This window comes from Pseudomonas sp. BTN1, from assembly GCF_001907715.1.
GTDB classification, from domain to species: Bacteria; Pseudomonadota; Gammaproteobacteria; order Pseudomonadales; family Pseudomonadaceae; genus Aquipseudomonas; species Aquipseudomonas paracarnis.
Genome location: NZ_MPBM01000031.1, coordinates 1 through 52,850, shown reverse-complemented (window position 1 = coordinate 52,850; position 52,850 = coordinate 1). Strand labels below are relative to the sequence as shown.

Genomic DNA, 52,850 nt, shown 5'->3' with positions numbered 1-52,850 from the left:
CCCTTGAGCAGCTTGGTACGGTTCGACTCGTTACCAGTGTTGAGCGCGTGCATCAGGATTTCACGTCGGTTGAACGACTTTCCAGCACTGGCTATATAGAAGCGGTCGGCCAGACGTTTGGAATCCATACCGGCAAAGCGCTCAACAATGGACCGAATGCCATTTTTGAATAGCGTGCGCTCGTTGGCCTGGGCTTCGGCCAGTGGGTTCCAAACCAGTTCATGCCAGGGGCCGCTGGTGTTCTTGCCGTCCAGGCGGTTGATCACGTTTTCCATACGGGTCAGCGAGGCATCGAGCCCTGCCAGTGCACCAAAAGCCTTGTCGGCGGTAGTTTCGCTGCTTTCGGAGGTGGCGACCTTTCGCGCATCAACAGGCACGTTGTCATTGAGGGAGCGGATCAGGTCACTACGGGCCTGCTCGTAATCGCGTTTGTACTTGCTGTTCAGCAGTTTGTTTTTCAGCTTGGCCAGGTGTTCAATGTTCACCACCGCGTCGCGCACGCCATTCAGCTCTTCAAAGGTCAGGTCTCGGTAGTTAACCCGGGCGCTCTGTTCAATCAGGTGCTGCGGGACGGTCACGACATTGCCGGCGGCTTCCTGCTCGCTGACGAATTGGGCCAGGCTACGACGGCGCTCTACCTGCGGGCCGCTGACCTTGCGGAATTCATACTGATCAAGCAGGCCCTCGATCTGCTCCAGGTAGCTGGCGCCAGCCTTGCCGATGCGTTCACGCGTCGAAGGCTTTTCGAAGCGGCGCATGAAGGTGTAAATCTTTTCCTCTTCCTTGCGGGCGGCAGTCGCCTCCCGGTACAGGTAGTGGTTCAACAGCTCCCGCTGCTTGGCCTCGGCGGCTTCCTGCCAGCGGTTTTTGGTAGCGAAGTTGAAGGCGTCACGGTTGGCCTTGCGTTCGGCGTTCAAGTACAGGTGTGGCTGGATATCGCGCACCACCTTGTCAGCGATCACCTGCTTGGACACAGCGCGGATATCTTTCAGGGATGGGATAGCGCTGTAGGCGTCTTCACGCAAGGCCCGGGAATTGCCATCCTGTGCCCGCTGGACTTTCTCCACCTGGCGGCGCAGGCGGTCAATGGCGCGCAGCTCTTCCCGCACGACCTGGGCCCGGTCATCGTTGTGCACCGCATCAATGGCGCGGTCAGCCAGTGAGCCGTCGTTGAGCATGTCGCCATACTCGGCGCGCATCCTGGCGTCGGTTTCGGCCTGGATCAGTTCTTTGCGGCCACGGGCGCCCACCAGGGCTTGAACCATTTCATCGCCAGAGGTGTAGCCGAACTGCTCAGCCACGATGTCAGGATGAATCCCATCTTCACTGGTCATGCCGCGCAGGCGGGACACTACTGGCTTGCCATAACGTTCAACCAGCGGGCCACGGGACAGCTTGACCGGCTCCCCCACGGTGCCATCGGTTTGCAGCCCTTTGCGCAACAGATCCTGTACGCGGTAAACGGGTTGGGCATCGACTTCCTTGGTCACCGCTTCCTGCATAACGCCGCGGGCTTCCTTCCACCACTTCTGCTGCTCGCGGGTCAGCTCATGCAGTGCTTCGGCGGTAAGACGCTCTTCGGCGGCCTGGCCAGCCTTGTCGGCAGTAGCGCGGTACGCGTCGAACTCGGCGGGCGACATGCCGGCCGTTTGCGCGTCGGTGAACAGGCTGCGGTATGGGGCCTGGGCTACGGCGATTTCGTCATCGGTGGCCAGCAGTCGGTCGAACACCCGGCGCACGTCGTCATTGAGTTGAACGTTAAGGCGGCTCGCATCCCGGTAGATTTGGGTCAACCAAGCCTTGAACCGGGAAAAGGCCGACTGCAATGCAGCGCTGGGCGCCTTGCCTTCGCGCAGATATGCCTCAAAACCACGGGCAAACTGCTCGTGCTGATCGACCTTAACGCCGGAGCGATCCTTCACGCCGAACCAATCAAGGACCGTCTGGTAATCCTGCTTTACCTGGTCAGGAACGTCGGCGCGTGCTGCCAGATCGCCCATTACCTCCAGGTAAAAGTGCCCGGTTTCATGCAAGAACGTGGACAAGTTGGCCTTGTCGGTCAGCTTGATATTGAATTTCCGGTCGGCGCCGAACTGGATAAACCCCCTGGCACCGTCATTGCCAGAGCCCTGCGCAAGTGTGATGCCTTGATGGTCTCTGTACATCGTGTCGCTGATTTCATAATCGCGGTTGCGACCTTTATTTTCGACGAAACCGAACCTTTTATAGAAAGACTCAAGCCGTTTTTTTGACCCGCCGAAATCAGACGAGGGCGTCAATGACAACTGCTTCCCGGTCTCGTCCGCCCACCTGGCAATTTCTTGCATAACCTGGGTGCCCACACCTGACTCGCGCCGCGCCTCCGGCACTTCAATCCGGCTTATGGAGATGCGATTTCCACGCCCAATAAGGTTCAGTTTCAGCCCTTCGAACTGTGCAGACAGACGTGTTTCAAGCTGTTTTGGGGTTTCTACCGGCTGATCAAATCTAGACTTTCCTTCCCCAGCCAAAGCCGCCCGGATACTTGCATTATCCAGTGCATTCAGGTCGAGGCCCGATTGATCAATAGCGCGCTGCAGGTCGTCCAGAGTTGCCCGGGCGTTGAACTGTTCCTGATTAAGGTTTCCGGGCGCTGACTGGCGCTGGCCGCGCAACTCCTTGTCGAGTGAGGCCAACAGCATATCGGGCGTTGCGGTTGCGACATTGCCGAAATAACCCGCTTCGGCGGCCTGGGTCGCCATATCGTCGAGACTGCGCCCACCCTTCCTGGCGATACGATTGGCACCACGACGCCCCACGTCGGCGTCACGGGCAGCCAGCTCGCCGCCTTCGTCATTAATACCGCCGCGCTCGCGGATGAAGTCGATCAGCGACGGGCCGTTGACTGTGGCGTCGTCCGGAATGTCACCGGTTCGCAGCCGGTCCAGCATTAAATCCAGCTGATCAGCGCTTGCCGGACTGCGCAGCACCTCGGGAATGTCACGACCAACACGCAACTGGTACTGATTGAACAGGTCGTAGGGATCAATGCCGGAACGCTCGCCCAGGGAGCGGAACGCCGATTGATACAACGATGCCTCGCGGTCTGCGGTCTGCGCTTCTCGGCCAATGCCCAGCAACTGCCCGCGCACATCCTCGAATACTCGACGGTCTGAGGCTGCAACGGTGTCCTGTTCAACACGGTCGCGCAGGCGGTCCAGTTCTTCCGGAACACGCTGCTGGAATTCGGCCAACTCGCGCAGGGTCATTGCATCAGGGGTAGCGCGCATATCCTGTTCCAGCCCGCGGTGGTGACCATCCTTTGCGATAACAGACGCCCACTTTTCCAGCGGGATCGAGATGTCGCCACCCAGGGTAAGGGCCTCACCAAGAGCACCAGCGTTGCCGGTGGCTGCCGTGGCGAACTGCTCAGGGTCAAGGTTGTTTTCCTGAAAGTAGCGCTGGAACTGTTCAGCCGGGACCAGGATGTTTTCCACGTTTCCACCGGCCTGCTCCTTCAAGCGCGCAATCAACGCCTCTGCACGCTGTGGCGAGCGCTGGAACATCTTGGAGCTTTTCGCCATATCGCCCAGGCGCTGTACTGCGGCCAGGTCTTGTTCGATCTGCCAGTACCGGCGACCAGAGCTGGCGCCGGCAATCGCCACGTCAACCGGTGCGGTCGCCAGGCCCAGGGCGGCATTCAGGAACATCTCGCCCCCGCTTGCCTCTTCGCCCACGGCGGCGGCGCCTGCTGCTGCACCACCTGCACCACCTGCGGCCTGTGCCGCACCTTCGGCGGCCACGTTGCCCAGCTTCCCGCCAATACCGCGCCCAGCAAATGGGATGGGTAGCATCCCGCCCAGGGCGTTTACAGAGGCTTCGGCCAACGTGCGCTTGAGGCTGTAGGCGTAGGACTGGTCGATATCGCCGGTTTTCTTGAAGCCTTCGGCCAGGTTTTCACCCGCACCACCAGCAACGCCGGCGCCGAAGTTCACGCCACCCACCACAATGGCCTTCTCTGCGGCACGCTGCGCGAAGGTGCTGGCCAAACGGCTGACGGCATAGTTCTTCGCCGGTTGCGCCGCAAGCCCACCCAGTCCGCCGCCGGCCACCAGGCTTGGCAATGCCTCGGTCAGCGCGCTACCAATGAGCCCCGGGTTGCGCAGTGCGTACATGCCGGTGTCCGCCGCCGCACTACCAAAGCCAGCACCACCAGAGCGCGCTTGATCAAACACCTGGCCAGCGAAGGCAATGCGCTGGTCCCGAGGCATAGCCATGTAGCCCTCAACAGCGCTGACGACGTTGTTGTCAGTCTGTCCGGTGTAGTTCGGCTCATCCGTACCGTTGCGATCGAGGGCACTTTGCGGGGCCAGCATGTTGACGAAGAAGCCGCCGACCGAGGAAAGCGACCGGTCAAGCAGGTTGGCCCCGGCCTCACCGATCAATCCAAGCTGGCCGACGCCACGGGAAAGCGCATCCAAGGTGCCGGTGGAGTGCTGCTGACCCGACTCTTTCACGAAGCTATCGAAAGCCCCCTCAACGTTCGACAGACCGTCGATATCGTCGTGGGCCACGCCCGCGTTATTCGGGTCGGTCAAAAACTGGTTGGTAACCGGCGCCCGACTCAACAGCGCGTCATAGTCCACGGCGTCGAGCTTCGCCTTGCGCTCAATCTCCGGCCGGTTGCGCGAGACCATTTCCGGCGCCAGCCCGGTCAGTTCGGCCAGGCGCTGGATGTTCGCCTGCTCGTCGGGGTTGGTGTCAGCGACATAGCTCAAAGTGTTGCGCGGGTTCGGCAGGTCACGCTGGCGCTGAATCACTGCGTCGTATTTGTTGGGTTCGGCGGCGGCCTGCTCACCGGTGCTGGTGAGAATTTCGTCGTAGCGATTCATTGATTGGCCTCGTTGAACAGTTTCAAGATGTCGGCGTCATTCGGCACGCGGCCATGGCGCTTGAGCGCTTCGACGATCTGCTTATGTTCATCTGCTGGAATTTGCTTGATGTCCCGAACGACCACCTGGTCGCCGGGCTCGCGTTCGAAGGCTCGCTTCTTGGACGAGAACATCCCCATGAAGCCGGATCCAGGCACATCACCCTGGATGAACGCCCGGTCTACGACCTTCTGCACCTGGTCGGGGGTGGCCTTCTTGCCTTGATCCTGTTCCAGGGCGCGTATCTGCGTGTCAACGTATCGGCGCGCAGCGGCCACAGACTTGGCGTCGCGCTTGCCCGCCTTGGCTTCTGGATCAATGCCAGCCACACGCAACGCCTCTTTGAATATGTTGTCGTTGCTGCCAATGGATGACGTGGCCTCGGCGCCCTTCTCGCGCCGGTCCTGCTGGAGCTTCGTCAGTTCCTGAAAGTCGGAGTCGGAAAGCTTTGCGCGCATCCCCAATAGATTCAGCTCATTGCCGCTGACAATCTCGTCTCGAGCCCGGTAATAGACCTCCTGGTCTGTGGGGCGGCCAGGCTTGTAATCCATGATCTGCTTGCGGCCTTCGGCTGGCAGCGCGGCCCAGGTTGCGGCCGGGATCGTGTCCCAGCTATTACCCTGCAACACCACATCCCATGCGGACTCCAGGTTCTGCGCATCCTGTTGCTTGCGCTGCTCGGCTTGCCAGTCGATGCGCTGCTTTGCGGCTTTCAGAGCGATTGATTTCTGGTCGGCGGTCAGATCGTCACGCGCATCAATGGCCTGTGCTACGTGGCCAAAGCTGGGTTCCTGGGTCTGCAATGCCTTGCCCAGCACCTTTTCGGTGTATTCGCGGGTTTCCTTGAACGGGATCTTGTCCAGGAACTCGGCCTGGCTGATTTCCCCAGTGCGCGGGTCACCCAGCTTGAGCTTGCTTGCGTTCTTGCCGGTGGTGTTGGTGCCATTGATCCAGTCGTTAACCATGCCTGGGCCAGCGTTGTAAGCGGCCACGGCCAGCGCTGGCGACTTGAAATCGTTGGTCAGCTTCTGGAAATAGGCTTGACCGAGCTGACGGTTGTAGTCCGGGTCATTGCGAAAGCGGTTCTCGTCCCATTCAACACCGGCAAGCTTTGCCGCTTCTGGCCCGGTGCTGGGCATGATCTGAGCGGTACCAATGGCGCCACGGCTCGACGTCATCGGTTGGCCGTTGCGGTCGAACTGCTTGCCGCCGCTTTCAGCTTGCAGGATTGAGGCGAACACCCTGTTGTCCTGGCTGCTGACATCCTGCACGGCCTGGCTGCCCACGCTGACGCCAACCTGGCGATCAATAAGCGGCTTGAGCATCGAGACCGCCTTAAGCTGCGCGTCGGCGGTCATGCTGACAGCGTTGTCCATGAAGTATTGCTTTGCCTTCATCGGGTCACGCGCAGCCAGTTGCTCAATCACTGCCGCGTTAAGCCGGGTGTTCGCCTCCAGGCGTTTCTGTTCGGCAAGCTCGGGCGGAAGGCCCTTGCGCTGCGCCTCAGACCCTTCAACCACATTCATCTTGGCTTGGTAGTAGGCGAGCTGTTGCGGGTCGTTGGCGTACAGGGCGGCGCCCTGGATGGCGCTTCTGCGCTGACCTTCGGCCGTATCGTCGTAATGCTGCTCCCGTTGGGCGAACTCATACTTGTTCAACTCGTTGGATAGCGAGTTGCGGCGGCTGGCGACAATCTGCGAATAACGTGCTTTCTGCTGCTCGCTGGTCAGGGTTTCGGCGATCTTGGCCTGGGCCTCTTCGAACTGGCCCAGCGTTTGGTTGGTGATATCAAGCGCAGCCCCGCCCTTACGCGTGTATACGCCGCCTTCCGGGTTGAACATGGTGTTCTGCTGCCACTCGGTCAGCTTGCGATCAGCATCCATGATCGAGGCGGTATCGGCCTGCTCCCTGGACTTGTTGGCCAGGATTTCCGCGCCACGCTGAAAACTCTGCAAGCCCTGGGCAATCGAGGTGGTATCAGGCGCAACGCCCTGGAGTTGAACGGGCCGGGTTGGCTGCTGCTGGACCTGCGCCGTGTCGTATGTCGGTACCCGTGGCATTAGCGAGCCCCCGCGAACGAACCGAATGCACCGCCAATACCGCCGAGGATTGAGCCCATGGCGGCGGTCTTGCCGTTCTGCACGGTCTGGTTGGCATTGAGCAAGTCTTGCTTGGCCTGCACGCGGTAGCCGTATGCTTCGCGGGCGGCGTTGTTCTGGATCGTCAGGGCGTCCAGCTCGCCGAGCATGGCGGTGTCGTCCTGCAACTGGGCCGAACTGCCGCTGTTCACGTCGATCCCGTTAGCGGCCTGCACGCTGCGCTGGGTGCCGACTGCCTGCCCGGTGCGCACGCGCTGCCAATCCGCCGAAGTGTTGCCGGCGTTGATCGTTTCGTCAGCGGTTTGTCGCTTGAACGCGGCGTTCTGTTCCATCATTCCAGACTGGAACTGGGCGTTTTGCTTCTGGCCCTGGGCCTGCATCATGCTGCCGGCCAAGCCAATGGCTACGGGTATCAATGCCATCCAGCACATGGTTATTCCTCTCGGTTCAGGGTGAAGGGATAGAACGGCAGGCGCTTAGGCCCATACGGGACGGCCTCGCCGAAGTCGAAGCCCAGCCATTTCAGCCAGCGAATGGCCGAGGTATTGCGGGCGTCGACGTAGTTGATGAGGTGGCGGTGCCGGGTCAGCATCCCTTGCACCTCGGGCTTGCAGACCTTGAGGAATGCGCGGGCGTGGCGCTCGACGTGGGTGGTACTGATCAGCCATGGCACGCCGACCGATCCAAGAAGGCTGTGCACCGCATCCCCAAACACGGCGACGATGTGACCGTTGACCACAATCTTGCGGGCGTTGAGGCTGTCGTTGATGCCGGATAGCAGCTCACGCTCCAGGGATACGCCGAGACCTTCGACAATCTCGTCGATATCGGCCTGGCGCACGTCGCGCAGGATCGCCGGAATATCCTCGGGCTCAATGGGCAAAACGTCAGCGACCGCCAATGGTCACCTCCGGGATCACCGCCAGCACGGACAGCGGCAGCGGGTCTGCCTGTCGGATAAATACCCGGCCCTTGCCCTGCCAGTCGTTGGATATAGAGATTTCCGCTTGCCCGGTGAGTAGCTCAATAGGCGACTCGTAGTCATCCCGGCCGGTTTTATGTGGGTAAAGGTGGTTTTTGTCCTTGCCGGCGAAGATGCCCCGCGATTCCTCGACCATTACCGTCAAGCTTGTGACGGCGATCTTCTTGTCTAGCACCGTCTCATTGGCGTTTTTCAACTCCAGGTCGAGGGTTTCCATGTCGGAGATATATTGCAGCCCTACGTGGGCAATGCCTGCGGCTTCCTGCAATGCAACAGAACCGCCCATAACCACGCGCTGGGGGTGCACGCTGCCGTCAGCCAGGATTGAAACGGTCTTGCCTTCCAGATGGCCCAGGCCGGATAGCGTTTGCACCTGGCGCGCCCATTTGGAAACCGGAACGCCGCGCAACGACTCGGGGCAGATGATCAGCAGCTTGACCGTGACGACGCTGGTGCTGGTGTAGCCGACCACCTCTACGCGCACAATTTCTGTAGCAGGGTCGCCGTTCTCGTCGATCACCTGGCGCTTCAATGAATAATCGACGCCCACACTCCCCGCGGTGAATGGGGTGTGGCCCACCGCCGTCATGGTGACGACTTCGGGAAACTGCCAGGTTGTGCCGCCGGATAAGGTGAAGGTCTTGGCGGCGTCGGTGTTGCGCCCGTCATAGGTCAGGCCGCAATCAACAAAGAAAGCGTCCTCAATGCTGGTGATCTGCCGGCTTTCCATGCGCTCTATGTAGCGCTTCTGCACGCCGTTGATATTGCGGCGCACAACCATGTACAGCACGTCTTCCTGGCCTTCGGGAATGCAGGCGATGGACTCGACGAAACCGTCAGTGTCGTGCCAATGCCAGCCCACCAGCTGCTGTTCGGGAACGTAGGTCAGGCCCAGCAGCACGCCGTCATCGCGCACGTACCAAACAATCGAGTCGGGCACCTTCTGGTAGGCGACGTTCGTCAATTCCTTGCCCTTGAACAGGTGCGCGCTGAATAGCGTCAGGTCATCTGCAGCAAACCCGTCGGCATTCAGGGAGTAACCGAACGATGAAACCCGGTTGCCGCGTGCTTGGACGTACACCGCGCTGTTGCCCACCACCACAGGCGGAACGATGGCTGTGCCGTCGTAGCCCTCTGGAACGGCCTGCACGGTCTTTGCCGACAAACCTGTGTCGCCGCCCGAAATGGTGAACTCGGCGCCCGTGGTGAGCGCCAGCAGCTTGCGCAGCCCCAGCAGATGGCGAACCCGGTTCACCTTGTTACTGCTCAAAGTGAAGGTGATCGCATCATCGTCCTTGTTCGGGACGGAATAGCCGAAATTCTTGAACAGGCCGGTCTTGCTCGTCCACACGGTCTGTGGCTGCAAGTTGCTACCGGCAAATATCAGGCGTTGCTGGTAATACACCACGGCGCCCGGGAAGTTACCGGCGCCCACAAAAGGGTCGTTACCGTTCGGTGGCGTATCGGTCTTGACGGCCGTGATGTTCTGGTCCGTGAAGGTGGTGCCGGTGGCGCGCCCGATGAATCCGTAGATCCCGGCGCCAGCGTTGTCCTTGTAGATAATGTAGTACGTCGCACCGGTAACGGCTGGCCAGGTGATAGTTGCCGAGGCAACATCTGTGTGGGTCGTGACGGAGTTTGACGTTGCGGGCAGGGACTCATCCAGGGTGTTGCCGTCATCCAGCACAGCCGTGACCTGGTAGCGCCAGGTTTGCGCCGTGCCAGTGCCGCCTCCGCTTGTTGCCGTGGCGGATGCTGGCGCAGCAATGCGCGGGGCCAGGTTGATTTCGGCGGTGGTCCAGTTGTCGTGGGCCAGACGGTTCAGTTCACGCGGCTTGTACCCTGGCTGCGCGAACGTCATCACGTCAGCAGACTGGGTGTAATTCAGGGATGCCAGGTCATATTGCGTGTACGGCATGGCCAGTTCGAAGGGCGTGCCGATGTTGGGGCCGGCGCTGTACAGCACCTGGCCACCGTCCTTGATAACCCGCATGTTCAAATCGCCAAACGCCAGGACGTATGTCTGCACATCGTTGAACTGGAACGGGACCAGGCGGCAAAGCTTGGTCGAATCCTTGACCTCAGCCACCAGGCGCGTGCCAGCACGATTACGCACGCCGCCGTAGGGCATGACCATGAAGTTGCGGCACAGCTTGAGGCCCGTGTAGTAGCGGGCAATGTCGGTACGCGCACTGGCAGACGGCGAAAGTTCGCCCGCCGCGAAGGTCGGCTGGAGTATTCCGCTCATGAACGCACCCTGATGAATTCAGACTCAGGATCTGGATCGTCCTGGGATTCTTGAAAGGCCGACCCCTTGGCAATCGACATGGCCAGGTTGTACTGCTGGGTTGCGAATTGCTGTAGGTCTGATTTCGAACTCAGCGGCAACGCCAGATCCATGGCCAAGCGCCAGGCCAGAACGTCGGCAAAGGCAGGATCAAAGAACGTTGAGTCCTCGACCTTGAACGTGAAGCAGCACGCAGCGTCAATCTGGTCGGTATGGATTACGCGGCCGCCAGAGTCATAACCGATCTTGTACGGAATACGCTGATCACTGGTCATGGTCATGCGCTGGCCAGGTACAACGATGTTTCGCACCTTGAGGCAGTCGGCCGGGTAGCGATACCGGAACGCCCAACCAGGCGCAGGGCTGCCCAGACTCGCCAGGGCAACGATGGATTCCGCGAATGGCCAGGGGAAAGCCTGCAACACCAACTCACGAAGTGGGCCGTAGAACACCCGACACAGCTCGGCCGCTTTGCTCTTTTCCGTGAACGACACAATCGGCTGGGTGTACGCAACCCGCGACAGGGCGATGTTGCAAATCTCTACGTCGCTGGACATTCGGGAACCTCAGAAATGAGAAAGGACCCGTGAGGGCCCTTAGGGTTACTGCTGTGGATCAGGCGATTTCGCCGCCATCGTTGAGGCGTTGCGCCTCGGTTTCGGCTTCTTCCTTGGTGCCGATGAACGCGCCCACCATTTGGCCGGCGGCGTCCTTGACCACAAACTTGCCGGCGGCACTGCGGGCTGCAACGTAGCCGGTGAAGGTCTCGGTGCCATGCTCCGGCAACTCGCTACCCTCGACCATCCATGAGCCGAGGTGCTTCTTGCTTTGGATGGTAAAGGTCTCACCAACCTCTTTGATGCAGCCGCCGTAGTAACCGCGCTCTTTCGCTGTAACTTCCATGACGCCCCCTTACAGGATCTTGAAGCCGCTGGCGTACTTGGTGTTGTCCTGTACGTCTTTGACCAAGCCAGCCCAGAAGCGGCCAGCGGTGAGTGGGCCGGTACCGACCACGTAGTTCACGCGCAGGTAGCGACGAACGCCACGCGGAACGGCGACCTGCACCGGGCGGGTACCAGCGGTGAGGCTGGCCAGGTCCAGCGCACCGGAGTCGAACAGCGTCACCCAGGTGGCGTTGTCGTCGCTGGTCTGCAACTGGATGTTGGTGGTGGCGGCGCCGGCGGCAGCGGCAGCGATCAGGGTGGCTACCACCAGGTAAATCGGCTCGCCGGCGCCGATATCGCGGCGAGTGTTGCCGTGGGTCAGCGGGCCCAGGTCAAGTACATCGGTCGATGCCGCCGAAGCGGTAACGTCCTGAGCGGCGCTGAACGTGTTCAGTTTGTCGGTGATCATGTTTCGGTCTCCAATGAGCCAGGGGACCAGCAGTCTTAGACTACTGGCGCCTCGGTGTTGAGAAGGGCATCGACGGTACGGAAAGGCACGCCGCGCAAGCTGGTGCGGAATTCGCCATCGTATTCGTCGATCTTGAGCTGGACGTTTTTCTTGTTCATCGCCTGGATGTCCAGAGCCTCACGGATCGTCCGGTTCATGTAGAACGCAGAGCGGCCCATTTTCAGGTTCGGGATGCGGTGAACGGCGCGGATCATGGCTTCGATGATCTTCACGCTGGTGCCATCGGTATCAGCCAGCAGGTCGGAGACATCGATGTTGCAAATCCGCACCGCATAGCGCCAATCACGCAACGCAACGCCGGTGTTCCACTTGTAGTGGTCGCGGTAGGCGCGGAATTTCTTACCGGTGCCATCGTCCACCAGCTCAATACCCATGTCGTGGTGGTCCAGACCGGCTTTCGACCCCTTCGGATAAATGCCGTGCACGGTGTTATCGCCCCACACCACCAGCCAGATAGAGGCGTTATCAGATCCAGAGCCGCCCATCTTGATGATGTTCTGGCCGTTCTTGGCTGTGCTGTCGCTATAGCGCGGCGACAGGCCCAGGAACTGCGACGGAGCCAAGGCATCGTTGCTGTAGAACACGCCTTCGGCCATGGTTTGGTTCATGCCTTCCAGGAAAGCACGGTTCTCGGAGAGGCGGAACGCTGCGGTGTTGCCGTTGAGGTCTGCCAGGGCTTCGTCGACGATACCCAGCGCTTCCAGCATGGCGCAGGTTTCATCTACCTGGGCCGAGGTGGCTTTCTCGCTGGGAATGCCGGAGTTGAGTGCACGCCAGGCGCCTTTCGGCAGGCCAGTACGTACCGTGGTGCGATGACCGGTTGGCAAGTTGCCTTCCAGAAACAGCATGTCGGTGAGGACTTCGTTGGTCTGATCCAGCATCTCGACGATGCGGGCCTGCTTCTGATCCGGGTCTTGCTCTTTAGCCCAGTCAGCAAGGGTCTTTGCAGTGTTACCAATAGTGGCCATTACGTTGTTACTCCGTTGTTTAGGACTTTGCTGGGCCGTAGAACACTTCCGCGTCCGACTTACGACCGGTTGATGACTGGCTGCCAGGCAAGACAAACTTGTCTTCCGAGATAGCCGAGCTGATGCGGTGGCAGAACTTGAACAGCGCCGGGTTGTTTCCAAGCCCGGTGGACCTCAACAACTCGGTCAATGCCGGGTCGCCAAAGGACTGGATGACCTTGATTGCGCTCTCCACGCTCTTCTCGTAGTTCGCGCCGCCAAGCACTGGATCGTTTCGCACTTCGGCTGCCCAGTCCTGACCCTGCTTGATGACTGCGGCCTGGTATGCCTCGGCCTGCTTGGTAGCCAATTGGGCCTGGAAGTCGATTAACTGCTGCGCCTTTGCTTGCGGAATGTTCAGTTCCTTGGCCAGCCCTTTAAACTCGCCCAGGACGTCCGCGTCCATCTCCATGCCTTCGGGCAGGTTGAAGTCCTCATAGGCTTCTGGGGCGCCGGTGAGCTTGGCGTCGGCTTCGGTCTTGGCCTTTGCCGCATCAGCTTCTTGCTGGGTTTGTTCCGGGGTCTTGGCGTCGGCGGCTGGTGGTGCATCAGTCGCGGATGGCGTTAATACCGACCCTTCGGCGGCTGGTGCTGGAGTGTCAGCCGCAGGAGCCGGCACATCAGCGCCACCGCCCTGGCCGCCATCGGCTGGAACCTCATTCATCAGCACACGGCCCAGCAGTTTCATCATCAAAGCGTTCATTCATCAGTCTCCTGATCGTTCGAAGGTTCGGTTGGCTTGGGCGCGTTCTCGGCTGCCATAACCCCGTATTGCTCAGGGCACAGCCTGGTAATGCGCCCCAAAAGAAGAAGGCCAGCATTGCGCTGGCCTTCGTTGAATTCTGTCTGCCCTGGCAGATGGTTGAACGATGTTCTAAACAACCCGTAGTCGCCGAGCGTTGCCCACATGAAGCGGCGCCCGCGGGCATCGCCCATCAGCCAGCGAAAGTCGGCTTCGCGCTGCTCGACGGCTACTTGCTTCTCCAGGTCCTGCCGGGATTGCTGCTCATCACCGCCCATCACATCATCCCCGTGAGCTGAGTCAGGGCGTTGTTGCCGCCGGTGTCGGCCTGGCTCAGCACCTTGACGCCTTCAATGGCGCTGCCCAGTTGCTGTTGCATTTCCGCCTGCTGCTGGGCCTGGGCGCGCTGCTCGCGGATGGCCTGCACGGCGTCGTCAGAGCGGATGAGCGCTGGCGGCACGGCGGTGACCTTGAAGTACTCGCGCAACGCGTTGTCGGTATCCAGCAGGTCCAGGGACGATGGGTCTTGCTTGATGTTGGCCACGGTTCCGGCGAACCCGATAGCGCGCTCAATGGCTGATCCTTCGACGGCGCGCTGGGCCTGGGCCAGAATGCTGGTGTACTCAATGCGCAGATCAAGGCCGCCCATTTCCTTGGGTGGCGGTGGCAACAGCGGGTTACCCGGCAATAGGCCCATCCAGCGGGGGATCGACTGCTCAACCATCAGGTGGAACACCTGGTCAACGCATGGGTCCAGCAGGTCATCATTCTGGCGCTCAAGCACAGGGCCGAGCATCAGCATCTTCTCTTCCTTGCGGGTGGCGATTTCGTAAGCCGTCCGAACTGTGTCCATCTGGCTGATCATCAGGAACAGATCGACGAAGAAAGCGGTGTCGGCAATCTGCTCTTCTGCGGCAATCTCTCCGCGCAACTGGCCGAGCCAGGCCGGGTTCACGTCCCACAGCGGCGCGAACTTGGCGCCCTGCTGCATGTCGTCCAGGTAGGTGATGCTGCCCGGCAGGATTGAGGCTTTCTGCACTTGTAGGCTGGCCGGCGCACCCATCGGCGGGCGCACACCCTTCTCTACCAGTTCAGCCTTACGGCGCTCCATCAGCTGCAGGGCGCGGGTTGAGCCTATGCACTGCGAGCCTGGGCCCGTGCCATACACATCCTCGCCCAGCACGTCCCAGCGCGGCGCCATCACCGGGAACTCTTGGAACCCCGACTGGCGTAACAGCTTGTCGTTGTCGCCGCCCTTCTCCCAGTACACGGACTGGTAGGCCATGTTCGTGTTGTCCTTGCGGCCATGCTCGCGGCTCTCGTTGGGCTGGGTGGCGTGGCAGACCTCAATCCAGGCTTCGGAGTTGGTGCTAAGCAATTGTTGCGTGGTGCCGCTCAAGGCCGCTTTACCGAACTGCTGTTCCATCTGGCGGGCAGTCATCTTGAACTCGCGGTACAGCGTGTCGACCTGCTGGCGGTCGCTGTTGGCGATCATGTAGCTACCCACGGTGAACGGGTAGAAGCGCACGGTATCGCGCTCATCCGGCAATGCAGCCATGGCGGCGGTGCCAAATACGCCCTCTTCGCCGTAGATGGTGGGCAGGACGTTGTAGAGGTTGGAGCGCGCCATAACTTCGCGCATGGCCTTCTCTACCGCGTAGAGCCATTCCTTTACCGGGCCGTACTGCATCAGGCCAGGATCAGGCGTACCGAGCTTGAACCATGGGGATGCGGGACTGGTCATGCCGCTATGCATACCGGCTGCCAGGGTGCGGGCGGCGAAGGTGGCACGCGGGTTGATGATCTTCTTGTCGCGGCGCTGCCCCTTGTTCACGTCAGAGGTGTTGAACCGGCCAGCCCTGGGCAGAATGTAATCACTCAGGTCGCGCCACTCGGGCAGCCAGTTGCTGTCGCGCTCGGACTTGAGCCGCGCCAGGCGCTTGTCCAGCTGTGAACGCAGGGAGTCGACCAACTTACACCCCCAACAGCGTTTTCTGGCTGGTGTTGGCACCGCCAAGCACGCCAGACGAGCCGGTCAGGATGGTGCCGTTCTGGCCGGATTGGGCCAGGCGGCGCTTGCGTTCAGCCTCTACAGCGGCCTGCACTGAGTCGCTGGAGGTGGTCGGTGCAGCACCAGGGGACGTTGAGCCCGCCGCTTCGGCTGCTGCCTTTGCCGCTGCCTTCTCGCGTTCGGCTTTATTGAACATGCCGGTGTTCTCGCCAAACATGTTCGGCAGGCCCATCCCTTCAAGGATGACGTCACCGCCGCGCAGTGGATCGAGGGCAACCACCTTGTTAACCAGTTTCTTAATGCTCTTTCCGCACATGTCAGTTGCTCGCGTATGGGTCATAGTCGGATTGGTAGTTGCCACCAGGTGGCGTACCAAGTTTCCAGCGCGGCCTTGCGAGCCTGCGCATCATGTAGGCGTAACGGGTGGCAGAGAGGATGTCGTCGTTCAACTTGACGATCTTCCCGTTCTCGTCGCGGTGATAACTCATCTTTTCGTCGAAGAAGTCAGTCAGGTGCGAGAACACCTTGAAGCGGCCGGTGGTCATGCGCTCGTAGAGTTCAACAAGTCCAATCTCAACGCCTACCCCACCGTCAGGCCACGTTGCGTGCTGCGACAGCATTTGCCAGCCCGCGTCGACATAGGCTTTCTTCTGCTGCTCGCCCGACGACTTCTCAGACTGCAAACCGTCAGATGGCCAGGCTGTTGGTATGTGCTGCGCCCATGACTTGACGGTGCCCCACACGGTCGAGGGCGTGACGCGTGACTTCTTCCAGGCATGAGCCAGATAGATAACGTCCGAGTCCATATCAATCCAGAGTTGGACGTGGGCCTGCGGGTGATCCCACCCGAAGTCCATGCCGTTGATAATCCAGAAGTGCGGCGGGCACGGGAACGACTGGCATTTGATCGTTTCGTCGCCGAAGTCGAATATCAAACCGGTGCCCAGCAATGGCATCCCCTTGGAACGCATGTCGCGCTGCCACTCGGGGTACATGCCCAACAACTTGCGCTGCGTGTCAGCGGTCAAGTGAGGTGCATCGGCCCAGGTGGCGCGCTGGATGTATTGGCCCTCGGCTGGGCAGTCCATGAACTGGATAACCAGTTCGGTGCGCCCGTTCTCAGGGGTGAACGTCAAAATGCCGCGACCGCCTCGGCCACCGTCACCAGTCGCGGTACGGGTCAGCACTTGCGGGTAGATCGCTTTGTCGCGGGGCTCTTCGTCGATGTGGTACCAGTCGACGCTGTCGCCCATGATTGCGTGCTGGCCCTGGCTGTAGGACCAGAACTGCACCGTGGATTGACTGCCGGACTTGTGCCGGACGGTGATCTGCCGCATGGCGCCGGATGTGCCGGTAGCGGACAGATGCGCAATGATTCGGTCAGCGGGGATTAACCCACCAGTCCACTTGCCCCCCTCCAGCGTGCCGAACAAAGGCGTTTGGAGCAGGTCACGGGTTTTCTCCATCGAGAACCCCAGCAGCCAGCACATCGGCGCATGGTCGAATGCGTGGCCTTCCCAGTCCTCGGGGTAATCGCCCAGCAGGTGCATCGCATCGATGGTCAACCCGGTGCGTGTCTTGCCCACCCGGTTTGCCGCCATCAACATGCATGACGTGTGGTCGGCCGTGGCCTTTACGAACTTGCGCTGCCACTCATAGAGCGTTTCGAACTGGAGCAAGTGACGCCTCTGTGCATCCCGGCGCGCCTTTTCCTCAAGCAACGCCAATAGCTCAAGCTTGTCAGCCCTGGCCTGCGAGCTTGGCGATTCTGCGATCAAGTTCTTCTTCCGTCAGTTGGCTGCGGTCATCGCCTTGCTTCTCGGCGCCCACGTCATAAGCCTGGCGCTCCAGGGCGATCAGGTTCTTCAACGTTTCGGCCAGTTCCTTCATGGTCTTGGTGCGGGCGGGCAGATCAATGACCTTCATGTACAAGTCGTTGCGCTTGTCCTGGCCCTTGTCGTCCTCATCACGCAGCAACTCTCCCAACCGTTCGAACAGGTCGCGGTTGTCGGTCAGCCCTTCCAGTTCATCCAGCAACTTGTTGGCCAGGCGACGAGAGCGACCAATGTCAGTCCGGTGGCCAATGCGAATGTTTGCAATGGCCTGGGCATTGGCTTCAACAATCCCGCGCTCGGTTGCCAGTGCTTGCGTGGAAACCTCTTTGGAAACCTCAGCTTTGGAAACCAGCGAATCAGCCTTGGCCTGGATCTTCGCTTTTAGGTCTCTATCCCAGCTACCAGCCTTGGCCCGCTTATTGATCGCGGTATGGGACACACCACACGTTGCAGCGATTTCACGTACTGAAAGCAGGCCGGCACGGTAGAGCTGTTCAATACGCTCCCAGTCGGTTGGCTGCTTATCAGTCATTGCCCACCTACCAGCGCAGGCTTATCGGTGGATGGATCACCTTCCACGACTGGCGCAGTCACAACAGGGACAACCTTGAGCCAACCGAATGAACCGAAGATGGCTACAACTGCGCCGCCCTCACCAATAAGGCGCAGATCGTCGCCCTGCACGAACGTTGAAGCCATTACTTCATGCACTTCGCCTGCGGACTTGACGTGGTACTTAATCATTGGGTGCTTCCCTTCTGGCAGATGTTGGTGATGTAGTCCTGGGCGGCGCGCAGCGCTATCAGTCCTTCGTCACCGTCGTTGGCGATGGCGACAATTCTTGCTCCAGTCGCTGGGTCAAGTTCGGCTCGCGCTTCTGCATCATCCAGGCTGGTGGCGGTGGCGGCGGTTCGCACTGCGGGACAGGTGGCCTTGACGGACAACCGGCGAGCGCCAGTAGCGACAGCAGCACGAAGCTGGTTATTAGTGGTCTGCGCATCAGTCAGGGCCTTTGTGTGTTCGGTGTCGAGCTGGGCCAGTAGGCGCTGGGTGTTGCGCCGTGACGCTGCAGCACGCTCAAGGGTGTCAATGCGGTCCTTCGCAACGGCCATGTCCTTGGCCTGTCCCTGGATGTGGCTCCATCCGCCATAGATCACCAACAAGCACACAGCGAGTGCGGCGATCACGTAGCGGGCCATGGCGGGATTCCTTATTCAGTCGGCGAACAGGAATGCAGCGATCGCTGATAGAGCTTCTGCTTGAGCTCGTACCCCATAAGCGGCCAGACCTTGGCGACAGCGTTGTCGCGGGCAATCTTGCGGCCCACTTCGGCGTCGAAGTTCTCCGGACTGGCGCAAGCGCTCTCGCCGGTGACCGTGAAGCCATTGCGCAGCACCAGGACACAGATGGTCAGCAGTTGCAGCGAACCCAGCGTCCAACCCTCACCCGCCGGCAGGTGCACAGCGCCAGCAGTCTGAACGCCGTCTGCGGCGGTGAAGTAGTGTTCGTGCGCGATATTGGCCTGCAGGTCGGCGGGAGTGACACGCGGTGCGGTCAAGCCTTTGGCCTGGATTTCCTGTTCGATTGCTTGGTCGTTCACGGTGATTGCCTCGGGGGTTGGGGGATTCATTGCGCGGCCATGCACTTGGCGTGGCGCTCAAGCTGGCGAGTCCAGACGCCGGCGCAGCGCTTGTTGCCCGGTGTCGAGCAGTCGAAACCAGCGGCGTAGCGGTACTTGAGCAGGTCGCGGCAAGCCTGGGCGTAGTTTCCGGCCAGCAGGTCACGGCGCGGCGAACCCTTGAGCCAGGTGCCAATGCCGTACTGGCCCACGAAGTCCATGTAGATATCGAATTCAGCCTGGTGCAGCTTCACGCCCGGGAGCGATGCGGCGAACTGCTTTTCCGCCTGGCTGTTCAGGTTGCGGGCCAACACTTCGGCGCGGGCCGGGGTGATGGTGTCGCCCATGCGCACTGGTTGGCCGTCTTCGTAGCGTGTCGAGCCATGGCCGATGGTGGGCAAGTCGCCCTTGGTGGGGATCACAGCGACCTGGGTGTAGCCCTCGCTTGCCTGCCAGGTGGCGAAGCCGGCGGCACTCAGGCTCAGCGCCGCGACGGCGATGCGCTGGCGAATGACGGGACTCATGCCCGCGCCCGCTCTTTCAGGGCTTCCAGGCGCGCAGCGCTTTCGATGGACTCGCGGCGATCCTTGCGGACCTGGAAGAACAGATTGATCAGCAAGCCCACCACCGCGACTGCCACACCGGCAATACCGATCCAGTTGACTTGCGACAGCCAGCCAACCATGCCAGCAGCACCGCCAACCAACATGCCCTTATTGGCCACTGACGCACCCACCACCTCTACGATGCTCTCGGGCGTCGGGTTGGCCATGTTTCTACTCCTGTCCGGGGCTGCCATATGGGCCTCCAGAAACGAAAAAGCCCCAGCAAATGCCAGGGCTCAGGGATGAATTACGAACACAAAAAAGCCCGGCTCAGTGGCCAGGCTTGGTTCAAAGCGGTAAAACCGCAATCTGGCGCTAATGTGCCATTACTGTGTTAACACGTCAATGATTTACCCATTTCGATTTCGGCGGCAGTTCGGACGATAACGCGCCGCACGGCGTCTGCGGGATCACCTAACACCAACTGCTCAACGACGTACAGCTCGCCGTCACTACCGAAGTAATCAATCTGCACACAATGATCCCCGTCGAAAGCAACGTCCAAGCTGAGCGCCACCATCAGGCGGAATGCATCGCCGTCGTCATCAAGAGGATTCCACGGGGTAGCAGGACCTCGATCAACACCAACCCCTGTTATAAGCCATGGCGACGCGCCATCTGGTACATCCCAGTCAAGCTCAAGGCCAGCGGCCTTTGCCGACAGCTCCAGCAGTTCCTGGTCATTCATGCCAGTATGCTCCCACGAATAAGCGGGGCTGTTTGGATAAGTGGAGCGTTCATAACGGAAACAAGTCGCGCAGCGAACATCTTCTGATCCAGCTCGAACTGGGCCATTTGCTTTTTGAATTTTGCATCCTGCAAGAGCAAGTCCTGAAAGCGTTTCTGATTTTCGATGTAATCGTTCATGCCGCCATCCTCATATCCAAACACGCCTGGACGTAGTTATTCCCGGCAATGATCATTTCGCGCACCTTCAATCGGGTCAAGCCCAACCCATTGCCTACGGCCTGCATGGTCATGCCGGTGCAGTAGTAAAACCGCAAGCAATCTGCTGTGGTTGGGTAGCGCTTCCACAACGTTGCAACCGCCCTGTCTATCATCAGCGCCTCATCATCGCTTATCGCAGCCGGCAGATTCTTGGTGATTTGCTCTACGTTGTCGCGCATCAGGGCATACAACGGGGAAATACCATAACCAGGGACGCCGGCACCCTGCCACACCCACCGGCCCCACTGGGTTAGAAGCTCTTCGGCGTCGTAATTCATGCTTCATCCCCTTTGAGCTGTTTCAATCGGGCTTTGTAATCGGCCCGGATGGCCTTCAAATCGTCGATGGTGTAGCGCTGTGGTTTGTGCGGGCCTTCCAGCCAGTCAACTTTGTCCTGGCCGATACGCAGCACTAGGCTTAGGCGGTAATTCACGATGTCGCCCGACTTGTGCTGATTGCACGGGACGCACTGTTTGTGGCAATTGAGCGGTTCGAACCGGAGCGCGGGATTGCTGCCCACCGTGCGGTAATGCCCGGCGTCGTACTTGCCTTCATGGTGTCGGCCACAACTGATGCATGGCTGGCTGGCGTCCCTGGCGCGCACCCAGGCGTTAAACGCGGCCTGGGCCTCACGCATGTACTGCCCTTTCGGTTTAATGCGCTCCTTGGACGCTCGCAGCTCCTTGCGGCCAAGCTCGGCAAGGGCCTTTCGAGCGGTTGCCTGCCCCTTCTCCGACTTGCTGTGAGCAATGGCGCACTCAATCTCCCCACACACGGCTTGCGTATCGCGGGTGCGCACGAACATCACCCGGCAGCACGGGCAGCGCTTGCGGCGGGGGCCGCCGGACTTAAGCGGGGTTTTGCGTTGTAATGGCGTGCGCTTCATGCGTAGCTCCCGATCTGATCGGCAGCACTCAATGCCGCCGCTTCTGATTCAAAGTGGGCGGACAGGACCAGGCGCCAGCAGGCGTTGAACACGTCGCGGTAAAGGGGTTCGAAGGCTGTATCGTCCATGGATGCCCAACTGATCGACTTGGCCTCCTTGCGCACGCCGTCGGGAGTGCGCACCAGGTGGAAGTGACCGGCCTCAATCGTCACCCACTCACGGAACGCCTCGCGGGACTTGTCCACGGCAGGAAACCGCTCAGCGCGTTCGGCCTCCAACTGGGCGATGTATGCAGCAACGGCGTCCGATAGCTGGCCAGGCTTGCCGCTGGCGGCTTCAAAGAACTTGGCAAGCCCAAGAATGCCGCGCATTTCCTGACGCGGCACCAGGCCGCCAACCGGCTCCCAGTATTCCCACGCCAGATCCAGCATCGAGAAGAACTTGCCGTGGAACTTGGCATTGCGCATACGGGTAAATTTGCCGTGGACTACCTGGCCAAGCTTCCATTTTTGGGTTACCTCCCGGTCGGCCTCGGTGGCCGGCACCAGGCCCTGGGCGGTACGGATCAATGCGAGCTCAGCCATGTGTCGCTCCCTGTGATTGCAGTTGTTCAACCTGGCGCATCAGCTCGGCGCGGCGTTCGGCAAACTGCTGCTCGGCCTCTTCGCGGATCTGCTGCTTGCGGTCTGCGTTGGCCTTGCGCACTGCCAACATGGATTTCTTGACGCCCTGTAGCCTTTCGCTAACGTCTGGCGATGGCCGTGTAACGGTTCCGGTGATCAGTCCAGCCAGGGCGCGGCCGTCTTCGGTGACAGGGGCAATGCGCAGGTCTGCCAGGTACTTCTGGCCGTGTTCGTGGGGGATGCGCTGCATCTGCACCGCCTTCTCGATGGCGATTGCGCGGCGGTTGGCGTCGTAGCCAATGGAAACGTGCCAGTTGACTGGCTTTGCGGCCTCGCGGGCGTGGAGTACAAACCGCTCGTAGGCGTTGATGAACGTCATCCGGGCGCCGATCTTGTCGCCAGACTCCAGCACAGGCCGGGCAGCGGTCAGGGCCAACTGGATTTCATCGGTCATCACCACAGTTTCGAATTCGTCGTTGGCCATGACGGCGATTGCCCAGGCCTCATCTTTTCCAGGCCGCCCGTCTTTGAGCTGAATTCGTGCCTGGATGTCGGCCATAACCAGCTTGCCCCTAACCTCATTCCGGCAAGCCTTGAGCGCGCCCTTCACCGCATCCACGGGGTATGCACAAAGATCTTCGGCCATAAGCGCCGCGGTGCTTGGGTTCATGTCCTGGCCCATAGCTTCGGCAGTAGCGCAAATGGCTGCGGCCAGACCGGCGACTTGGACGTCATTCATTTCAGAGGTACTCATTGCGCTCTCCCGACTGGCGACGTTCCAGAACCATCTGGGCGGCCTGTTCCGCTGCGGACAAGTTGGCTTCGGTGCGCTCCATTTGGCGCGCAGTGGTGGAATTCATCTTCCTGCCGGTCATCCACTGGGTGTGGTACGCGCCGGCTTTGGCGATTAGGGTTTTCAGACTGTGGTAGTCGTTGATCAAGCGAGCGTCGTTGATCGTCAGGTAATACGCGGCCACGCTGTGGGCAACGTCGGCGCCCAGCAGGTCCACCAGCTTGCCGAGCATTCCGCCGGCTGCTGCGTTCCATACCGGCCAGCACTGGTAACGCTTGCGGTAAGCCATGGCGTAGTTCGCCCAGGCCTTGAAGGTTTTGCAGGTCTGGTCTTTCGGGCCTGGCATGTCGGCGGGAATCTCGACACGGGGGCCGCTGGCATGCTCCACCACCAGCACCAGCGTGCCGGGTTGGTTCGGCTTGTCCGAGCCTTCCGGCAAATCCTGATTACTGGTTACCTGATTGGTACCCTGATTACTGGTAACCTGATTTGTCGGAGATTTTTCCGACCCTCTTCGGATATTTTTCCGACCCTGCTCGGATTTTTTTCCGACCTTGATCGGATTTTTTTCCGACCTTCCTCGGAGATTTTTCCGACCCTCTGCCTTGTCTAAGGTCGGATATTTTTCCGACCCGTCGAGCTTCCTATTCCACTCTTTCGCCTTCACCGTCAGGCGTATCAGGGTGATATTGGAAGTGCTGGAAAGATCGATCAAACCCGCATCACGTAAGGCAATCAGAAGGCGATAGGCCGTGTCAGGCTTGTCAGTCAGTAGCGGCAATTCCTCGACGATCTTGGCTTTGCTCAGGGCGAAGAACTCCCCGCCGTCCGTCTTGACCTTGTTGGCCCAGCTCGGGCACTCGTAGACAAACGCGAACAGCAGCGCCTGTTGAGCGTTCAACCCCCACTCCAGCGCCTTGGCCTGATTGATCGTCACGGTGTACTGCATGGTCAGTCCCACCCGAGCGGGCCGGGCCGCTTGTGTTCGGCCTGCAACCCAAGCTCAGCCAGGGTGCGCAGCGCGTCGATGTACTTGGCTGGATGGCACTGGGCCTCAGATGGAACAAGCTGCAAGTCCATAACGACCAGGGCTTTGCAGAAGCGCTCAATGAGCCCCTCTTTCTTCCAGTTCGTAATTGCGGACTCACTCAACTCCACTGAAGTGGCGACGTTCTTTTGGCCAACCGACATAAGTCGGGTCAAGAAAAGGGCTTCGAACTCGCGTGCCCTTGAGTCTTGCTCTTGGCTTAATGGGCTCGTTGACATGGCTACGCCGCCTCAGAAGCGCCTGTGAAGCGCTCCGGGTAGAGGATGTGGATTTCAGTGATCTCCCCATCGAAAACCTGGCTCAACTTCTCGGCCAAGGTGGTGGAAGCGCGCTGTACGCCGCGTTCTACGCGGGACAGATTGCCGGAGTCGATGGAGTCGCCGAGCTGGGCAAGACGTGCCGCTACATCGGCGAGCGTCCATTTCCTGGCGGTTCGTGCACGTTTTAAAGGAGTCATGGCGATGCCCTGAATTGATTTCAGGGCAATTCTGCGATTAGCGCAGATTTAAAGCAACCAAATTCTGCGCCTATCGCTTTGCGCACAACGCAGCAACACCGGAAAATCAACAGATGGAAATAGGTCAGATCATCAGAAATGCGCGGAAAGCCAAAAAGCTTTCCCTGGAACAGCTCGCTAACCAGGTCGATTCGGACACGGGCAACCTGTCACGCCTGGAGCGGGGGCAGCAAAGCACTACGCCTGAGAAGCTCAAGCGCATTATGGACGTGCTTGGCATCAAACTGGCCCAGGTTGGCCAGGGAATGGACTCGCCCCAAGACAGCGGAATGTCGAACGTGCAGATGGCCCTGCAACCAAGCCGGGGCCCTAAGGATTATCCGTTGATCAGTTGGGTTATTGCCGGGGAATGGGCGGAATCCTGCGACAACTTCCACCCGGGCGATGCTGAAACATGGATTGCCTCGGTAGAGAACGCCGGCCCCAATGGTTTCTGGCTGGACGTCAAAGGCGATTCAATGACCTGCTCAGGAAACCCCAACTTTCCGGAGGGTTCGCGCATCCTGGTACAGCCGGAGGCCGATTTGATCAGTGGGAAATATTACGTGATTAAGCTGGAAACCGGCGAGAGCACGTTTAAGCAGTACATAGAAGACGCAGGGCATAAGTACCTGCGGCCGCTCAATCCCAGCTATAGAACCATCGAAATCGACGGCCACTTCAAAGTAATTGGTCGCGTAATCGACACCAAGATGACGGGCCTATGAACGGATGCAAGATGAATTCTCTGGCCGTCACTGCGGCACTGCTGGCCGGCTTTGCTTCTTCGCCGGCCTGGTCAGCGACTGGTAACGATCTTGTGCAGTGGGGCGCCAACAGCCCGCAGGGCTCAAAGTTCATAGATGGCGCATATATGGGGTATATCTCCGGCATTGCTGATTTTTCGAACGGAGTCTTATTCTGTGCACCGAAAGGCGTAACAAACGGGCAAAATGTCGCGATAGTCTCAAAATTCCTTAAAAACAATCCTGAAAGATGGGCCGAACAAGCACCCCAACTGATCGTTGCTGCACTGTCGGCAGCCTATCCTGCCTGCAAGGCTAAATAACCCTTCCCGCCCGCTCCCATCTGAACCCGCCACTGAGCGGGTTTTTTTGTGCCTGATTTTTAGAATCTGCGCTTGACGCAGAAATAAATCTGCGCATAATGCAACCCATGTTCTGCGATTGGCGCAGATTCATAACCGCTCTTTAACAACCAGCCGCAACAAAGCGTCGACCGGGAAAGGCTTTGACGCATCGGGCGTGGGCGACTCCCACCCTGATGCGCCGTATAGACCTCGGTACGTCGGCGTGCAAGACAACGGAAATTTTCACTGATGCACCTGGTGACGGGTGCATTGGGAAAACAACCGGAGCAAGACCATGAATAAAGAACAAATCTACGACAGCCAAATCAGCCCGCTTATGCAGCAAATCATTGGTGTTTGCCGCGAACACGGCATTGCGATGACGGCGAGCTTTGACATTGCACACGACGGCGAGGGCCCAGAAGGCCAGGACTGTTCCGAACTTGTTTGCAGCACCTTGCTACCGGATGGCGACAACCAGCCGAACCCAGTGTTCACGCAGGCTTTCAACTTCATTCGTCGAGCAGGTCGACCTGCGCCAATGATGCTCACCACTGGGCATGGCGACGGCACCAAGACCATGACAGCGATTATTTGACCGCATCACCTCTGCCCATTCCACCGAGTGGGCAGACGGATGTAATCAACCCCGGAGCAAACCCAATGGTTACCCCTGAAACCGCAGAAGACATGTCCAAAAAGCTTGTCGAGTCGTACATAAACGCGTGCAAGCCAAGGGACATGGACGACGTTAAGCACCTGATTTTGAAACTGATTGGCATGGCCGGCTTGGCGCTGGCGGCAACCCACGGCGAAGACATGGCGGTAGCGCTGATTAAAGGCATTGCAATCGGCGTTGGCGAAAACGCCCATCGGTCCCGCGTCGAAATTATCCGCAGCCATTGAGTGAAACGTCGGGAATCGCTGCGTCAGTTCGACGCTAAAGCACAGGCAGCGTGACAGCCGGGAAAGACCGGCACCTATTCAACATGCCTCTGGAGGCATCCATGGAACACGAAATAGTTGTTGAGGGGTTTGTCCTCCAGGTGGAGGTAACCCATTGCGTGAATGAGCCGCCGTGCTACGGCAGCACCAACAGCGACTGGGACGCCCAGGGCGAGCGGGAGCTGGAATTCAAGATTTTGTCGGCTGTGTGCTACGACGATGACGGCGTTCGTATGACCTCCAGCCCCCAGTGGTCTACCGCGTCACTGGCACATCACTACCGCCCGCAGATCGAGGTGGCGCTCTGGTACGAAATCGACGCCCGCAAGCGTCGGCAACGGAGGCGCGCAGCATGAGCCGTCGCCAGCATCAGATCGCCGTGGACATGATCGATTCGCGGTTTTCCCTGTTACAGGCCGGTGAAACATCATCAGTTGTGCACGCCGAGGCGAGCATGGCCGTGGAGCTGGCTTATTCGCTGGGTGCCATCGACATCGATGAACACCGGCACTACGTGGAACGCCGCGACCGCATCTACGCAAGACAGGCCGAAGCGTTCATTGCAGACATTCGGAGGTGCGCACCATGAACACCATGACCCTGGCATTTACCCACAAGTCCTGGCTCGGCGTTCTGTCGCTGGCCTATGACGCTGGTATCGAAAACGTCCATGCCTGGAGCCGTAGGGCCTGCCTGTGTGGTGAGTGGACGGTGGCTTACGAGGTGAAGGCATGAACCAACAACGCGAACCACTGCGACGCCAAGCGATAGATGAAGATCGTATGAATTTGCCAGAAGGCAAGACTTGCGGTGACTGCATCCACGCAAAACGATGCACGATGATGTTCGGGGACATTCCGGAAGCTGAGGCTTGCGACTGGGCTCCATCCCGTTTCCGCGATGCGGTTCAGAAGGTGGCGCCGTGAGCATGGTGTGCGGCAACTGCCGCCAAACTGGAATCCGCTGGGTGGGGCCGATGAGCAAGCTGACCCATACCGAATGCCCGCACTGCGGCGGCACCAACTGCCAGTTGGTCGATCAGCTAGAACCGGACGAGCCCGAAACGGCGACTTGCGGTTGCGGCGCCCAGGGCGAAGTGAACTACGACGACGGCAACGAGCGGCGTTACTACTGCTACAGCGCATTGTCGATGTGTTCGCCATGACCACCCGCCAAGCCATCCGCCTGACCTCGGCCATAGTTGGCCTGACCTTCCTCACCATCGTTTTCCTGGGCCCCGCTATCGGCGGCCTGATCACTCAATAAACAAAACCTTTAATCGCTGCGAGCATCGCGGCAAGGAATCCCCATGTCCGCACAACAGCAAGTCATCACCATCGACGACATCAGCGCCGACAACGCGCCGACCATTTACGTATCCGGTGGCCTGGGCCAGTTCTACGACGCAGTGAAAGCCAAAGTCGCCACGGAGGTTCCAGACCTGACCACCCGTAAGGGCCGGGAGCGCATCGCCTCCTTAGCTATGACGGTGAGCAAATCCAAGGCCGCCGTGGAGAAGCCGGGCCGCGACTATTTGAAACGCCTTAAGGAAATGCCAAAAACCATTGAGGCCGAGCTGCGCGACTGGGTCACCAAGATGGATGCCCTGCGCGACGAAATCCGCCAGCCGCTGACGGACTGGGAAAAGGCTGAACTGGCCCGCACCGACAAACACGTCGACGGAATCCAGAGCATCAAGGACTTGGCCGTTTTCGAAGAAACGCCGACAGCCGCCCAGGTGGCCCAGGCCATTGCCGACCTTGAGTTGATCGCAATCGACGATACCTGGGAAGAGTTCTTAGCCGAAGCCGCCCAGGTGAAAGACCAGACCTTGGCGAAACTGCGAACCATCCACGCCGAGCGAGTCAAGCACGAAGCCGAGCAGGCCGAATTGACACGCCTTCGCCTGGAGAAGGAAGCCCGCGACAAGAAGGACAACGAGGACCGTATTGCCCGCGAAGCTGCCGAGCAAGCAACCAAGGATGCAGAAGAAAAGGCCAGGCTTGCGCGTGAAGCTGCCGAGAAGCGCGAAAACGACTTGAAGTTGCAGGCCGCCGAAGCCGAGCGCAAGGCCGAACAGGCGAATCGCGAAAAGGTTGAAGCCGACCAGAAGGCAGAGCGCGACCGCCTGCAAGCGATTGAAGATCAGAAGAAGGCAGTTGAACAGGCTCGACTGGACGAGCAAGCCAGAGCCGACGCCGCCGCTGACGAAATCCTGCGCCTGGAAAGGCTACGAGAAGCCGACAAGGCCCACAAAGGCAAGATCTACAAGGCGGCCAAGGAGGCATTCATCAAAGGCGGCATGACCGAAGAATGCGCCCGACTGGCCGTGAAGCTGGTCGCCAGCAACCTCATCCCCGCCATGTCCATTCAGTACTGAGGTCATCATGAGCAATCCAGCAGTGATTGATAAGGCCGTGCGCGCCCCGGCCGTCCAAACCGAATCCGCCACCATCATGGCGATCATTCAACAGGTGGCCACCAACCCGGCCGCCGATATCGACAAGATGGAGCGCCTGATGCTGATGCACCAACAGCATCAGGACCGTCTGGCGAAACAGGCATTTGACGCCGCCATGGCCGAAATGCAGAAAAAGCTTCCCGTCATCCGCGAGCGCGGCGCCATCCGCGACAAATTCAAGAACGTTCAGTCCACCTACGCACTGTGGGAGGACATCAACGAAGAGTTGAAACCGGTACTGGCGAAATACGGCTTTGCCTTGTCGTTTCGAATCCCTCGAAACCCTGGCGGTGTTGAGGTGGAAGGCGTGCTTAGCCACCGTGACGGGCACCGCGAAACCACCTCGATCCTGCTGCCCGTCGATGCCACCGGTAGTAAGAACGCCGTTCAGTCAGTAGCCAGCTCTGTCAGCTACGGCAAGCGCTACACCGCCGGCGCGTTGCTCAACTTCACCACTACCGGCGAAGACGACGACGCCCAGGGCACCGAGCCAGCACCCAAGCTAGTCACTGACATTCAGGCCAGGCAGTTACAGGCTCTTCTGGACAAATGCAGCGACAAAGCCAAAACGACATTCGCGGCATTTAACGGCACACCGGCTGATGTTGAGAAAGCTGCTTTTGATCAGGTGCTTGCCATGCTCACCAAATCCGCCGCGCTAAACACAACCCAACCCGAGGGGAACGACTGATGCAAATCATCACAGAAGTTGAACAGGGTTCACCGGAATGGCTGGCCCTTCGCCTAGGGATAGTCACCTGCAGCGAGCTGGATTGCCTGCTAACCAACGGCAAAGGCGAGGCGGGTTTCGGTGTCGGTGCTTTCACCTACATGAACACGCTTATCGGCGAGCGCATCACAGGCGAGGCCGCCGACCCATTCCAGGGAAACCGACATACCGAGCGCGGCCATGAGTGGGAAGGTGTCGGTCGCAAGCTGTACGAACAGCGCAAAGAAGTCCAAACCAGCCAGGTGGCTATCATCCTGAACCACGGCGCCGGCTATTCCCCTGACTCGCTGGTTGGGGACAAGGGCCTTACGGAAATCAAAACCAAGCTTCCTAAATTCCAGGTTGAAGTGATCCTCTCCGGCGAAATTCCAAAGGAACACGTAGCCCAGTGCCAAGGCGGACTTTGGTTATCGGAGCGCGAGTGGATCGACTTTGTTTGCTATTGGCCCGGTATGCCGCTGTTCATCAAGCGCGCTTACCGGGATGAAGCAATGATCCGCAAGCTTTCGGAGCGGGTTAAAACCTTCTACGAAATCCTTGATGAGCGGATGAACCAAGTCCTTGGGATTGCTGCGTGATGAGCAAGCGCAAGCCGCACAACCTCAAGGCTCGCATTGCCCGGTCGTGTCGCTCGCTGTTGGCCACCAACCATGTGGCGGTGGTCAACATCGACCCAAGCGGCCGCCAGGGCCTGATTAATTGGATGAACTGCAAGAGCATTCCGCCCGGCCAGCGCATCGCTGACGCGGTTTGCGACATCCCCCACCGCTGGACCATCTACCTAAGCGTCATGTGCGATGCAGGCGCTGGCGGCCAGTACAGCAAATCAGTGGAAGTTGCGCCCCAGGGTCAGTACCTGGCCGAGCATCTGACCGACGTTATCGAATCCACCTACAAAGACCTGATTGCCGAGTGCAACCCCAACCACGTTGTGGCCTCGGGCTGGATCGCGATTCCAACAGATGTGTCCTTGACCGAACAGCAGGCCGCCCGCGTGTTCAACGCCGTCGGCGTGTGGAGCCAACAGAAAGTCGCATGAACCGCATGAAGTCCCGCCCCCAGCAACGCAAGCGCGAAACATGGCTGGCATTACCTGCCAGCGGCATAAATCCTCAATCGGAGAAAAAACCATGTCCACAGCAACCGATACAGCCGAGTTCCTGGAAGAACTCAACGGCGGCGCCTTCGCCAGCCAAATCGGCCACGCCCTTTCCGAAGTAGCCGCGGGGGTTGTTGACCACGGCAAGGCCGGGAAGGTGGTCATCACCCTGGATTTCAGCCAGATCGGCGAATCGCACCAGGTGAAGATCAAGCACAAGCTTGACTACAAGGTGCCGACCAAGCGCGGTACCCGTAGCGAAAACACCAGTCTCGACACTCCCATGCATGTGGGCACCGGCGGCCGCGTGACCCTCTTCGCGGAAAAGCATGACCAGCTTTTCAGCCGTGACGACGCACCAATCCCCAAACGCACTTGATTCACCCCGCTCCACCTCCCTTCCGCAATCCAAGGAAATAACCGATGTCACTTACCAAAGAAGCAATTCAGCTCATTACCGATAACGCGCTGGCTGCAACCGGTAAAACGCTGAACACACTTGTTCCTACCGTTGTGGTGCCCGATAGCGCGACGGTCATCGACCTGGAGAAGTTCCAGGCAGGTCGAAGCCGTTTTCGTGGCACCTACAGCACCCATTCCCTGGCTGACTTCGGCACCTACGTAGTTGAGCGCGCCGCGCCTGGCGCACGCGGCTTCATCGACCAGGACGCAATGAGCTGCACCTTGCTGTTCAACCTGGGCACCGCCGAAGCACCCGGCCACGCCGATGACCGTGCCGTCCTAAAGTTGAAACCAACCGCCGGCTACACCGCTGCCCAAAGCATCGGCGGGCGCGGTATCAGCCAGAAGGATTTGAGCGACTGGATCGAAGACTGGCACCAGTACCTAACCCCGGTAGACGAAGCGGGCGACCCAATCCCGGTTGCCAAGGCCATAGCAGCCGTGCGCACGATCACCATCAAGGCGTCGAGCGAGTCGGAAACCACCGTGGGTGATACCAGCGCCAGCCGTAGCGCCATGGACCAGATTGAGGCGCGCAGTAAAGAAACTCTTCCGGTAGCCCTGCAATTCCGCACCATCCCGTACGAAGGTCTGACTGAACAACAGATCACCCTGCGACTGTCCGTCATCACCAGCGGCTCGTTGCCGGTGCTGAAACTGCGCTGGGTTGGCGAAGAGGTCCAGCGCGAAGACATCGCCCAGGAATTCAAGTCTGTGCTTCAAGCCAAAATTGGCGAATCCGCCGCGCTGTCCCTGGGTGCCTTCGATCCGAAGTAACGCAACCCATCCCGCAACACCACCAGGCGCCTACGGGCGCCTTTCTCTTGTCCAGAGGAAAGTGCCCATGACCGCAACCACATTCAAGAACCTTGTAGAAACGTTCGGCACGCCAGCACTCAAGCGCAAGCCGGCGATTCTCCCGCGCGTCCTGGCCAACGAGCCGCTGCCCGATCTGGTAATCACCGGCCCTATCAACCGAGTCATGGAGCTGGAGGGCAAGCGCTGGGCCACCGACTTCGTGCAGGCCCTGGGCGCGTCCATCCGGCGCGAGCCGACGCGGACCAAGGCCATAGCAGACCTGACCCGGTACGCAGCCGCGCAGCCTTCCAGCAGGGCCAGCGGCGTCAAGATCGTTATTGATATGTTGAAGGGGGCGTGATGAGCAGACCAGCACTCAGCGAACGAGCGGTAACAGCGCTCATCCGCTACGAATCAGCAGCCGCCGAGCTGACCAGAATCAAGAAATCCATCGTGGCCACCCTTGAGCAGTGCCCGATCACCATCGAGGCTTACAAGGTGTACGACGAAAAGTCGCCTCTTTGGGATAAGAGCCGCGTAAACCATCACCTGCATCAAGCCCTCACCGCAACCGTGAGCGATTACTGCTCTGAGCGCCGCCTAGACCAGGAGGAAATCACGGACCAGCTAACCGGCTGGGATGAAGAATCCGAGGGTGCTTGCCCGCATTGCCTTGCGGCCTGGGGATTGATTCTCGCCAGAAAGGACGCCCGTCAAGAGTTCGGCAACGCTAAACGCCTTGTTCGGGCACTCGGCAAGCTGGCTATCAAGGCCTTACCGTCATGATCGCCCTACGCCGCACCACCAAGATACGCGGCGCGCCGATGCGCCCGCTGGATCTGCAAACAATCTGCGATCAATGCCAGCGCTCACGCGCCCACGGCAACCACGACAAATGCAGCAAGGCCCGGCAGGCGGAAATGGCCGAGCTGCGCGCACGGGAGAAGAATCATGAGTGAGGTTAAGCGTATTTCCGTGTTCATACACGGACCGAACAAGAAGATTGACATGGTTGAGGCTGTGCATCTCGACCGTGTAACCGCAGAGCGTGATGCCCTGCAAGCCCTGCTGACCGCAGCGGATGAGCGGGCGGACCACAACGCACGGGTGTCGGCAATAGCGGTTGAAGATGTCCTGTTGCTGCAAAAGCGGGCGGATGTGCTGGAGGTCGCGCTGGCGGGCATGTTGTTCGCTTTCGACGACGGTGTGGGCCTGGATTGGTCAGAGGATCTGCTCGACTTTGCCCGGAAGTTGACCGCCGCCAAGGAATTCAAGGCCGCACTCAAGCCAGTAGAGGGTGGTGGCAATGATTGAAATCGATGGCTTCTCAATGTTCGCCGGTTTTGGCATGGGCGTTATCGTCGGATTCGTCTTGCTGATGGCAATTGCTGCGTGGGGTGACTGATGCGCGCCCAACTCCCCGCCTACTGCTGGTGCCTGCTGGCACTGGCACAACTGATTTGATGAGGTATTTATGACAGCAATTACTGACCACGACATCGCGTTTGCCCAGGCTGTAGTCGCCCTTGCACGCCAGCATGGCATGACCGGCATCGACATGGGATTTCGCCAAAACTTCGACCTGTCGCAGCAGACCGGGTGCTATTGCAGTAAACGCATCACTTGGACGGAAGGTCGCCATGGCGATGACGCACTGATCAAGTTCCGCACCGAGGCAGAAGCATCAGTGCCAGAAAAGGTAGCCAAGCCATGACCACCAACCAAAAGATTGACGGCGTGCCGCGTGAGCTGCTGGAGGCATCATGGGCCGCGCTAATGCAGAAAGGCCAAGTAATCAAAGCGCTACATCTGCGCGACCTTCTTGATGCGCCTGCCCCAGTCCCTACCCCTGCGGCGTGGATGCGCTTCGATCAGGATCAAAAAGCAGTATTCACAAGGGGAAAGCGAACTAACGATTCGGAGCCACTTTACCCGCACCCTACTGCGTATCGTGTGCCAGCCGCCCAGCCCCAGGGCGAGCAGGTGGCGTGCATGCCGGTGGAGCGCTGCTACGACGTCCGGGTGAAAATGATCATCGCCTTCAACGAGGTAAAGAAGGCTGGCGGCGATCTGGATGAAGCACTCGATGCAGCATACAAGTCAGCCCTACGCTACTCGCCGAACCCAGCGAACGCCGAGCAGCCCGCGCCGGTAGCCGTGGTGCTTCCTGCTCGACCGCGCGCCGACGAGGAAGAATATGAGCGTATGACCGACTACGAGAAAGGTCTGCTGCACGGCGGCATTGAGCTTTGGGACAAGATCGACGAAGTAACCCGCCTGAACGTCAAATAACCCCCCCTCAACCAATTCATTCACTCCACCCGGCAACGGCGTGGCGAGGTATTCCCATGGAACAACAACACACCGCCCTGGTGGGCAACAAAGAAGTCCTCAAGATGCTGGGTATGCAAAGCGTGTCGGGCCTGAACAAGCTGCGGGTTCGTGACAAGACGTTCCCGGCGCCGATCAAAAGCAGTGACGCACGGGGCGCCCGGTGCCGCTTCGACCCAGTCGAGGTCGAAAAGTGGATCGAGGGCAAGAAAGCCGCCCGAAACCAACAAGCCAACGCCGACGAATAAGCGCCGGCACTTCATCGCTACGGGGCTTGGCAATCCGCTGCAGCCCCAAGCGTTCTGTATGGGCGCTTGTATGGTGAAACCATCAAACCGCTTGCAGACCACGTAATCCGTGGCCGATCACAAGTCCTCTACCCGCTCCACTCAGATTTGCGCTGGCGTCAGGAAGGTTCTGACGCAGGATGCACAAAAAACCGGTCCTTGGTGACCGGTTTTTTTATGTCTAAAATTTATTCTCCAGCGCTCATCTGCTGCTCGGCAGTCGAGCCTGAGGGTGTGAAGCACCTTGTGTTGAATCATCCACAGGAAAAAAAGCTGCTCGGGATTTCTTTTCTGGCATCCGCAGCGCTCCATGTATTGCAGCAGCAGCGGTAGGTACGCCGAAGCAAAGTCTTACGGCTAGGCCGGCAACACCGCGCGATAATGTAGGCTCATCGGCCCAAAGTTCGGAATATGGCAATGCTGGACACCCAAAAAACCACACCCAACATCATCCTGCGCCAAGTAGTCGGCTGGGTGTTGGTTTTGCCGCTGCTGATCTCGTTTGTACGGCTGCCCTTCCCCTTCCCCCTTAGATTTTTGCTGGAGTTAGGAGTGATTGCCGCGTCAGCGTATGGCGTGAGGTTTGCCTGGCGTCACGCAACCCCACGCGTGGCTGTGTTCGCTTTGTTTGTCACCCTGCTCAACGTCATTTCTATGTTCATGTTAGGTACCGCGTCAGTACTCAAGGCCCTTTACATTATCGCCTGGCTCTACTGGTACCCCTATTATTCCAACTGGGTTTACTGGAATTTCTAATGGGGCGAAGAATTTGACCGCAAGAAACGTAGTTCCCTAACCCCTTGGTGGAACTACAGTGGCGTCGTCCCCCCTCAACGCCCTTCAAGGAAACAGCTCATGACCTACCAGTACAAGCTCATGCCTTCCCCTGTCGGTGAACTCACCCTGGTGGCGCGCGATGGCAAACTCAGCGCCATCCTCTGGGAAGTAGAACGCGCCAATCGCGTACGCCTGGGTGAATTGATTGAGGCCAACGACAGCCCGGTGCTGCGAGAAACCGAACGCCAATTGAAGGAATACTTTGCCGGAACGCGTAACCAGTTCGAACTGGAGCTGGATTTCGCCGGCACTGACTTCCAGAAGCAGGTCTGGCAGGCACTGCTGACCATTCCCTTCGGCGAAACCCGCAGCTACAGCCAGATCGCCGAGCAGATCGGCAACCCCAAAGCCGTGCGCGCAGTCGGGGCCGCGAATGGGCGCAACCCGATCTCGATCATTGCGCCATGCCACCGAGTGGTGGGGGCTTCGGGCGGGCTGACCGGGTTTGCCGGAGGGCTTGAGGCCAAGCAGTATCTACTGACGCTTGAGGATCGCAGCCAGGCAAAAATGGCTTTTTGATTACCGGTCAGCGAGCGCTCCGCGAGTGAAAGCCTGATACTCGAACAAACGTGCAAAGCCCAACTGTTGATACAGCGAGATGGCCTCCGCCGAGGCCTCGAGAAAACATCGGTGAGCCCCCAGGCTTGAGGCGTGAAGCAGGGCAGCTTGAATCAGGCAAGTGGCATAGCCTCTTCCACGAAAGCCCTTGAGCGTGCCGACATCATTCAGACGGGCCTCGCCTTCACACAGTGACAACGTCAACGAACAGCTCACCCGCCCCTCGGCGGACAGGGTGAAGTGGTAAAGGGCCTCACCCGCATCAAGCGCCCTCTGGTGCCGTTCCTGATAGTTCACAACGACCTCGGGAAGCATCGAATATGCGCTGCCAACTGGACCCACCCATTCGTTCAAATCCCGCGTCAGGCAGATCTGTAGAGTCCCCTCGCTCATCCTTGGAATAAAACGCGACAGCTCGAGAACCATCGCGGTTGTCTGTTCGGCAGGCTGGAAACCGATTGCGCAGAGCGCCTCGCGTAGCTCAGCGACCTTTTCCTCATGAACCACAATGCGTATTGCAAGGACGGTACCATGGATCAAGCCCAACGGGTCAGCAAAAGCTTCGCCCAATGGAGCGCTGCCCACGCGAATAAATAACAAGTCATACAGGCCAGAACATACGTCAACGAAATAAGCGTTGATAGCCGCGCTATAACGGCGATGCAGGCCGCAGGTGGCAGAAAAATAGTGATCTTCGGTCAGGTGATAAAGTGTGCGCAGGTCGCAGGTGGCATATGCGGTCATAGGGGTTATCCAGGTAAAAACCCAGTCTTGCGCTCGCCGCCTTGAGATACCGTAGGCTCGCTCCTAAAAGCACGGCAGAAAAACCCACAGTCCTGTTGATATGAAAACGGCGGTTGGATCCTCTCCAACCGCCGTTTTTTCATTTCCAGTAGTCGCCTCAACCGTCGCCTTGATGGCCCTTACCGTAGGTCGAGGCCAGGGCCCTGGCTTTTTGCAGGCGCTCTTCAAGCTTGGGTAGCGTCTCATCCACCAGTGCCTTTATCTCTGGCACATCCGACGCAGCGCCTTCTTTCTTGAACAGGGCGATGGCGTCTTCGTTCTCCTTGACCTGCTGCGCGGTATAGGCAGCGTCAAACGAATCGCCGTCCTTGAGTTCAGGCATCAGGGTTTCGGCCTTATCAACGATCTTCTCCCGTGGGGCCACTGGCAAATCAAGCTTCTTGGCGATCGCCGCCAAGTGCTGGTTGGCCAGCGTGCGCTCGTTGATGACCTCAATGGTGTAGTCCTTGATTTCCTGGGACGAGGTCTTGGCGTGGGCCATGCGACTGGTTTCGATATCGGCCATGCCTTTGGCCGAAGCCTGCTCGATGAATTCTGCAGGCGACTGGGCGAAAGCACTGCTGGCGCCGAGGCCCAGCAGCATCGCGAAACTGGCGGTGCGTAACCGGGTAGCCATGCGGCTCATGATGGGTTCCTCCAGGGCAAAAATAGGCGCGGGAGCATACAACCCGCCCTGAATTCGAATTTTCACGGCGGTAAAGGTTTAGAAAAAACTTACCGGTGCGACGAACGGTCGTCGTCGCCTCAGGCCGCTTTGCTGCCGAACAGGCCCGGCAATGCGTGCGCCAGGGCATTGAGGGCGAAGCCGATAAACATCACGCCGCAGAGCTTGGTGATCAGGATTTCATGGCGTTGATACAGCGTGCGCACCCGTTGGGCACCCACCACGCCGATCAGGATCGCGTAGGCCAGCAAGCCACCGATAAAGCTCAGCAGAATCAACGTCGGCAACATCGACCAAGTCAACAACTCGGCTCGGCTGGACAGTAACGCGGTGAACGTCGCCACGGCGACCGGGTAGGCCTTGGGGTTGGTCAAGCCAAACACAATACCGTGCCAGAACGGATGGCGCGCCGCGCCCTGAGGGGCATCGCTATTGCGCCGCTGGGTGCGGATCGCACGCCAGCCGAGCCAGAACAAATACATTCCACTGAGTACACCGAGTACGTCAAACGCACTGCTGCCGACTTCCCGCGCACCGACGATGGCTATCAGCGCCGTGCTGCACCACACCACATCGCCGAGCAAATGACCGCACAAGAATCCTGCCCCGGCACGCCGGCCACGAGCCGCACCGATGCCGAATACGGCCAGGACACCGGGGCCTGGGGTAATGCCGTAGATAAAACCCGAAGCCAGCACGGCGAGCAGCAAGGATGGGGTCATGGATAGACGCTCCGACAGACGCTAAAAGGTGATTGATTCTGCATGTTTCAGCGCGGTGGGTAAAACTTCATTCCAGCATAGGGCTGGGCGCGACAGGCTTGCAGCCGCGAGGCCAGATCGCCGACATGAACCTCCAGCTTATGGCCGTCGGGATCGAGAAAATAAAACGATGCGCCTTCGCTGCGGTTGTCTCGCCATTCCTGTACCCCGGCAGCACGCAGGTGTTCGACCAAGGGAGTGAAATCAGCAGCATCGACAGTGAAGGCATAGTGGGTGTAATCCACCGCCGGAGCAGTCGAGCGCAACGGGTCCAGCGACAGGCACAGCCAAAGCCCAGGCAGTGAGAGGTAGGCACCGTTGTCCCAGGTTGCGTCGAGCTGCAGGCGCAGCAGATCGTGATAGAAACTGACGCTGCGCGGCACATCGGTGACGGCCAGGGTCAGGTGGTTGAAACCGCTGAGCATCTAGGTGTTCTCGCGTTATCGTGGGTCTGCGGACAATACACCCACCACCCTGCCAATCAACCACTGCAACCCCACATCCCCACCCCGCCGCGTATGCCAGGCCAGCTCAAAGGCAAACGACGGAATATGAAACGGCGGAGGCACGGCCAGCAATTGCCGAGCGTCAATATTTATCAAACCCCGGGACGACACCGTCAGAATCAGGTCCGTACCCTGGATCAACTGAGGCGCCACACCCCAGTGCGGCAGGCTTATGGCTACATGGCGGCGTTCACGAATGGCCGTCAGCGCCCGTTCGATTTCCGGCGTGCCGCTGCCGCGCATCTCCAACAGTACATGGGGGCGCGATAGATAGGCCGGCAGGTCCAGCACCCCGGCGGGCGCCAGGCTATCGCGGTCGACCAGGCAGGTGTAATGCTCCTCGAACAGCGGCGTAGTCCGCATTTCGGCGGGCATGTCGGGGAATACGCCCGCAGCCAGGTCGAGATCGCCATTGAGTACACCCTCAACCATGCCTTCGCGGCTAGCCTGGATGACCTGCAAGTCGATACCGGGCGCTTCATGGCGTAGGAGGCGAACCAGGCCGGGCAGGAATATCGCCGCGCTGTAGTCCGACATCGCCACACGAAAGCGGCGCTTGGCAGAAGTGGGGTCAAAACGATTCGGCGCCAGTAAGGCCTGCACCTGGGCCAGGGCTTCGGTCAATGGCGCCGCCAATTCCATGGCGCGGGCGGTTGGCACCAATGTGCCGCCCTGACGCATCAGCAGCGGGTCGCCCAGCATATCGCGCAGCCGCGCCAACGCATGGCTGACCGCCGGCTGGCTCAGGTGCAGGCGCTCGGCGGCGCGGGTGACGTGTTGCTCGCTGAGCAAAGCGTCGAGGATCACCAGCAGGTTCAGGTCGATGCGACGCAGATCATTCATCAGCTGCATGCTCGGCATAATAATTCGGAATTTAAATTTGCGCGACGAATACCCTAGAGTCCAGCAAAACCTTTGGGAGCGCCGAGATGACTGTGTTGCATTGGGTAGGTTTGTTAGCGCTGGCGGTGTTCGCCGGCGCGGTGGTGCCGTTTCAGAGTGCGATCAACGCCAACCTCGGGCGCGGCCTCGGCCATCCCTTGTGGGCCACCCTGGCTTCGTTACTGGTGAGCATCATCGTGCTGCTGCCGGTGATTGTGGCGCTGCGTTTACCCCTGCCGAGCCTGGCCTTTATCAGCAAGGCACCGTTGTGGATGTGGGCCGGCGGTGCCTTTGGCGTGTGTTTTATTTCATTGGCGTTGATGCTGCTGCCCAAGCTCGGCGCATCGGGCTTCATTGCGCTGGCCATGGCCGGGCAGGTTCTCGCGTCATTGCTGCTGGACCATTTCGGCCTGTTCGGCTTGGTGGAACGTCAGTTGACAACCTCCCGGGTGTTGGGCGCGCTACTGCTGATCAGCGGCGTTGCGCTGATTCAGTTCAGCGGCGCTCAGCCGCAAGGCGATTGATCTGCGCCTGCTCCACCACGGGCTGCGGCGCGCCCTGGCTGGCCGCCTGCAACATCGCACGGCCGACGGTCTCGGTGCTCACCACCCAATCCGGTTTCAATCGCCGCACAAACGAAAGCACCGGCCCGAGCACGCTATAGAAGGATTGGTACAACGGCGTCTTCGAACGCACACCGTGCAACGGCTGGATGATCCCCGGGCGGAACAGATACACCGCCTTGAACGGCAAGCGCAGCAAGGCATTTTCGGTCTTGCCCTTGACCCGCGCCCACATCGACTTGCCGGCTTCGGAACTGTCCGTGCCGGCGCCGGACACATAGATAAAGGTCATCTGCGGATTGAGCCGCGCCAGGGTGCTGGCCGCCACCAGGGTCAGGTCATAGGTGAGGTGGGTGTAGCGCGCCTCCTTCATGCCCGCCGACGAAACGCCGAGGCAAAAGAAACAGGCATCAAAACCCTGCAGCAGGTTTTCCAGGGGTTGGAAATCCAGCATGTCGTTGTGCAATACCTGATGCAGCTTGCCGTGCTCCTGAGTCAGGGGCGTGCGGCCGACGGCTACCACTTCCTGCACATCGGCCGCCAGCAGGCACTCGCGCAGCACACCCTGGCCCACCATGCCGGTGGCGCCGAATAACAGAACTCTCATCAAATATTCCTTCATCCCACTGACTTGGCGAGTCGATAGACGAGCCTCTTGAAGGCTACCGGCACATCCGCCCTGCACGCCGGCACCTTACCTAATTTACTGACGCACAACCCCATTAAATCGCATGATATCACCCCCCTTCAGGTCCATTGACACACCAGGACATTGTAGGCAGCTATCGAATGACATTACTGTGCCATCCTAAAAGCAGGAATGGACCTACACGAAATACTCCATCCGGACTATCGTGCCTGGGAATCGTCTGACTTATCGAATCAAAATTTTCCCGATAGTGTTTTCCAGCCCCCCCAAAGGACGCTAGAGAAATGGAAAACTCATCACTCACACACAAATTCTCAAATTACAAAAAACTCATAGCATTGGCCGAAACGGACTGGCACTCGGCAAAGAGCGGGCGAATATGCGAGCTCAATGTCACCGTCAAAAGTAATAATTACCTGACAGATCAATATGGGCGCGACTTCCATCACTTCTGCACAACCTCATATCTTGGGCTCGATCACCACCCGGCCATAATAGAAGGTGCGATGCAGGGAATAAGGGAGGCCAAAACCCTGCGGCGTTGCGGACGTTGACGGTTTACTTTACTTAAAAGCTCGTTATGGGCTATTTCTCTATATGGACGACTCGCATGCGCTGTCGGCATTCGGAGAGGGAGGACGTGGTTACATCCGGCCATTTATGCATGCGCAAGACGATCAGACATTAATAGTCGCGTCCTTAGGAAAGTCTTTCGGTGCTAGCGGCGGGTTGATCATGTTTGGCAGCGAACGACAAAAAAGTCTGATGTACCGTTATGGTGGCCCGAGCAACTGGTCGCAAAGTCTGAACTCAGCGGCTATTGGCGCTGGGCTGGCGTCGCTAAAAATACACCAGACTGAAGAGCTATACGAGCTTCAAGAAAAACTTCAATTTAACATTCAACTATTTGACAAATTAATATATACAGAGCAGCACGGCACCCAGACTGCCATACGCTTAATTAACTGTGGAGAAGCTGAAAAAGCGAATGAGCTCGCCACCCGACTTTCGGACATTGGCTTTTTTACATCTGCTGTATTTTTTCCGGTAGTGCCAAAAGGAAAATCAGCCGTACGCATAACGCTCCGAGCAGATATGTCCCCTACAACGATAGAGTCGTTTTGCGCACAGCTAACCCAACTAACCACGGCCTCAAAAACCAGCACCAGCTTGCACTCCCAGTCAGAAGCTACCTAATGGGGACGTTCATTAATGGCCACGATTACTGAAACGGATTAAAAACTGTATAAACGATGCCGAACTAGCAGTTTCTTCCTTACTTAGGATATAGGACGATTTTTATTGAAAAGCAATATCGCTCTCCTCCTCGCCTGTAGTGCTGCCTTCCTCGCTCAAGCCGGTATCAGCAGCTATCTGCCCGCAGTCCCAGCAATCGCGCAAGCTTTAGCCGTCGAAAAGCATGTTGCTCTGGCTCTAGCGGTGTATCTGGTGGGCATGGCCTTGCCAATGCTGCTGTGGGGTAGTCTGGCTGAGCGACTTGGCAGAAAACCGGTGTTACTTGCAGCCTTGGCGGTGTATGCCCTGGCGAGTGCGACGATCCCATCAGCGTTCAATGTTGAGTCATTTCTAGCCTTACGCCTGCTTCAAGGCTTGGGGGCTGGTGGGATGTCCGTCATGGCACGGGTATTAGTGCGCGACAACTTCAGCGGTGCACAGTTGGCCAAAGGACTATCGTGGCTGGGGATGACCTTCGTGGTCGCCTTGGGTATTGGCCAATTCGCGGGTTCGTTATTGCAAATGGCGTTTGGCTGGAAGGCAATTTTCTATACGTTGGCAATCGGGGCTGTCGCTTTGATAGGGGTGTTGCAGCGGGTGGTATTTGCGACGCAAGCAAAAGCTGGCTCCCCGGTCCGCGCTTGGCGTGTTTACAACGCGATTGCGCGACATCCTCCCTTTCTGCACGCCGCACTGGCCGGCGGTTTGGGCTATGGGGTGATCATTGCATTCAATACCTGCGCACCGTTGATTTTTCAGGGAGGTTTTCAGTGGAGCGCAATGGAATACGGCTGGCTGGGTTGGCCGATCAGTGGGGCTTACCTGGCAGGTGCGTTAATGGTCAATCGCTTCGTTGCACGCACAGGTCGCTTGAGAATGATGCGTGCAGGCGTTGCATTGGTACTGCTCGGTACGGCGACCATGTTGCTAGGCAGCGTGCTTGCCAGTGGGCTCGCGGTGCTGCTGTGGTTGCCCTATTGCGTGGCGGTGCTGGGGCAGTCGATCAGTTACCCTATCAGTTTATCTCTCGCCAATGATGAGGCCCCCATCAGCGGCTCCTACGCCATGGCCCTCGGCGGTTTTGTGCATCAGTTGATGGCAGCCATGATCGGCGGTGCGGCAAGCCTATTGGTGAGCCAGCAGGCGTGGCCGCTGGCGGTGTTGTGTGTGGCGTTGGCGGGCGGCACATGCATATGCCTTGCCCGCTGCAGCTCGGATCAAAACGCGCTACGAAAGATCTCCTCAATCTGACGCTGGTCAGCCCGCCGTGGGTTGGTCAGCCCGCAGGCATCTTTCAACGCATTGCTGGCCAGCAATGGAATGTCCTGCAACTTAGCGCCAAGCTCACGCAAGCCCGCAGGGATTTCCACGTCCTGGGACAACCGACGAATCGCCGCGATGGCAGCCTGGGCGCCCTCCTCGGCGGTGATGCCCTTGATATCCGCACCAAGGGCGCGGCCCACGTCGCTCAGGCGTTTGGCGCAGACGCTGGCGTTGAAGCTTTGTACATGGGGCAATAGCACGGCGTTGCACACGCCGTGGGGCAGGTCGTACAAGCCGCCCAATTGGTGAGCCATGGCATGCACGAAACCCAGGGACGCATTGTTGAAGGCCATGCCGGCGAGAAACTGCGCATAGGCCATGTTTTCCCGTGCGGCCTTGTCAGTGCCGTCGCGGACCGCCAGGCGCAGGTTGGCGCTGATCAACTCGATGGCCTTGATCGCGCAGGCGTCGGTGATCGGTGTCGCGGCGGTGGACACATAGGCTTCGATGGCGTGGGTCAGCGCATCCATGCCCGTGGCGGCAGTGAGGCCCTGGGGCATGCCGACCATCAGCGCCGGGTCGTTGACCGACAGCAACGGCGTGACATTGCGATCAACGATGGCCATTTTTACGTGGCGGCTTTCGTCAGTGATGATGCAAAAACGCGTCATCTCGCTGGCCGTGCCAGCGGTGGTATTGATGGCCACCAGCGGCAGTTGCGGCTTGCTCGATCGGTCGACGCCTTCATAGTCGCCGATGCGCCCGCCGTTGGTGGCGCACAGGGCAATGCCCTTGGCGCAGTCATGGGGCGAACCGCCACCCAGGGACACGACGAAATCGCAGGCGCTCTGTTGCAGCAACGCCAGGCCTTTTTCGACGTTTTCCACGCTGGGGTTGGGCTTGGCGCCGTCGTAGATCACCGAGTCGATATCCTGCATCGCCAGCTTCTCGGCGATCATGCCGGCCACACCGGCTTTGGCCAGGCCCACGTCGGTCACAATCAACGCCTTGTCAAAGCCGTAGTTGCGGATGGCGGTCATCGCTTCGTCGAGGCAATCGATACCCATGATGTTGACGGCGGGGATGAAGAACGTGCTGCTCATGATCAATCCTCAAAGGCTTTATGCCGACAGAATCAACCTGTACCGCGTGGCGCATCTTGATCAGGATCAATGCCGGCTCGTGATAAAGTCACCCCCCAGCCGATTTCGAGTAGACCCGCCGCAATGAAGGATTTCCAGGATATTGACGCCCACCTTGAAGACTGGAGTGCCCTGCGCGCTGCCGTCGACTTCAGCGGGATACTGATCGGTAACGGCGCCAGCCGTACGATTTGGGAAGACTTTGCCTACGACTCGCTGTTCGAAAACGCCCGTACCGTCGAAGAAAAACCCCTGAGCGCCTCCGAACTCAGCGTGTTCGACGCCTTGCAGACCCGCAGTTTCGAGCAAGCGCTGGGCGCCTTGAAAACCACCAGCCGGGTCAACAAGGCCCTGGCGGTCAGCTCGGCGGCGCCGCGTAACCGTTACTACGCGATCAAGGAAGCGCTGATCAACACCATTCATACCGTGCACATTCCCTGGCGCCTGGTGCAGCCGTCGACGCTGACGACGATCAACGCGGAGCTGACCACCTACGCCACCGTCTTCACCAGTAACTACGACTTGCTCAACTATTGGGCGACCCTGCACGCACCGGGCATTGACGACCTGTTTCGCAGCGCCGACTCAAGCTTCGACCTGCGCAATACGCACACCGACGCCACCCGCATCCTGTACCTGCACGGCGGCCTGCACCTGGTGCGCAACCTCGACGGCACGGCGCGCAAATTGCCGTCCACCGACAGCACCCTGCTCAGCAGTTTTGCCATCAACAACACGATCAAGACCCTCGACGATGTGCCGCTGTTTGTCAGTGAAGGCAAGGTGGAGGAGAAACTCAAAAGTATCCGCAGTTCGGATTATCTGTCGTTCTGTTATGAACAGCTGTTGAGCCATGAAGGCGCGCTGTGCATCTTCGGCCATGACTTGGGGCCGCAGGATAAACACCTGGTGGATGCTATCGGCCAGGCCAGCATCAACACCCTGGCGATCTCGGTGTCGGGGCGCAGCGATGGGTTTATTCGCCAGCAGAAGCGGCGGTATCTGGAGTTGTTCGAGGGCTCTGCTGTGGAACTGAGGTTCTTTACAGCGCGTACGCACCCACTGGGTAATCCGGCATTGTCCGTCCCTGTGGAACGCTGAGCAAAATGTGGGAGCTGGCTTGCCTGCGATGGCGGTGGGTCAGCCACAGATCGGGCACCGATAAACCGCTATCGCAGGCAAGCCAGCTCCCACATTGACTGCATTTCAAGTCGGGATCAGCCTCATTCCTCAGCGCTGTGCACCACCACTAGCAACTGCGCCTGCACCTCTCCCACCGAGCGAATCCGGTGGGGTTTCTGCGCGTTGAAATGCAGCGCATCGCCGCGCGCCAACAGCACGCGCTCACTCATGAAATCCACCTCAACCTGGCCTTCATGCACGAATAAAAACTCCTCTCCCAAGTGCTCCTTGAAGGTCTTGTCGGTGAACTCCGCCGGCGGATAAATGATGAACGGCAGCAGGCTGCGCTCGCTGACTTGGTGGGCAAGCACCGCATAACCCGGCGAGGTGTCGGGCCGCTCATGGCTGCGCACCAGGCTGTAGCTGTCGAGGCTGACGTTGTCTTCGCTGAACAGCTCTTCGACCTTCACGTTCAGAGCCTTGGCCAGTTTCAATGCCGCGGCGATGGAGGGCGTATTGAGCCCGCGCTCGACTTTCGACAGGTAACTCTTGGTCATCCCGGATTTTTCGGCCAGGGCCTCCAGGGTTACGCCAAGTTTTTTTCTTAATATTTTCAAGCGGATAGACATTTGCTGCGGTTAATCCATGCAGAAAGCGATGAGACAGGCTTGCCAATGACACAAAGTGTCATATAGCATCTTTAGTGTCATTTGCACTCACCCAACGACCTTGCGAGCAGCGGGCGACCAGCAAATCCGACGTCCATTGAACCATCCAAAGGACACCGATATGGCCAAGACATTAGCACTCCCAAAAGACCAACTGGTCAAGCAAGCACTGAGCCAGATGCAAAACAGCCTGGCAGATAATACGTGGACCGACCGGCAAAAGCTGGCGCTGACCTGCCGAATCCTGTTCGAGTACGGCCACGACTCCGGCCTGGCCGGGCAGATCACCGCACGTGGGCCGACGCCCGGCACCTACTACACCCAGCAACTGGGCCTGGGCTTTGATGAAATTACCGCCAGCAACCTGCTGCTGGTCAACGAAGACCTCGAAGTACTGGAAGGCCATGGCATTCCCAACCCCGCCAACCGTTTTCACACCTGGGTGTACCGCGGCCGCCCGGATGTAAACTGCATCATCCACACGCACCCTACGCACATTGCCGCGCTGTCGATGCTGGAAGTGCCGTTGCAGGTGTCGCACATGGACCTTTGCCCGCTGTACGAAGATTGCGCGTTCCTGGAGGCCTGGCCCGGCGTGCCGGTGGGCAACGAAGAAGGGGAAATCATCACCACGGCCCTGGGCGACAAGCGCGCCATCCTGCTCTCGCACCACGGGCAGTTGTCCACCGGGGCCAACATCGAAGAAGCCTGCGTGATTGCGCAACTGATCGAACGGGCTGCCAAGTTGCAGTTGCTGGCGATGTCTGCGGGCAGCGTCAAACCGATCCTGCCGGAGCTGGGGCGCGAGGCCCATGACTGGATCTCCAAGCCCAAACGCCACGGCGCCGCGTTCAACTACTACGCCCGGCAAAACCTGCGCAAGCACGCCGACTGCCTGAACTGATTGTCCCCCTTTTCGACCGGAGTTTTTCCCATGTCCAACCCAACCATTCACGGCATCATCGGCTACACCATCACCCCCTTCAGTGCCGACGGCCAACGCGTTGACCTCGACGCCCTCGGGCACTCCATCGACCGCTTGATCAACAGCGGCGTCCACGCCATTGCGCCCTTGGGCAGCACGGGCGAAGGCGCTTACCTGAGCGATGCCGAGTGGGATGAAGTCAGCGCCTACAGCATCAAGAAAGTCGCCAAGCGCGTGCCGACCATTGTCAGCGTGTCCGACCTGACCACCGCCAAAGCCGTACGCCGCGCCCGCTATGCCGAAGAGCACGGCGCCGATGTGGTCATGGTGCTGCCGGCCTCGTACTGGAAACTCAGTGACGCGGAAATCCTCGCTCACTACGCCGCCATCGGCGACAGCATCGGCGTGCCGATCATGCTCTACAACAACCCGGCCACCAGCGGCACCGACATGTCGGTGGAGCTGATCCTGCGCATCCTCAAGCAGGTCGAGAACGTGACGATGGTCAAGGAGAGCACTGGCGACATCCAGCGCATGCACCAGTTGCAACTGCAAAGTGACGTGCCGTTCTACAACGGCTGCAACCCGCTGGCGCTGGAAGCCTTCGCGGCTGGCGCCAAAGGCTGGTGCACCGCGGCGCCGAACCTGATCCCGCAACTGAACCTGAGCTTGTATCAGGCCGTACTGGCCGATGATTTGAACAAGGCGCGGGAGCTGTTCTACCGACAGTTGCCCTTGCTGCAATTCATCCTCAAAGGCGGGCTGCCGGCGACGATCAAGGCCGGGTTGCGCTTGACCGGGTTGGAGGTGGGTCATCCGCGCTTGCCGGTGTTCCCGTTGGGCGAAGCAGGGATCGGACAGCTCAAAGCGTTGCTGTCATCGGTATAAAAAACGCCCGGCTCTCGCGAGCCGGGCGTAGGCCTTCTTGCACAACCGTCAGGTCTTGTCCTTGATAGTGACACTGGAACCATTGGTCTTGACGCTGGCAATGCCATTGTCTCGTGCGGCTGTAGAGGTGTACTGCTCACTGCTGCCGATCACTTGATGATTGGCCGCCTTGAGGTTGAAGAACGGTTGGCCGTTGCTGGCCACTTTTTTCTCATAACGTTCATCATGTGGGCTGTTTGCCTGCACTGAAGCAATGCCGGCTTCAGTAGCACCGCGGGTGGTGTAAAGCTCGCTGGTCAATATGGTTTCTGCGTTCGCCGCCTTAAGCACGAAACGAAACTGCCCGTTACTGCTTTTACTCAACTCATACCATCCAGCCATGACTTTCTCCTTTGAGTGGGATATCGCTCCCAAACTTGTAGGATTAAAGGCCATGCCCCAATTTTTTCCAGCCAAACACGGGAGATCTATTTAGCTGGAGACAAATGACAATAATTCTCGATATCATTCGCGACTTTTCCACGTCGTACTTCGTCAAGAAGGGTATCCATGTCTCGTCCCCAGCCCGACCCGTCGGCGGCCGATGCCTGTCGCGGGTTTTATGCAGACATTCTGTATTTCCTGCGCAAACGCACGGACAACGCCAGCGATGCGGCAGACATGGCCCAGGATGTGTTTACCCAATGGCTGGGCTACCGCGACCGGGCCAAGGTCGAGCAGCCACGGGCGTTTCTGTTCCAGATGGCACGCAACCTGCTCCGCGATCACTGGCGTAAACAGAAGGTACGGCAAACCGTCCACCCTGATCACGCCGAAATGGATGCCGAGCCGGTCACCGACGAGCACAACGACCCTATGGCCGCCGCCCTTCGCCTGCAACGCCTGGAACAGTTGAAAGAAGTCCTCGCCGAACTCTCGCCCCGCCGGCGAGAAGCCCTTATGCTGCACCGCTTCGAAGGCTTGAGCCAGGCGCAGATCGCAACGCGCATGGGCATCTCCACCAGCATGGTGGAAAAGCACATCGCCTTTGCCCTGCTGCACTGCAAGCGACGCCTTCAACCCGACACCGGCACGGAGCAGCCAGAATGAACCGCCCGAGCGACACAAACGCGCTGGACAGCCAAGCGAGCGATTCCATCGATGCCCAGGCCGCCAGTTGGTTTGCACGCAACCGCAACGAAGTAAGCCGCGCCGACCGTAAAGCCTTTGCCGCCTGGCAGGCGGTGCCCGACCATGCGCGCGCCTATGCCGAATTCGAACAGTTATGGGCCGACCTCGCCCAGTTGCAACAACTGAACAAACCGCTGGCACTGCCCAAGCGCAAGCCCGCCTTGTGGCGCCCTGCCCTGGCGGTGGCCGCTGCCTTGGTGTGCGCCGTGTTGGCGACCTCTATCGGCGCACCGCGCGAGCTGTATCACAGCCAGGTTGCCACCCAGGCCAAGGGCATGCGCACGTTGAATCTGCCGGATGGCAGTACCTTGTATGTGAATGCCAACACCCATATCCGCGTGGACTTCAGCGCCCATCTACGGGTGCTGCACCTGGACAAAGGTCAGCTGTACCTCGAAGTGGCCGCCGACAAGGAACGCCCCCTCTACGTGCAAGCCGGCGAGTCGAGCGTACGGGTGGTGGGCACTGCTTTCGATGTGCGCCGAGGGCAGCAGCAATTGGTGGTCAGCGTTGCCCATGGCCAGGTCGCTTTCGCGCCCAATGGCAAAAGCCCCGTCACCCTGCTCGGCGCCCAGCAACGGGCCTCATACAACTACGCCAAAGGCATCGTGCAACCGCAAAGCCTCAGCGCCGAAGAGGTCGCCGATTGGCGCAGCGGGCACTTGTCGTTTCGCAATCGCGAGCTGGCCAGCCTGATCGACGAACTGAGCCTGTACCGTCCACAGGCGTCGTTGCAGGTGAGCAAGGCCGTGGCGCAACTCAAGGTTTCGGGCAACCTGGATGTGAATGACCCGGACGCCCTGCTCAATGCCTTGCCCGCGCTGTTGCCGGTGAAAACCGTACTCTCGGCGGACGGCATTATGAGAATCGAGCCAAGCAAATAGGCGGCAACACCACACATGAGAATATTTTGCATTCGCATGTGTGGTTTTTTTTGCCTGCCCCGTCTTCCTCCTGTCCGTGTTTGATACGCACACCTTTTTGGCTATTTAGCCGCTCCGGGGGATTTCATGTTTCGCGCGCCTTGTCACGCTTCGCACCTGTTTCTTCGACCGACACTCATGGCTATGTGCCTGGCCTTGAGCCTCAGCGCCGAAGCCGAGTCATTAAAGCTGCACCTGCCTGCCCAGTCGCTGGCCACGTCCCTGAGCCAGGTGGCCCAGCAGGCGAAAATCCAGCTGCTGTTCGATGAAACCCTGCTCAAGAATGTGCAGGCCCCGGCGCTTAACGGTGACTACACCCCGGAAGTGGCCATCCGCTCCCTGCTCAAAAACGGTGAACTCATCCTGCTCAAGGTCGGCAGTACCTACGTGGTGCGCCCCGATGAGCGTAAAACCACCACCACCGGTGGGGCAATCCAGTTGGACACCTTGAGCGTGATCGGCACCGGCAACGAGGTGAACGCCAGCACCGTCAACCGCTCCACCCTGACCCAGGCCGACATCGACCGTTACCAGTCCAATAACATTCCCAGCCTGTTGCAGACCTTGCCCGGTGTCAGCCAGGGCGGCTCGCTGAAACCCGGCGGCCAGACCATCAACATCCGCGGTTTCGGCGATGCCGAAGACGTGCCGCTGACCGTTGACGGTGCCACCAAGACGGGCTTTGAGCGTTACCAGCAAGGTACAGTGTTTATCGAGCCCGAGCTGATCAAGCGCATCGAAGTGGAAAAAGGTCCCAACTCGCCGTTCACCGGTAATGGCGGCTTCGGCGGCACGGTCAACATGGTCACCAAGGACGCCCCGGACCTGCTCAAGGACGGCCGCAACAGCGGTGCGATGCTCAAATATGGCTACTCCAGCAACGACCATGAGCAGGTCTACAGCAGTGCCGTGTATGGCCGTACCGACGACGGCCGTTTCGATGCGCTGGCCTACCTGACCCAACGCGACGGCGGCGATATGAAAGTGGCCGCCAAGTTGCCCAACGACAACAATGAGTACCCGATCAACCCTCAGCGCCTGCCCAACAGCGCCCAGGATGTGGACGGCAAGCTGTTCAAGGTCAACGCGCACTTTACCGATGAGCACAGTGTCGGGCTGTCATACTCGCGCTCCCACAGCAACCGCTGGACCCCGTTTTCCGCCGCCAGTTACCCCACGCCGCCAACCCAGTTCAACATCGATCGCTACGGCTACGAAGGCGCGTTGAAGCGTTTCCTCGCCCACCGTGACACGGTCGACACCACCTGGTCGGGCAAGTATGAATACCAGCCGCTGGACAACCCGCTGGTGGACTTGACCGTCAAGTACTCACAGTCCAACACCGAGCAGACCGATGAGCGTGACGCCACGGCGTTTTTCCAGTTGGCCACCGGCGGGCGCAAGATGGACACCGCCTACACCGACAAGCTCCTGGACATCCGCAACGTCAGCCTGTTTGACACCGGCCCCTTGCAGCATGCCGTGACGGTTGGCGGGCAAATCCGCAAGCACACCCGCGAAACCGAAATGTGGATGCCCGGCGCCACCTACAACACGCCGCGCTACAACTACGGGCACTTCCAGCCAGGCTTCATGCCCCACGGCAAAGTTGATACCAACAGCTTCTTTATCCAGGACGCGGTGACGTTGGGCGACGTGACGATCACGCCGTCGCTGCGCTATGACCATGTGCGCAACCGCGGCGAAGGCAACGATGCGCCCTACTACAACAACCCCAGCCCGGCAGTGGGTCACGACTACAGCGACCGCACCTACACAGGTTGGTCGCCACGCCTGGCGCTGTTCTGGACCGTGACGCCGAACGTGGGGCTGTTCGCCAACTGGAGCCAGACCTGGCGCGCCCCGGTGATCGACGAACAATACGAAGTGCAGGGCGTGGGCAGTCGCACCGCCACCAGCGTCGACCTGGACCCGGAGCGCATCACCTCGATCACCCTGGGCAACATCACCAGCTTCGACAACCTGATCGCCCAGGACGATAACCTGCAACTGCGCACCACCCTGTTTCACAACAAGGTCGAAGACGAGATCTTCAAGGCCACCGGCGTGGGCTGCCAGAACCAGGCTGTCAATGGCGGCAGCATCGCTTCAGCTTGCCCGCCTGGGCCGATGTCCAACTACCGCAATATCGGCAGCCTGACCATCAAGGGCGTTGAGCTCGAATCGATTTACAACTCCACCTACCTGTTTGGCTCGGTGTCGTTCGCCTATGCCAAGGGCCAGCACCAAGGCGCCTACACCAACCCTTGGGGCCCGGACGTAGCCGCACGAGACATCCCGCCGACCAAATGGGTGCTGGTACTGGGTACCCACATCCCGGCCTGGGATGCCCAGGTGGGCTGGATGGGCCAGTTCATCGGCGCCACCGACCGCCTGCCCAGCGACAAATACTCGGGCGGCCCGGGCTCCAGCGTCGGCGATCTGTTCTACGACCAGTACGGCAACAAGCGCTACAACACCCAGGGCCTGTTCGCCAAATGGACACCGCAGCAGGCGTACCTCAAAGGCACCGAGGTGAACTTCACGGTAGACAACCTGTTCAACAAAAACTTCCGCCCGGCCTTGAGCGGCGACCGGGCGTACACGAAAGGGCGTGATGCGAAGATCAGCGTGACGCGTTTCTTCTAAGCACGCACGTATTCCAACTGTGGGAGCTGGCTTGCCTGCGATAGCCAAAAGTATCTACACAACGCTGTAACGGTCGACGGTAACCACGATGCGAAGCGAGCCGCTCTTGATCTTGATCTGCTTTTGATTTCAAG

General features: G+C 59.3%; 70 protein-coding genes and 1 pseudogene (1 of these 71 running past the window's edge). 33 read left to right on the top strand and 38 right to left on the bottom strand.

What is annotated here, in order from left to right; genetic code table 11:
* The 29 genes from BMH52_RS16145 to BMH52_RS16005 form a co-directional block, all read right to left on the bottom strand.
* On the bottom strand, positions 1–4,871 hold the 5' portion of the coding sequence (locus tag BMH52_RS16145) for a hypothetical protein (RefSeq protein ID WP_073844343.1). It extends 1,603 nt beyond the left edge of the window; the window shows 4,871 of its 6,474 coding nt (coding positions 1–4,871); it begins with the start codon at positions 4,869–4,871; its stop codon lies off the left edge, out of view.
* Positions 4,868–6,970: a transglycosylase SLT domain-containing protein gene (locus BMH52_RS16140; protein WP_073844341.1), complete on the bottom strand. Its 2,103-nt coding sequence runs from the start codon at positions 6,968–6,970 to the stop codon at positions 4,868–4,870. Before BMH52_RS16140 ends, BMH52_RS16145 begins: the two co-directional genes overlap by 4 nt.
* Positions 6,970–7,431, bottom strand: coding sequence for a hypothetical protein (locus tag BMH52_RS16135; RefSeq protein WP_143192531.1), 462 nt, complete (start codon positions 7,429–7,431; stop codon positions 6,970–6,972). Before BMH52_RS16135 ends, BMH52_RS16140 begins: the two co-directional genes overlap by 1 nt.
* Positions 7,432–7,442: 11 nt before the next feature.
* On the bottom strand, positions 7,443–7,910 hold the full coding sequence (locus tag BMH52_RS16130; RefSeq protein ID WP_073844339.1) for a phage protein Gp13 family protein: 468 nt from the start codon (positions 7,908–7,910) through the stop codon (positions 7,443–7,445).
* Positions 7,897–10,239 carry a hypothetical protein gene (locus BMH52_RS16125; protein WP_073844337.1) on the bottom strand — a complete coding sequence of 781 codons (2,343 nt, stop codon included), beginning with the start codon at positions 10,237–10,239 and terminating at the stop codon, positions 7,897–7,899. The genes BMH52_RS16130 and BMH52_RS16125 overlap by 14 nt, the downstream gene beginning before the upstream one ends.
* The gene (locus tag BMH52_RS16120) at positions 10,236–10,835 is read right to left on the bottom strand and encodes a hypothetical protein (RefSeq protein WP_073844335.1); all 600 of its coding nucleotides are present in this window, start codon (positions 10,833–10,835) and stop codon (positions 10,236–10,238) included. Before BMH52_RS16120 ends, BMH52_RS16125 begins: the two co-directional genes overlap by 4 nt.
* Before the next feature lie 58 nt (positions 10,836–10,893).
* Positions 10,894–11,181 (bottom strand): hypothetical protein, encoded by a 288-nt coding sequence (locus BMH52_RS16115; protein ID WP_073844333.1) that lies wholly within the window; start codon positions 11,179–11,181, stop codon positions 10,894–10,896.
* 9 nt (positions 11,182–11,190) lie between these two features.
* Positions 11,191–11,631 (bottom strand): Bbp16 family capsid cement protein, encoded by a 441-nt coding sequence (locus BMH52_RS16110; protein ID WP_073844331.1) that lies wholly within the window; start codon positions 11,629–11,631, stop codon positions 11,191–11,193.
* A 35-nt stretch (positions 11,632–11,666) separates the two neighbouring features.
* Positions 11,667–12,659 (bottom strand): major capsid protein, encoded by a 993-nt coding sequence (locus tag BMH52_RS16105; RefSeq protein WP_073844329.1) that lies wholly within the window; start codon positions 12,657–12,659, stop codon positions 11,667–11,669.
* A 19-nt stretch (positions 12,660–12,678) separates the two neighbouring features.
* Complete coding sequence (locus BMH52_RS16100; protein WP_073844327.1) at positions 12,679–13,401, bottom strand: hypothetical protein; 723 nt, start codon at positions 13,399–13,401, stop codon at positions 12,679–12,681.
* Entirely contained in the window at positions 13,398–13,718 is a 321-nt protein-coding gene (locus tag BMH52_RS16095; RefSeq protein ID WP_073844325.1) for a hypothetical protein, read from the bottom strand. Before BMH52_RS16095 ends, BMH52_RS16100 begins: the two co-directional genes overlap by 4 nt.
* Complete coding sequence (locus tag BMH52_RS16090) at positions 13,718–15,412, bottom strand: portal protein (RefSeq protein ID WP_073844323.1); 1,695 nt, start codon at positions 15,410–15,412, stop codon at positions 13,718–13,720. Before BMH52_RS16090 ends, BMH52_RS16095 begins: the two co-directional genes overlap by 1 nt.
* Position 15,413: 1 nt before the next feature.
* Positions 15,414–15,731: a hypothetical protein gene (locus BMH52_RS16085; RefSeq protein WP_143192530.1), complete on the bottom strand. Its 318-nt coding sequence runs from the start codon at positions 15,729–15,731 to the stop codon at positions 15,414–15,416.
* A gap of 37 nt (positions 15,732–15,768) precedes the next feature.
* Positions 15,769–17,229 (bottom strand): terminase large subunit domain-containing protein, encoded by a 1,461-nt coding sequence (locus BMH52_RS16080; protein ID WP_256575800.1) that lies wholly within the window; start codon positions 17,227–17,229, stop codon positions 15,769–15,771.
* On the bottom strand, positions 17,192–17,818 hold the full coding sequence (locus tag BMH52_RS16075) for a hypothetical protein (RefSeq protein WP_073844319.1): 627 nt from the start codon (positions 17,816–17,818) through the stop codon (positions 17,192–17,194). Before BMH52_RS16075 ends, BMH52_RS16080 begins: the two co-directional genes overlap by 38 nt.
* Positions 17,815–18,030, bottom strand: coding sequence for a hypothetical protein (locus tag BMH52_RS16070; protein WP_073844317.1), 216 nt, complete (start codon positions 18,028–18,030; stop codon positions 17,815–17,817). Before BMH52_RS16070 ends, BMH52_RS16075 begins: the two co-directional genes overlap by 4 nt.
* On the bottom strand, positions 18,027–18,485 hold the full coding sequence (locus BMH52_RS16065) for a lysis system i-spanin subunit Rz (protein WP_073844315.1): 459 nt from the start codon (positions 18,483–18,485) through the stop codon (positions 18,027–18,029). Before BMH52_RS16065 ends, BMH52_RS16070 begins: the two co-directional genes overlap by 4 nt.
* Positions 18,486–18,496: 11 nt before the next feature.
* Positions 18,497–18,886 (bottom strand): Gp49 family protein, encoded by a 390-nt coding sequence (locus tag BMH52_RS16060; RefSeq protein WP_177345094.1) that lies wholly within the window; start codon positions 18,884–18,886, stop codon positions 18,497–18,499.
* 26 nt (positions 18,887–18,912) lie between these two features.
* Positions 18,913–19,428 carry a glycoside hydrolase family protein gene (locus BMH52_RS16055; protein ID WP_073844311.1) on the bottom strand — a complete coding sequence of 172 codons (516 nt, stop codon included), beginning with the start codon at positions 19,426–19,428 and terminating at the stop codon, positions 18,913–18,915.
* Positions 19,425–19,676, bottom strand: coding sequence for a holin (locus BMH52_RS16050; protein WP_060772912.1), 252 nt, complete (start codon positions 19,674–19,676; stop codon positions 19,425–19,427). Before BMH52_RS16050 ends, BMH52_RS16055 begins: the two co-directional genes overlap by 4 nt.
* 167 nt (positions 19,677–19,843) lie before the next feature.
* Complete coding sequence (locus tag BMH52_RS16045; RefSeq protein ID WP_073844309.1) at positions 19,844–20,197, bottom strand: hypothetical protein; 354 nt, start codon at positions 20,195–20,197, stop codon at positions 19,844–19,846.
* Positions 20,194–20,376, bottom strand: coding sequence for a hypothetical protein (locus BMH52_RS16040; RefSeq protein ID WP_073844307.1), 183 nt, complete (start codon positions 20,374–20,376; stop codon positions 20,194–20,196). The genes BMH52_RS16045 and BMH52_RS16040 overlap by 4 nt, the downstream gene beginning before the upstream one ends.
* Positions 20,373–20,735, bottom strand: a complete 363-nt coding sequence (locus BMH52_RS16035) for an antiterminator Q family protein (protein WP_073844305.1) — start codon at positions 20,733–20,735, stop codon at positions 20,373–20,375. The genes BMH52_RS16040 and BMH52_RS16035 overlap by 4 nt, the downstream gene beginning before the upstream one ends.
* Complete coding sequence (locus BMH52_RS16030; protein WP_073844303.1) at positions 20,732–21,343, bottom strand: recombination protein NinG; 612 nt, start codon at positions 21,341–21,343, stop codon at positions 20,732–20,734. The genes BMH52_RS16035 and BMH52_RS16030 overlap by 4 nt, the downstream gene beginning before the upstream one ends.
* Positions 21,340–21,927 carry a DUF1367 family protein gene (locus BMH52_RS16025; RefSeq protein WP_073844301.1) on the bottom strand — a complete coding sequence of 196 codons (588 nt, stop codon included), beginning with the start codon at positions 21,925–21,927 and terminating at the stop codon, positions 21,340–21,342. The genes BMH52_RS16030 and BMH52_RS16025 overlap by 4 nt, the downstream gene beginning before the upstream one ends.
* Positions 21,920–22,720, bottom strand: coding sequence for a hypothetical protein (locus BMH52_RS16020; protein ID WP_073844299.1), 801 nt, complete (start codon positions 22,718–22,720; stop codon positions 21,920–21,922). The genes BMH52_RS16025 and BMH52_RS16020 overlap by 8 nt, the downstream gene beginning before the upstream one ends.
* Positions 22,707–23,708 carry a phage replication protein gene (locus BMH52_RS16015; protein ID WP_073844297.1) on the bottom strand — a complete coding sequence of 334 codons (1,002 nt, stop codon included), beginning with the start codon at positions 23,706–23,708 and terminating at the stop codon, positions 22,707–22,709. The genes BMH52_RS16020 and BMH52_RS16015 overlap by 14 nt, the downstream gene beginning before the upstream one ends.
* A 2-nt stretch (positions 23,709–23,710) precedes the next feature.
* Positions 23,711–23,950 carry a transcriptional regulator gene (locus BMH52_RS16010; RefSeq protein WP_256575798.1) on the bottom strand — a complete coding sequence of 80 codons (240 nt, stop codon included), beginning with the start codon at positions 23,948–23,950 and terminating at the stop codon, positions 23,711–23,713.
* 77 nt (positions 23,951–24,027) lie between these two features.
* The gene (locus tag BMH52_RS16005) at positions 24,028–24,264 is read right to left on the bottom strand and encodes a helix-turn-helix transcriptional regulator (RefSeq protein WP_073844292.1); all 237 of its coding nucleotides are present in this window, start codon (positions 24,262–24,264) and stop codon (positions 24,028–24,030) included.
* Between the two features lie 113 nt (positions 24,265–24,377).
* Here BMH52_RS16005 and BMH52_RS16000 point away from each other — a divergent pair, with 113 nt between their 5' ends.
* From BMH52_RS16000 to BMH52_RS15895, 24 genes are all read left to right on the top strand, one after another.
* The gene (locus tag BMH52_RS16000) at positions 24,378–25,031 is read left to right on the top strand and encodes an XRE family transcriptional regulator (RefSeq protein WP_073844290.1); all 654 of its coding nucleotides are present in this window, start codon (positions 24,378–24,380) and stop codon (positions 25,029–25,031) included.
* Between the two features lie 11 nt (positions 25,032–25,042).
* Positions 25,043–25,372: a Rap1a/Tai family immunity protein gene (locus BMH52_RS15995; protein WP_143192528.1), complete on the top strand. Its 330-nt coding sequence runs from the start codon at positions 25,043–25,045 to the stop codon at positions 25,370–25,372.
* A gap of 316 nt (positions 25,373–25,688) precedes the next feature.
* The gene (locus BMH52_RS15990) at positions 25,689–25,991 is read left to right on the top strand and encodes a hypothetical protein (RefSeq protein ID WP_073844286.1); all 303 of its coding nucleotides are present in this window, start codon (positions 25,689–25,691) and stop codon (positions 25,989–25,991) included.
* 65 nt (positions 25,992–26,056) lie between these two features.
* Positions 26,057–26,299, top strand: a complete 243-nt coding sequence (locus BMH52_RS15985; RefSeq protein WP_073844284.1) for a hypothetical protein — start codon at positions 26,057–26,059, stop codon at positions 26,297–26,299.
* A gap of 101 nt (positions 26,300–26,400) precedes the next feature.
* On the top strand, positions 26,401–26,694 hold the full coding sequence (locus tag BMH52_RS15980; protein ID WP_073844282.1) for a hypothetical protein: 294 nt from the start codon (positions 26,401–26,403) through the stop codon (positions 26,692–26,694).
* Complete coding sequence (locus BMH52_RS15975; protein ID WP_073844280.1) at positions 26,691–26,927, top strand: hypothetical protein; 237 nt, start codon at positions 26,691–26,693, stop codon at positions 26,925–26,927. The genes BMH52_RS15980 and BMH52_RS15975 overlap by 4 nt, the downstream gene beginning before the upstream one ends.
* Complete coding sequence (locus BMH52_RS29295) at positions 26,924–27,073, top strand: hypothetical protein (protein ID WP_177345093.1); 150 nt, start codon at positions 26,924–26,926, stop codon at positions 27,071–27,073. Before BMH52_RS15975 ends, BMH52_RS29295 begins: the two co-directional genes overlap by 4 nt.
* Positions 27,070–27,264 carry a hypothetical protein gene (locus tag BMH52_RS15970; protein WP_073844278.1) on the top strand — a complete coding sequence of 65 codons (195 nt, stop codon included), beginning with the start codon at positions 27,070–27,072 and terminating at the stop codon, positions 27,262–27,264. Before BMH52_RS29295 ends, BMH52_RS15970 begins: the two co-directional genes overlap by 4 nt.
* Positions 27,265–27,314: 50 nt before the next feature.
* Positions 27,315–27,503: a hypothetical protein gene (locus BMH52_RS15965; protein WP_143192527.1), complete on the top strand. Its 189-nt coding sequence runs from the start codon at positions 27,315–27,317 to the stop codon at positions 27,501–27,503.
* Positions 27,504–27,647: 144 nt separating this feature from the next.
* On the top strand, positions 27,648–28,718 hold the full coding sequence (locus BMH52_RS15960) for a hypothetical protein (protein WP_073844274.1): 1,071 nt from the start codon (positions 27,648–27,650) through the stop codon (positions 28,716–28,718).
* Positions 28,719–28,725: 7 nt separating this feature from the next.
* Positions 28,726–29,490: an ERF family protein gene (locus BMH52_RS15955; RefSeq protein WP_073844272.1), complete on the top strand. Its 765-nt coding sequence runs from the start codon at positions 28,726–28,728 to the stop codon at positions 29,488–29,490.
* The gene (locus BMH52_RS15950) at positions 29,490–30,107 is read left to right on the top strand and encodes a YqaJ viral recombinase family protein (protein ID WP_073844270.1); all 618 of its coding nucleotides are present in this window, start codon (positions 29,490–29,492) and stop codon (positions 30,105–30,107) included. Before BMH52_RS15955 ends, BMH52_RS15950 begins: the two co-directional genes overlap by 1 nt.
* Positions 30,107–30,568 (top strand): hypothetical protein, encoded by a 462-nt coding sequence (locus BMH52_RS15945; RefSeq protein WP_073844268.1) that lies wholly within the window; start codon positions 30,107–30,109, stop codon positions 30,566–30,568. The genes BMH52_RS15950 and BMH52_RS15945 overlap by 1 nt, the downstream gene beginning before the upstream one ends.
* Before the next feature lie 91 nt (positions 30,569–30,659).
* The gene (locus tag BMH52_RS15940) at positions 30,660–31,007 is read left to right on the top strand and encodes a hypothetical protein (protein WP_073844266.1); all 348 of its coding nucleotides are present in this window, start codon (positions 30,660–30,662) and stop codon (positions 31,005–31,007) included.
* 44 nt (positions 31,008–31,051) lie between these two features.
* On the top strand, positions 31,052–31,867 hold the full coding sequence (locus tag BMH52_RS15935) for a YfdQ family protein (RefSeq protein ID WP_073844264.1): 816 nt from the start codon (positions 31,052–31,054) through the stop codon (positions 31,865–31,867).
* 67 nt (positions 31,868–31,934) lie between these two features.
* Entirely contained in the window at positions 31,935–32,249 is a 315-nt protein-coding gene (locus BMH52_RS15930) for a hypothetical protein (RefSeq protein ID WP_256575797.1), read from the top strand.
* Positions 32,249–32,674 (top strand): hypothetical protein, encoded by a 426-nt coding sequence (locus BMH52_RS15925; protein ID WP_073844262.1) that lies wholly within the window; start codon positions 32,249–32,251, stop codon positions 32,672–32,674. Before BMH52_RS15930 ends, BMH52_RS15925 begins: the two co-directional genes overlap by 1 nt.
* Positions 32,671–32,847 (top strand): hypothetical protein, encoded by a 177-nt coding sequence (locus BMH52_RS29290; protein ID WP_177345092.1) that lies wholly within the window; start codon positions 32,671–32,673, stop codon positions 32,845–32,847. The genes BMH52_RS15925 and BMH52_RS29290 overlap by 4 nt, the downstream gene beginning before the upstream one ends.
* Positions 32,840–33,202, top strand: a complete 363-nt coding sequence (locus BMH52_RS15920; RefSeq protein ID WP_073844261.1) for a hypothetical protein — start codon at positions 32,840–32,842, stop codon at positions 33,200–33,202. The genes BMH52_RS29290 and BMH52_RS15920 overlap by 8 nt, the downstream gene beginning before the upstream one ends.
* 160 nt (positions 33,203–33,362) lie before the next feature.
* Entirely contained in the window at positions 33,363–33,602 is a 240-nt protein-coding gene (locus BMH52_RS15915; protein ID WP_073844259.1) for a hypothetical protein, read from the top strand.
* Positions 33,599–34,180, top strand: a complete 582-nt coding sequence (locus BMH52_RS15910) for a hypothetical protein (protein ID WP_073844256.1) — start codon at positions 33,599–33,601, stop codon at positions 34,178–34,180. The genes BMH52_RS15915 and BMH52_RS15910 overlap by 4 nt, the downstream gene beginning before the upstream one ends.
* Positions 34,181–34,236: 56 nt before the next feature.
* Positions 34,237–34,467: an AlpA family transcriptional regulator gene (locus BMH52_RS15905; protein ID WP_054898737.1), complete on the top strand. Its 231-nt coding sequence runs from the start codon at positions 34,237–34,239 to the stop codon at positions 34,465–34,467.
* Positions 34,468–34,923: 456 nt separating this feature from the next.
* Entirely contained in the window at positions 34,924–35,262 is a 339-nt protein-coding gene (locus BMH52_RS15900; RefSeq protein WP_073844254.1) for a hypothetical protein, read from the top strand.
* A gap of 99 nt (positions 35,263–35,361) precedes the next feature.
* Positions 35,362–35,862 carry a methylated-DNA--[protein]-cysteine S-methyltransferase gene (locus BMH52_RS15895; protein ID WP_014717347.1) on the top strand — a complete coding sequence of 167 codons (501 nt, stop codon included), beginning with the start codon at positions 35,362–35,364 and terminating at the stop codon, positions 35,860–35,862.
* Here BMH52_RS15895 and BMH52_RS15890 read toward each other — a convergent pair whose 3' ends face one another.
* From BMH52_RS15890 to BMH52_RS15870, 5 genes are all read right to left on the bottom strand, one after another.
* Positions 35,863–36,645, bottom strand: a complete 783-nt coding sequence (locus BMH52_RS15890; protein ID WP_073844253.1) for a GNAT family N-acetyltransferase — start codon at positions 36,643–36,645, stop codon at positions 35,863–35,865.
* Positions 36,646–36,802: 157 nt separating this feature from the next.
* Positions 36,803–37,330 carry a DUF4142 domain-containing protein gene (locus BMH52_RS15885; protein ID WP_014717345.1) on the bottom strand — a complete coding sequence of 176 codons (528 nt, stop codon included), beginning with the start codon at positions 37,328–37,330 and terminating at the stop codon, positions 36,803–36,805.
* Between the two features lie 119 nt (positions 37,331–37,449).
* Complete coding sequence (locus BMH52_RS15880) at positions 37,450–38,091, bottom strand: LysE family translocator (protein ID WP_038449410.1); 642 nt, start codon at positions 38,089–38,091, stop codon at positions 37,450–37,452.
* 47 nt (positions 38,092–38,138) lie between these two features.
* The gene (gene fos, locus BMH52_RS15875) at positions 38,139–38,555 is read right to left on the bottom strand and encodes a fosfomycin resistance glutathione transferase (protein ID WP_019818507.1); all 417 of its coding nucleotides are present in this window, start codon (positions 38,553–38,555) and stop codon (positions 38,139–38,141) included.
* A 15-nt stretch (positions 38,556–38,570) separates the two neighbouring features.
* Positions 38,571–39,497, bottom strand: a complete 927-nt coding sequence (locus BMH52_RS15870) for a LysR family transcriptional regulator (RefSeq protein ID WP_014717342.1) — start codon at positions 39,495–39,497, stop codon at positions 38,571–38,573.
* Positions 39,498–39,565: 68 nt separating this feature from the next.
* Between BMH52_RS15870 and BMH52_RS15865 the strand changes: the two genes are divergently transcribed.
* On the top strand, positions 39,566–40,042 hold the full coding sequence (locus tag BMH52_RS15865; protein ID WP_014717341.1) for a DMT family transporter: 477 nt from the start codon (positions 39,566–39,568) through the stop codon (positions 40,040–40,042).
* Here the strand turns inward: BMH52_RS15865 and BMH52_RS15860 are convergent.
* Entirely contained in the window at positions 40,014–40,688 is a 675-nt protein-coding gene (locus BMH52_RS15860; RefSeq protein ID WP_019818511.1) for an NAD(P)H-binding protein, read from the bottom strand. The two genes, BMH52_RS15865 and BMH52_RS15860, sit on opposite strands and share 29 nt — an antisense overlap.
* A 326-nt stretch (positions 40,689–41,014) precedes the next feature.
* On the opposite strand from BMH52_RS15860, the pseudogene BMH52_RS15855 reads away from it, so the two are divergent.
* Positions 41,015–41,927, top strand: a pseudogene (locus tag BMH52_RS15855) (aminotransferase class I/II-fold pyridoxal phosphate-dependent enzyme).
* Positions 41,928–42,032: 105 nt separating this feature from the next.
* The gene (locus BMH52_RS15850; protein ID WP_072434341.1) at positions 42,033–43,217 is read left to right on the top strand and encodes an MFS transporter; all 1,185 of its coding nucleotides are present in this window, start codon (positions 42,033–42,035) and stop codon (positions 43,215–43,217) included.
* On the opposite strand, the gene yiaY is transcribed toward BMH52_RS15850, so the two are convergent.
* Positions 43,184–44,332 carry an L-threonine dehydrogenase gene (yiaY, locus tag BMH52_RS15845; RefSeq protein ID WP_054917605.1) on the bottom strand — a complete coding sequence of 383 codons (1,149 nt, stop codon included), beginning with the start codon at positions 44,330–44,332 and terminating at the stop codon, positions 43,184–43,186. The genes BMH52_RS15850 and yiaY overlap by 34 nt on opposite strands.
* Before the next feature lie 123 nt (positions 44,333–44,455).
* Here yiaY and BMH52_RS15840 point away from each other — a divergent pair, with 123 nt between their 5' ends.
* Entirely contained in the window at positions 44,456–45,472 is a 1,017-nt protein-coding gene (locus BMH52_RS15840; RefSeq protein ID WP_014717337.1) for a DUF4917 family protein, read from the top strand.
* A gap of 122 nt (positions 45,473–45,594) precedes the next feature.
* Here BMH52_RS15840 and BMH52_RS15835 read toward each other — a convergent pair whose 3' ends face one another.
* A complete protein-coding gene (locus BMH52_RS15835) occupies positions 45,595–46,122 on the bottom strand; it encodes a helix-turn-helix domain-containing protein (RefSeq protein WP_014717336.1) in 528 nt (175 codons plus the stop codon).
* A gap of 160 nt (positions 46,123–46,282) precedes the next feature.
* Here BMH52_RS15835 and BMH52_RS15830 point away from each other — a divergent pair, with 160 nt between their 5' ends.
* Together BMH52_RS15830 and BMH52_RS15825 are read left to right on the top strand one after the other, a co-directional pair.
* Entirely contained in the window at positions 46,283–47,065 is a 783-nt protein-coding gene (locus BMH52_RS15830; RefSeq protein ID WP_014717335.1) for an aldolase, read from the top strand.
* Positions 47,066–47,095: 30 nt separating this feature from the next.
* Positions 47,096–47,974 (top strand): dihydrodipicolinate synthase family protein, encoded by an 879-nt coding sequence (locus BMH52_RS15825; RefSeq protein WP_032903203.1) that lies wholly within the window; start codon positions 47,096–47,098, stop codon positions 47,972–47,974.
* A gap of 48 nt (positions 47,975–48,022) precedes the next feature.
* On the opposite strand, the gene BMH52_RS15820 is transcribed toward BMH52_RS15825, so the two are convergent.
* Positions 48,023–48,355, bottom strand: coding sequence for a YegP family protein (locus tag BMH52_RS15820; protein WP_014717333.1), 333 nt, complete (start codon positions 48,353–48,355; stop codon positions 48,023–48,025).
* Between the two features lie 168 nt (positions 48,356–48,523).
* Here BMH52_RS15820 and BMH52_RS15815 point away from each other — a divergent pair, with 168 nt between their 5' ends.
* The 3 genes from BMH52_RS15815 to BMH52_RS15805 all read left to right on the top strand — a co-directional run bounded on the left by BMH52_RS15815 (position 48,524) and on the right by BMH52_RS15805 (position 52,716).
* On the top strand, positions 48,524–49,063 hold the full coding sequence (locus tag BMH52_RS15815; RefSeq protein WP_014717332.1) for an RNA polymerase sigma factor: 540 nt from the start codon (positions 48,524–48,526) through the stop codon (positions 49,061–49,063).
* Positions 49,060–50,028: a FecR domain-containing protein gene (locus tag BMH52_RS15810; protein ID WP_072434337.1), complete on the top strand. Its 969-nt coding sequence runs from the start codon at positions 49,060–49,062 to the stop codon at positions 50,026–50,028. Before BMH52_RS15815 ends, BMH52_RS15810 begins: the two co-directional genes overlap by 4 nt.
* A gap of 126 nt (positions 50,029–50,154) precedes the next feature.
* Positions 50,155–52,716, top strand: coding sequence for a TonB-dependent receptor (locus tag BMH52_RS15805; RefSeq protein ID WP_073844251.1), 2,562 nt, complete (start codon positions 50,155–50,157; stop codon positions 52,714–52,716).
* Positions 52,717–52,850 lie beyond the last annotated feature (134 nt).

What these genes read in the sequence shown, in the direction of transcription:
- BMH52_RS16140 (WP_073844341.1), bottom strand. Translation starts at nt 6,970, where the DNA reads ATGCCACGGGTACCGACATACGACACGGCGCAGGTCCAGCAGCAGCCA.
- BMH52_RS16135 (WP_143192531.1), bottom strand. Translation starts at nt 7,431, where the DNA reads ATGGCATTGATACCCGTAGCCATTGGCTTGGCCGGCAGCATGATGCAG.
- BMH52_RS16125 (WP_073844337.1), bottom strand. Translation starts at nt 10,239, where the DNA reads ATGAGCGGAATACTCCAGCCGACCTTCGCGGCGGGCGAACTTTCGCCG.
- BMH52_RS16120 (WP_073844335.1), bottom strand. Translation starts at nt 10,835, where the DNA reads ATGTCCAGCGACGTAGAGATTTGCAACATCGCCCTGTCGCGGGTTGCG.
- BMH52_RS16115 (WP_073844333.1), bottom strand. Translation starts at nt 11,181, where the DNA reads ATGGAAGTTACAGCGAAAGAGCGCGGTTACTACGGCGGCTGCATCAAA.
- BMH52_RS16110 (WP_073844331.1), bottom strand. Translation starts at nt 11,631, where the DNA reads ATGATCACCGACAAACTGAACACGTTCAGCGCCGCTCAGGACGTTACC.
- BMH52_RS16105 (WP_073844329.1), bottom strand. Translation starts at nt 12,659, where the DNA reads ATGGCCACTATTGGTAACACTGCAAAGACCCTTGCTGACTGGGCTAAA.
- BMH52_RS16100 (WP_073844327.1), bottom strand. Translation starts at nt 13,401, where the DNA reads ATGAACGCTTTGATGATGAAACTGCTGGGCCGTGTGCTGATGAATGAG.
- BMH52_RS16095 (WP_073844325.1), bottom strand. Translation starts at nt 13,718, where the DNA reads ATGGGCGGTGATGAGCAGCAATCCCGGCAGGACCTGGAGAAGCAAGTA.
- BMH52_RS16075 (WP_073844319.1), bottom strand. Translation starts at nt 17,818, where the DNA reads ATGACTGATAAGCAGCCAACCGACTGGGAGCGTATTGAACAGCTCTAC.
- BMH52_RS16070 (WP_073844317.1), bottom strand. Translation starts at nt 18,030, where the DNA reads ATGATTAAGTACCACGTCAAGTCCGCAGGCGAAGTGCATGAAGTAATG.
- BMH52_RS16065 (WP_073844315.1), bottom strand. Translation starts at nt 18,485, where the DNA reads ATGGCCCGCTACGTGATCGCCGCACTCGCTGTGTGCTTGTTGGTGATC.
- BMH52_RS16055 (WP_073844311.1), bottom strand. Translation starts at nt 19,428, where the DNA reads ATGAGTCCCGTCATTCGCCAGCGCATCGCCGTCGCGGCGCTGAGCCTG.
- BMH52_RS16050 (WP_060772912.1), bottom strand. Translation starts at nt 19,676, where the DNA reads ATGGCCAACCCGACGCCCGAGAGCATCGTAGAGGTGGTGGGTGCGTCA.
- BMH52_RS16045 (WP_073844309.1), bottom strand. Translation starts at nt 20,197, where the DNA reads ATGAATGACCAGGAACTGCTGGAGCTGTCGGCAAAGGCCGCTGGCCTT.
- BMH52_RS16040 (WP_073844307.1), bottom strand. Translation starts at nt 20,376, where the DNA reads ATGAACGATTACATCGAAAATCAGAAACGCTTTCAGGACTTGCTCTTG.
- BMH52_RS16035 (WP_073844305.1), bottom strand. Translation starts at nt 20,735, where the DNA reads ATGAATTACGACGCCGAAGAGCTTCTAACCCAGTGGGGCCGGTGGGTG.
- BMH52_RS16030 (WP_073844303.1), bottom strand. Translation starts at nt 21,343, where the DNA reads ATGAAGCGCACGCCATTACAACGCAAAACCCCGCTTAAGTCCGGCGGC.
- BMH52_RS16025 (WP_073844301.1), bottom strand. Translation starts at nt 21,927, where the DNA reads ATGGCTGAGCTCGCATTGATCCGTACCGCCCAGGGCCTGGTGCCGGCC.
- BMH52_RS16020 (WP_073844299.1), bottom strand. Translation starts at nt 22,720, where the DNA reads ATGAGTACCTCTGAAATGAATGACGTCCAAGTCGCCGGTCTGGCCGCA.
- BMH52_RS16015 (WP_073844297.1), bottom strand. Translation starts at nt 23,708, where the DNA reads ATGCAGTACACCGTGACGATCAATCAGGCCAAGGCGCTGGAGTGGGGG.
- BMH52_RS16010 (WP_256575798.1), bottom strand. Translation starts at nt 23,950, where the DNA reads ATGTCGGTTGGCCAAAAGAACGTCGCCACTTCAGTGGAGTTGAGTGAG.
- BMH52_RS16005 (WP_073844292.1), bottom strand. Translation starts at nt 24,264, where the DNA reads ATGACTCCTTTAAAACGTGCACGAACCGCCAGGAAATGGACGCTCGCC.
- BMH52_RS16000 (WP_073844290.1), top strand. Translation starts at nt 24,378, where the DNA reads ATGGAAATAGGTCAGATCATCAGAAATGCGCGGAAAGCCAAAAAGCTT.
- BMH52_RS15995 (WP_143192528.1), top strand. Translation starts at nt 25,043, where the DNA reads ATGAATTCTCTGGCCGTCACTGCGGCACTGCTGGCCGGCTTTGCTTCT.
- BMH52_RS15990 (WP_073844286.1), top strand. Translation starts at nt 25,689, where the DNA reads ATGAATAAAGAACAAATCTACGACAGCCAAATCAGCCCGCTTATGCAG.
- BMH52_RS15985 (WP_073844284.1), top strand. Translation starts at nt 26,057, where the DNA reads ATGGTTACCCCTGAAACCGCAGAAGACATGTCCAAAAAGCTTGTCGAG.
- BMH52_RS15980 (WP_073844282.1), top strand. Translation starts at nt 26,401, where the DNA reads ATGGAACACGAAATAGTTGTTGAGGGGTTTGTCCTCCAGGTGGAGGTA.
- BMH52_RS15975 (WP_073844280.1), top strand. Translation starts at nt 26,691, where the DNA reads ATGAGCCGTCGCCAGCATCAGATCGCCGTGGACATGATCGATTCGCGG.
- BMH52_RS29295 (WP_177345093.1), top strand. Translation starts at nt 26,924, where the DNA reads ATGAACACCATGACCCTGGCATTTACCCACAAGTCCTGGCTCGGCGTT.
- BMH52_RS15970 (WP_073844278.1), top strand. Translation starts at nt 27,070, where the DNA reads ATGAACCAACAACGCGAACCACTGCGACGCCAAGCGATAGATGAAGAT.
- BMH52_RS15965 (WP_143192527.1), top strand. Translation starts at nt 27,315, where the DNA reads ATGAGCAAGCTGACCCATACCGAATGCCCGCACTGCGGCGGCACCAAC.
- BMH52_RS15960 (WP_073844274.1), top strand. Translation starts at nt 27,648, where the DNA reads ATGTCCGCACAACAGCAAGTCATCACCATCGACGACATCAGCGCCGAC.
- BMH52_RS15955 (WP_073844272.1), top strand. Translation starts at nt 28,726, where the DNA reads ATGAGCAATCCAGCAGTGATTGATAAGGCCGTGCGCGCCCCGGCCGTC.
- BMH52_RS15950 (WP_073844270.1), top strand. Translation starts at nt 29,490, where the DNA reads ATGCAAATCATCACAGAAGTTGAACAGGGTTCACCGGAATGGCTGGCC.
- BMH52_RS15945 (WP_073844268.1), top strand. Translation starts at nt 30,107, where the DNA reads ATGAGCAAGCGCAAGCCGCACAACCTCAAGGCTCGCATTGCCCGGTCG.
- BMH52_RS15940 (WP_073844266.1), top strand. Translation starts at nt 30,660, where the DNA reads ATGTCCACAGCAACCGATACAGCCGAGTTCCTGGAAGAACTCAACGGC.
- BMH52_RS15935 (WP_073844264.1), top strand. Translation starts at nt 31,052, where the DNA reads ATGTCACTTACCAAAGAAGCAATTCAGCTCATTACCGATAACGCGCTG.
- BMH52_RS15930 (WP_256575797.1), top strand. Translation starts at nt 31,935, where the DNA reads ATGACCGCAACCACATTCAAGAACCTTGTAGAAACGTTCGGCACGCCA.
- BMH52_RS15925 (WP_073844262.1), top strand. Translation starts at nt 32,249, where the DNA reads ATGAGCAGACCAGCACTCAGCGAACGAGCGGTAACAGCGCTCATCCGC.
- BMH52_RS29290 (WP_177345092.1), top strand. Translation starts at nt 32,671, where the DNA reads ATGATCGCCCTACGCCGCACCACCAAGATACGCGGCGCGCCGATGCGC.
- BMH52_RS15920 (WP_073844261.1), top strand. Translation starts at nt 32,840, where the DNA reads ATGAGTGAGGTTAAGCGTATTTCCGTGTTCATACACGGACCGAACAAG.
- BMH52_RS15915 (WP_073844259.1), top strand. Translation starts at nt 33,363, where the DNA reads ATGACAGCAATTACTGACCACGACATCGCGTTTGCCCAGGCTGTAGTC.
- BMH52_RS15910 (WP_073844256.1), top strand. Translation starts at nt 33,599, where the DNA reads ATGACCACCAACCAAAAGATTGACGGCGTGCCGCGTGAGCTGCTGGAG.
- BMH52_RS15905 (WP_054898737.1), top strand. Translation starts at nt 34,237, where the DNA reads ATGGAACAACAACACACCGCCCTGGTGGGCAACAAAGAAGTCCTCAAG.
- BMH52_RS15900 (WP_073844254.1), top strand. Translation starts at nt 34,924, where the DNA reads ATGCTGGACACCCAAAAAACCACACCCAACATCATCCTGCGCCAAGTA.
- BMH52_RS15895 (WP_014717347.1), top strand. Translation starts at nt 35,362, where the DNA reads ATGACCTACCAGTACAAGCTCATGCCTTCCCCTGTCGGTGAACTCACC.
- BMH52_RS15890 (WP_073844253.1), bottom strand. Translation starts at nt 36,645, where the DNA reads ATGACCGCATATGCCACCTGCGACCTGCGCACACTTTATCACCTGACC.
- BMH52_RS15885 (WP_014717345.1), bottom strand. Translation starts at nt 37,330, where the DNA reads ATGAGCCGCATGGCTACCCGGTTACGCACCGCCAGTTTCGCGATGCTG.
- BMH52_RS15880 (WP_038449410.1), bottom strand. Translation starts at nt 38,091, where the DNA reads ATGACCCCATCCTTGCTGCTCGCCGTGCTGGCTTCGGGTTTTATCTAC.
- fos (WP_019818507.1), bottom strand. Translation starts at nt 38,555, where the DNA reads ATGCTCAGCGGTTTCAACCACCTGACCCTGGCCGTCACCGATGTGCCG.
- BMH52_RS15870 (WP_014717342.1), bottom strand. Translation starts at nt 39,497, where the DNA reads ATGCCGAGCATGCAGCTGATGAATGATCTGCGTCGCATCGACCTGAAC.
- BMH52_RS15865 (WP_014717341.1), top strand. Translation starts at nt 39,566, where the DNA reads ATGACTGTGTTGCATTGGGTAGGTTTGTTAGCGCTGGCGGTGTTCGCC.
- BMH52_RS15860 (WP_019818511.1), bottom strand. Translation starts at nt 40,688, where the DNA reads ATGAGAGTTCTGTTATTCGGCGCCACCGGCATGGTGGGCCAGGGTGTG.
- yiaY (WP_054917605.1), bottom strand. Translation starts at nt 44,332, where the DNA reads ATGAGCAGCACGTTCTTCATCCCCGCCGTCAACATCATGGGTATCGAT.
- BMH52_RS15840 (WP_014717337.1), top strand. Translation starts at nt 44,456, where the DNA reads ATGAAGGATTTCCAGGATATTGACGCCCACCTTGAAGACTGGAGTGCC.
- BMH52_RS15835 (WP_014717336.1), bottom strand. Translation starts at nt 46,122, where the DNA reads ATGTCTATCCGCTTGAAAATATTAAGAAAAAAACTTGGCGTAACCCTG.
- BMH52_RS15830 (WP_014717335.1), top strand. Translation starts at nt 46,283, where the DNA reads ATGGCCAAGACATTAGCACTCCCAAAAGACCAACTGGTCAAGCAAGCA.
- BMH52_RS15825 (WP_032903203.1), top strand. Translation starts at nt 47,096, where the DNA reads ATGTCCAACCCAACCATTCACGGCATCATCGGCTACACCATCACCCCC.
- BMH52_RS15820 (WP_014717333.1), bottom strand. Translation starts at nt 48,355, where the DNA reads ATGGCTGGATGGTATGAGTTGAGTAAAAGCAGTAACGGGCAGTTTCGT.
- BMH52_RS15815 (WP_014717332.1), top strand. Translation starts at nt 48,524, where the DNA reads ATGTCTCGTCCCCAGCCCGACCCGTCGGCGGCCGATGCCTGTCGCGGG.
- BMH52_RS15810 (WP_072434337.1), top strand. Translation starts at nt 49,060, where the DNA reads ATGAACCGCCCGAGCGACACAAACGCGCTGGACAGCCAAGCGAGCGAT.
- BMH52_RS15805 (WP_073844251.1), top strand. Translation starts at nt 50,155, where the DNA reads ATGTTTCGCGCGCCTTGTCACGCTTCGCACCTGTTTCTTCGACCGACA.